Genomic DNA, 57,671 nt, shown 5'->3' on the forward strand with positions numbered 1-57,671 from the left:
GCTGACCGGCGATATCATTCCGTTGATTTCCAAAACCTTCCGCGTGCGTGATGACGCCGCCGGACGCGCGCTTGCGGGCCTTTCGCAGGGAGGATATCAGACGCTGGTCAGCGGGATGACGCACCTCGACCAGTTCGGCTGGCTGGCGACGTTTAGCGGTGTCAGCACGACGACGGTGCCGAATGCAGACGTGGCAAAACGCTTCGCCGAACCGGAGAAAATCAACGCGCAGCTGAAAAACTTTACAGTGGTCGTCGGGGAAAAAGATGTGGTGACGGGCAAAGATATTGCGGGGCTGAAATCTGAGCTCGAAGAGAAAAAGATTAAATTCGATTACCACGAATACCCGAATCTTGGCCATGAAATGGACGTCTGGCGCCCGGCGTATGTCGAGTTTGTGCAGAAGATTTTTAAATAGCGAATACAGAGAAAAAAAACCTTCCCAATCGGGAAGGCTTTTTGCATAGCGGTTAAGCCGTTTTCTTCGCCTGCTGGCGGTGGCGTTCCAGCAGCGGTTTCAGGAAGCGGGCGGTGTGCGATTCTTTGCATTCCGCCACGGTTTCCGGCGTACCGGCGACCAGAATCTGTCCGCCGCCTGCGCCGCCTTCCGGCCCCAGATCGACAATCCAGTCTGCGGTTTTAATCACGTCCAGATTGTGTTCAATCACCACGATGGTGTTGCCCTGATCGCGCAGCTGATGCAGCACTTCCAGTAATTGCTGAATATCGGCAAAGTGCAGGCCGGTGGTCGGTTCGTCAAGAATGTACAGGGTCTGACCGGTACCGCGTTTGGAGAGCTCGCGCGCCAGTTTCACGCGCTGCGCTTCACCGCCGGACAGCGTGGTTGCTGACTGGCCGAGGCAAATATAGGTCAGGCCGACGTCGATCAGTGTCTGCAATTTTCGCGCCAGTGCCGGCACGGCATCAAAGAATTCACGGGCCTCTTCGATGGTCATTTCCAGCACTTCGTGGATGCTCTTGCCCTTGTATTTCACTTCCAGCGTTTCGCGGTTGTAGCGTTTGCCACGGCACTGATCGCACGGCACATAAATGTCCGGCAGGAAGTGCATTTCTACTTTGATCACGCCGTCGCCCTGGCAGGCTTCGCAGCGCCCACCTTTGACGTTGAAACTGAAACGGCCAGGTGTATAACCGCGTGAACGGGATTCCGGTACACCGGCAAACAGTTCGCGAACCGGCGTAAAGATACCGGTGTAAGTGGCCGGGTTAGAACGCGGTGTACGGCCAATCGGGCTCTGGTCGATATCGATGACTTTATCGAAATGCCCCAGACCTTCGATCTCACGGTATGGTGCAGCTTCGGCAAGCGTCGCGCCGTTCAGTTCGCGCTGTGCCAGCGGGAAAAGCGTATCGTTAATAAGCGTAGATTTGCCTGAGCCGGACACGCCGGTGATACAGGTGAACAGACCCACCGGCAGCGTCAGCGTCACGTCTTTCAGGTTGTTGCCCTTGGCGCCGGAAAGCTTCAGCACTTTGGTGGCATCGGCAGGCACGCGTTGGGCGGGCACTGAAATCTCACGTTTGCCACTGAGGAACTGACCGGTCAGGGAATCTTCCTGCGCCATAATATCGTCGGCGGTGCCTTCGGCGACCACGCGGCCACCGTGAACCCCCGCACCCGGCCCGATATCAATGATATGGTCAGCGGCGCGGATTGCGTCTTCATCATGTTCCACCACGATCACGGTATTTCCGAGGTCACGCAGGTGGATCAGCGTTTCCAGCAGACGTTCGTTGTCACGCTGATGCAGGCCGATAGACGGCTCATCGAGGACGTACATCACGCCCACCAGTCCGGCACCGATCTGGCTCGCCAGACGGATACGCTGGGCTTCACCGCCGGACAGGGTTTCAGCAGAACGGGAAAGCGAGAGATAATTCAGGCCAACGTTCACCAGGAATTTCAGGCGATCGCCAATCTCTTTCAAGACTTTCTCGGCGATTTGCGCGCGCTGGCCGCTGAGTTTCATATTGCGGAAGAAATCCATCGCATGACCGATGCTGAAATCAGAGATTTCCGGCAGCGTCGTTTCTTCCACAAATACGTTACGCGCTTCTTCGCGCAGGCGGGTGCCTTTGCAGGATGCGCATGAACGGTTACTGATGTATTTCGAGAGCTCTTCACGCACCGCGCTGGATTCCGTTTCTTTATAACGGCGCTCCATGTTGTGCAGCACGCCTTCGAACGGATGACGACGAATCGACGTATCACCGCGATCGTTAATGTATTTGAATTCAATGGTCGTTTTGCCGGAGCCGTGCAGGATGGCGTTTTTCACGTCGCTGCTTAGTTCGTTATAAGGCGCTTCTACATCAAAATCATAATGCTCGCCGAGAGAGCGCAGCATCTGGAAGTAATAGAAGTTACGGCGATCCCAGCCGCGGATGGCGCCACCGGCCAGGGAAAGCTCAGGGTTTTGCACCACGCGATCCGGATCGAAAAATTGCTGTACGCCCAGACCGTCGCAGGTCTGGCAGGCACCGGCCGGGTTATTGAACGAGAACATGCGCGGTTCGAGCTCGCTCATGCTGTAACCACAAATCGGGCAGGCAAAGTTCGCCGAGAACAGCATTTCCGGGGCTTTCGGGTCATCCATATCAGCGACCACGGCAGTACCGCCGGAGAGCTCCAGCGCGGTCTCGAAGGATTCCGCCAGACGTTGTTGTAAATCTTCGCGCACTTTAAAGCGGTCAACCACGACTTCGATGGTGTGCTTTTTCTGCAGTTTCAGCTTCGGCGGATCGGACAGATCGCACACTTCGCCGTCGATACGCGCACGGATGTAACCCTGCGACGCCAGATTTTCCAGCGTTTTAGTGTGCTCGCCTTTACGATCTTTGATGATCGTCGCCAGCAGCATCAGGCGCTGGCCTTCCGGCTGCGCCAGCACGTTATCAACCATCTGGCTGACGGTCTGGGCTGACAGCGGAACGTTATGATCCGGGCAGCGCGGCTCACCTACGCGGGCAAACAGCAGACGCAGATAGTCGTGGATTTCCGTGATAGTCCCGACGGTAGAACGCGGGTTGTGCGATGTCGATTTTTGCTCAATCGAAATCGCCGGAGACAGACCTTCAATATGGTCAACGTCCGGTTTTTCCATTAAGGATAAAAATTGGCGTGCATAGGCAGACAGCGACTCGACGTAGCGGCGCTGGCCTTCGGCGTACAGCGTGTCGAACGCCAGAGAGGACTTGCCAGATCCCGATAAGCCGGTGACAACAATCAGTTTGTCGCGCGGGATAATCAGGTTGATATTCTTGAGATTATGGGTGCGTGCGCCCCGAACTTCGATCTTATCCATTCATCATTCCCGGATTAACTTGATAGCTCACCGTGCCGGTGACCGTCGGAAAATGTTGCATCGCGCCGGTCAGCGAATCGGGCACAGAGAAGAACGTAACGCGCAATTATGACACAAATCACAGTCTATGCCACCCCGAAACCTGAATGTATATCCAGTACTCGATGTAACGGCGGAACGTTTGCTGAACAATCTGGAAAGAATGCCGCATCCTTTTACATCCGTGGTACGAAGGGAACGATTTGTGGTTATAATGACGCGAAGTGAGACCCTCACACCCAAACTGTGGTTTCAACCACGACATACATCATCAGGAGAATCCACATGGCCAGCAGAGGCGTAAACAAAGTTATTCTCGTCGGTAATCTCGGGCAAGATCCGGAAATCCGTTACATGCCAAACGGCGGCGCAGTGGCTAACATGACACTGGCGACTTCCGAAAGCTGGCGTGATAAAGCCACCGGCGAGCAGAAAGAAAAAACCGAATGGCACCGCGTTGTACTGTTCGGCAAACTGGCCGAAGTTGCCGGTGAATACCTGAAAAAAGGTTCTCAGGTTTATATCGAAGGTGCACTGCAAACCCGTAAATGGACCGATCAGGCTGGCGTTGAAAAATACACCACCGAAGTCGTTGTTAACGTGGGCGGCACCATGCAGATGCTCGGCGGCCGTGCAAGTGGCGGCGGCGCACCAGCAGGCGGTGGTCAGGCAGCAGGCGGCGGCCAGCAGGGCGGTTGGGGTCAGCCTCAGCAGCCACAAGGCGGCAACCAGTTCAGCGGCGGCCAGCAGGCGCGCCCGGCGGCGCAAAACAACGCACCAGCACAGAACAACGAACCACCAATGGATTTCGACGACGATATCCCGTTCTGATGTTCGCCTTCGGGCATTCATGTCAGAAACCGAAAAAGCCCCGAAAGGGGCTTTTTTGTTGTCAGGATTTAATTTTTTCTGAGTATCAAACCTTCCCCACTGCGCCAAACACCAGTCTTCCCTGATGGAACGTCGCTTTCACCTCTGAAACACGCGCAACGGCTTCTGCCGAGCAACTGGCGTCGACCAGAATCATTTCGGCGTTGTCGTTAACGGCGGGCCACTGGCGTTTTCCTGCATCGTCGAGCGGCAGGATGTTGCCGGTGGCGATGGCGAGTGAGCGCGTGAGGCCGAATTCGTCGGAGTTACCGTAGAGCTGGGCGTAGAGGCTGGCTTTTTCCAGCATGCTGCCAGTGCCGAACGGCGACCAGTGGTCGATCACGCTGTCGGTACCGGTCATAACGAAGACGCCGTTCTGGCTCAGCTGTGGCAGCGGCATGTTCAGTTTGCCAAGCGGGATGGTGGAGGCGACGGTCAACTGCTGCTCGGAAAGCCCCGCGATCACTTCTTCAAGTTCTTTGCCCTGCATCATCGCCAGCGCGAAACCGTGGCTGAGCGTCACTTTTCCTTTTAACGGTGGATTTTTCTCCACGGTCTGAATCATGTATTTCACCGCCGCGATCCCGGCTGGCGTGGTTTCATGCAGATGAATATCCACACCTTTACGGGTATCCAGCGCAATCTGGAACATCGCGTCCAGCGATTTTTCCATCGCGCCGTCAACGTTAGTCGGATCCAGTCCGCCGACGAATTGCACGCCCATCTGCATCGCTTCGCGCATCAGGCCATCGACTTGCGAATGCAGTAAACCGTGCTGAGGAAACGCCACGATCTCACAAGTGAAATCCTGCTGATGTTTTTCCAGCGCGATTTTCAAATGTTCGAGGCTTTTCAGGCCGCTGACCGGATCGATGTTGCAGTGGCTGCGCGCCACGGTGGTGCCTTTGGAATGCAGCAGGCCAATGATCGCCTCGGCGTGCCCGACCGACGTCGGCAACAGTTTAGGAATCAGCACCTGCTCGCGGGCAATCATATCCATGATGGTTTTGCCTTTGCGCGGGCGCGGTGCTTCCCACTTGCCGCCGTAAAAGGTCTTATCGAGGTGAATATGCATATCTCGGGTGGCAGGCAGGAGAAGCAATCCTTTGGCGTCAAAAGCCGGTAACGTGCTGGCCGGTGCGCCATTTGCGGGCTGAATGGCGACGATCTTGCCGTTATCGATCTCCAGATTATAGAGCCCCGTGCGGGTGCCGATGACCATATCGCCTTCGCGTTCAAACCCTTCTTCCAGCCGGACATTACGCAGCAGGTAGTGTGGCGCGGATATTGCGCTTATCTGGCCAGTGTCTTCACACTTTTCCGATTTTATGCCTGCGCTGACGGTCGAGGCTGAAGCCATTCCGGTGGCCAGTAACGCGCTGGTGGCAGTGATTTTGGCGCTGTGAGAGAGAAAGTTTCTGCGGCTTTGTTGCTGAGGATTTTGCACGTCGAATTCCTTAATCATGATGCTCAGAGGATGCTGCTTTCCCTTCACCCTAAAAGATCCGGCCGGTTCCGGCTGCGATATTTGCCACTGCCAGCCAGTGGAAAACGCAATGACTAGCTGAGCTGGCAAAACGTCCGCAATTTTCCGGCCAGTGCTCTCTGTGCGGGCGTGGCGTCCGGGCGATAAAACAGTGCCAGTTCGACGTTATCAATCTGCGGCAATCCGCTCTCTGTGCCCAAAGTTCGATGCTCCGGCAGGCGGCAGCTGGCGGGCAGCAGCGTGACCCCCAATCCTGCTGCGCTTGCGGCGACCAGCGCGGCCAGGCTGGCGCTGCTGTAGCTTATCCGCCAGCTGCGCCCGATGGCATCCAGCGCCTGACAAAGTTCATCGCGATACAGTGCGTTGAGTGGAAACAGCACCAGCGGCACCGGGTCACGCTCAAATGCAGGAAACTCGGCGCTGTCGAGCCACAGCATCGGCTCGGGGCGCGACGCGTTAGCTTTCTCACCGGTGAGCTGTTTTACCAGAATGATATCCAGCATGTCCTGTTGCCACGCGCGGCGCAGCTCGTGGCTCAGGCCGCTGGTGACGTCGAGACGGATATGCGGATGCTCGCGGCAAAACTGCGCCAGCAGCGGGGTAGTTGCGGCAGCTAAATCTTCGGGAACGCCAAGACGTACTACGCCGTCACGCCACTGATCGCTCAGAGCGTCATGCGCTTCGCCGTTGAGCGCGATGATGCGACGCGCGTAGCCGAGTAGCCGTTCGCCCTCTTCGGTGAGCTGGACCTGATGCGACGTGCGCTCCAGCAAAGGTTTTCCAAGCGCGTCTTCCAGCCGGCGGATCTGCTGGCTGACCGTTGACTGCGATAAATACACACGATCGGCAGCACGGGTAAAACTGCCGGTCTCGCACACGGCGACAAAACTGAGTAACTGCTGCGGGCTGAACATCGGATAGCGATTCATTTCATCACTACTTCTGGTTACGGTATTTGAAATCTGAATACTTCGAAGAGTATCAACCTTCGCCCTCACGCACCAGACTGGCTCCTGATCGGCGGTTAATCAAAAACGACGCCTCGTTTTAGTGCAATCCCCTTATGTTTCGCGGCGGAGGATTTCACTTAAGATTGTATACAAGGCATTCGTGGCAAATTGCCGTTGTGGTACAGAAATTGCTTTTTCCTTGTAAGACTTCAAGGAGAAAAACATGAAAGCGATCGTGATTGGTGGCGGTATTGGCGGCACGTGTGCGGCGATTGCGCTGAAACGTTTTGGTATTGAGACCGCGGTATACGAGGCGGTGAAAGAGATCAAACCGGTGGGCGCGGCGATTTCCATCTGGCCAAACGGCGTGAAATGCCTGAATTATCTCGGCATGAAGGACGCGTTGCGGGCGCTGGGCGGGCAGATGCGCTTCATGGCGTACAAAGAATATCAGCAAGGCCAGACCATGACGCGATTCAGTATGGATCCGCTGATTCAGAGCGTCGGCGAACAGCCGTATCCGGTGGCGCGCGCCGAGTTGCAGTCGATGTTGCTCGATACTTATGGTCGCGACAAAGTGCAGTTCGGCAAGCGCGTGACGCACGTCGAAGAGTCCGCTGACAGCGTCACCGCCTGGTTTGACGACGGCTCATCCGCCACCGGCGATCTGCTGATAGCCGCCGACGGCACCCATTCTGTTATCCGTCAGTATGTGCTGGGTTACGCCACTGAGCGCCGTTACGCCGGTTACGTTAACTGGAACGGGCTGGTGGAAATCGACGAAAGCATCGCGCCCGCCGATCAGTGGACGACCTTCGTCGGCGAGGGCAAGCGCGTTTCCCTGATGCCGGTGAGTGGTAACCGTTTCTACTTCTTCTTCGATGTGCCGCTGCCCAAAGGTTTACCGGAAGACCGCGCTACGGTGCGTGACGATTTACAGCGCTATTTCGCCGGATGGGCCGCACCGGTACAGAAACTCATCGGCATGATTAATCCGCAAACCACCAATCGCGTGGAAATCCACGATATCGACCCGTTTATGCAACTGGTGAAAGGGCGTATTGCGCTGCTCGGCGATTCCGGTCACAGCACTACGCCGGATATCGGGCAGGGCGGCTGCGCAGCGATGGAGGATGCCGTCGTGCTGGCCAATATGCTGCAAACCAATTCGTTGGGAATCGAAGATGCGCTGCTGCGTTATCAGGAGAAACGTGCCTGCCGCGTCAAGGATTTAGTGCTGAAAGCGCGCAAACGCTGCGACGTCACCCACGGCAAAGAAATGGCGGTGACCGAGCAATGGTACGAAGACCTGAAACAGGAAACCGGCGAGCGTATTCTGTCCGGCATGTGTGAAACCATTCTGGGCGGACCGCTGGAATAAACTCTCCAGGTTTGTGATCTGAAGGGGAATGTTGCGCGCATTCCCCTTAAATCCACCATAAAGTTCTCTGCGTTTTTGCCGAAAATAGCATCAGTAGGATCATGATATCCACTGGCGCTCTGCGCAAAAACATAGGGACTTATCGGCATGACAATCAATGCTCTGGCAGGAAATCAGTCGGTTACGCCGCTGGTAACCGCAATAAAAACAACGGCGACGGTGTCTTCCGCTGCGGCGCAACAGCAGGCTGCTACCACGCAGTCCACCGCTGTTACCCTCGGTCAGGCGACAACCAGTACGCCGGTCTACACCATCACCCGGCCGGCTTTGGCCTGGGAAAGCGCATCAAGCGATCTTCTTTCGTCCAAACTCGCAGGTAACTTCAGTGCCTCCGGGAATGCGGCGCGTTTTGCCGGTCTTGGCTCGGCGCTGATGGAACGCTTTGCACACAACGGCGGAAATTATTCGCAGTCGGTGATCAGACAGACAGCTTCTTCGCAGGCGGATTCCGCCACCTCGCTGGCGACCGTTTCCAGACAATCGCAACTGCACACCAAAGCCGACAATCAGATCAGCCTGAGTATCAAAACTGCCAGCGGCGCGCTGGTGGATATCACGCTCGGCAGTGATGCTGACGGTCTTGGCGTTCAGGTTAACGTCAGCAAAGGCACGCTGAGTGATGCCGACCGGCAGGCGCTGGCGAAGATGGCGGACGGTTTTCAAAAAGCAATTGATGGACTGACGGCGCAGCCGCCGAAGCTGGATCTGAGCGGCCTGACCCAATTTGATACCTCGTACTGGCTTCAGTCGATCTGCACGCCAGTCTGGGCACCGACAATACGCAGACGCTGGATTTCCACGCCGACGCCAGTACCCGCTCGGTGAAATCCACCGGGATCGACGGCACGGTGGATATCAGCGTGGACATGAGTAAGCGCGCACTTCTTGGCACGGAAAGCCAGCAGACGCAGGCGCTGAATCAGTATCTGAAGCAGTTCGACAGTGCGGGAGTGCGCGGCAACGCCAATGATTCGTTGATGACGATGTTCAAAGATGCCTTCACGGCGCTGAACAGTCATTACGGTGAGACGTCGACGACGCATAAAAGCAGTGGTAAAGAGCCGGTGTATTTTTCACTGACGAAGACCGATAAAAACATGGTCTCGGGGCTGGCGGATTTCACGGCTTCGATTTCGCAGACACCGGGGGATAAAACCAATCCGATGCGGCCGGATGAAGTGGACACGTTCTCCTATCAGGTTTCGCAATCGAGCAGCATTACCGGCATCAGCTCGCAGGATCGCAACATCTCTCAGAAGCAGCAGTCACATCTGGTCGCCAGCTATCACAAATCGCTGACGGCGGGTTTACAGCTCAACCTGACGACTGACCGGAACTCGCAAAATTACCTGTATTATCAGATTGATGATAAAGCCGAAAGCACCACCAACATCCAGTATCAGAAGGGTGCACTGGTGAGTGCGTCGGTGGATCAGAGCGCCAGCACGTCCACGCATATTCAAAAATATGTGAAGGGATGGCTGGAGTCTGACACCACCACGCCGGTGGAAACGTCGAAAACCACCGATCTGCTCGGTAAGCTGCAATCAGCCTGGGAAAATGATAAATCGCGGATGTCGTTCCAGGATTATCTGACTCAGCATTCGTTGCCGGACCTGAGCAGTCTGGTGTTGCTGGAGTCAGATCCTGATCAGCTGCAAAAAAGTTCAGCGACGTTCTGATAGCCTTGCAAACAGCCTCGCAGGAGGCTGTTAACCTTCTTCACACCATCTCAAACTTCGTGCCTTTGAGCACAATGTCGGTAAATTGCAGATGATGCATAAACTCCCGCAAAATCAGCAAAGTCGCGGCGAAATCGTTGCCGTCGGGTAATCCTTCAAAATGTGCAGGGCGGCCGTTAATCACTAACGCCAGCCGGTCAAACGTGCGTTCGACGGCGTCGACGGACAGCGTCATCACTTCATTTTCCGCCACACCGGCAATCCGGGCGAGCGCGCGGATATCGTTGTCGTTACTGAACAGGCGCGCGCCGGGCGGAATATCGTGACGGATGCGGCTGATCTCATCTTCGACCACCATAATGGCCGTTTCCATTTCATCCGGCGTTGGCGGTGAGTGAAGAAAATAACCGACGGAGGTCAGCTGCGAGCCGAGCGTCAGCGGCAGCGTTTTTTCCTCGCCGTCGGTATTTCTGATTGTAATCAGCGTTTCTTCGCTGCCGATATGCAGCAGTACAACAGGTGTTGTCATCAGCGATCCTCCAAAACGGGTTTTTCTAACTTACTCCGAATTCACGCGGGCGGTCTATCCCGCCAACGGCGTATTGTGCTTCGCAAACTCTTTAACTATCCAGTCGATAAACACCCTTACGCGGGGCGAAAGCTGGCGGTTGCGGGGATAAAGCAGGGAAACCGGCAATGAACCCACCGGGAAATTTGCCAAAATTTGCAACAGTTTTCCCTGCGCCAGATCCTCCGCCAGGCCGTACTGCGGCACCTGAATGATCCCCATCCCGCGCCGTGCGGCTTCTTTCATGCTTTCGGCGCCGCTGACCGACAGGCTGGTCGGCAGTATCACTTCGCGCGGTTTTCCCTGATTTTGAAATACCAGCGGCAACAGGCCACCGGTCGCGCTCGAGCGGAAGCCAATCATCCGGTGAGCGTGGAGATCATCCGGCGTTTGCGGTGTGCCGAAGCGTTGCAGATAATCCGGGCTGGCGCAGGTGATTTCTGCCAGCGTCCCCAGCGGGCGTGCCACCATATCGCTGTCTTTCAGCTCACCGGCGCGGATCACGCAGTCGATGCCTTCGCGCACTAAATCCACCAGCCGGTCACCTTCGCTCAGATAAAACTCGATATCAGGATACTGCGCCAGAAAATCCGGCAGGCCGGGCAATAAGAAATGTCGTGCCAGCGTCCCGTGCGCATCCACCCGCAACAGCCCTTTGGGTTGCGCACCCGCAAAGGCCATTTCAGCATCTTCTACGTCGGCCAGAATGCGCAGGCAGCGCTGATAATAGGCTTCACCATCCAGCGTCGGGCTGACGTGGCGCGTCGTGCGTTCCAGCAGGTGGACATTCAGCCGCGCCTCCAGCTGCTTTATCGCATCCGTAACCGTTGAGCGTTTGAGGCTCAAATTCTCTGCGGCCTGCGTAAAACTGCGCAGTTCCACCACACGGGTAAACAGCCGCATGCTCTCGAGTTTATCCATGATGATTGTTCGCCTTTTCCGGATAGTGATATCGAATATCGGGTAATTATCCGGCAGCGTCAATCCGCTATGCTTTGTTCACTGACCGACAATTAGCCTTAAGGAAACATCCCATGACGTCTTCAACTCAACATAAAGTGGCGCTGGTGACCGGCGCATCACGCGGAATTGGCGCGGCGATTGCTGAGCGTCTGGCTCAGGACGGCTTCACCGTGATCGTGAACTATGCACGCGGCGCGGCAGAGGCCGATGCGGTGGTAAGTAAGATCGAAAAAGCGGGCGGAAAAGCGATCAGCGCACAGGCCGATGTCAGCGATGCAGCTGCGGTTCGCCGGATGTTCGCCAGCGCAGAACAGGCGTTCGGCGGCGTGGACGTGCTGGTGAATAATGCCGGGATCATGATGCTTTCCGCCATTGCCGACACCGACGACGCCGCGTTCGACCGACTGATCGATATCAATCTCAAAGGCACCTTCAACACCCTGCGTGAGGCGGCGAAAAATCTGCACGACGGCGGGCGCATCATCAATTTTTCCTCAAGCGTGGTGGGGTTGTATCAGCCGACGTATGGCGTCTACGCCGCGACGAAAGCCGCAGTGGAAGCGCTGAGCCGCGTCCTGACTAAAGAAATGCGCGGCCGCAATATCACCGTAAACACGGTAGCACCAGGTCCGACGGCAACGGATTTATTCCTCAACGGAAAATCCGGGCAACTGATTGAAAACATCACCAAAATCGCGCCGCTCGAACGCCTCGGCCAGCCGCAGGACATCGCCTCCGTCGTCGCCTTCCTCGCCGGCCCCGACGGTGCGTGGATTAACGGGCAAACGCTCAAGGCGAACGGGGGGATTGTTTGAGGGGATAACGGTAAATCACGCGTACTGCGCTTCGCCATTGCCGAAGGACCAGTTCTCTTTCGGCACTTCCACCAGACTGATAAAGACATCTTCCAGCCGCAGACCGACTCTTTCATGCAGGCCATAAGCCACGGCGTGATAGAACGCCTTCTTCATTTCCACCGTCCGGCCGGTATTAAGCGTGATCTGAATGACGATGCAGTTAGGGCTGCGCTGGATATCGAGATAATCCGGGGAAATCATCATTTCTTCCGGAGAGTGTTCAGCGATGACGATAAAGCGATCATTTTCCGGCACGTTCATCTGAGTCCGCAGCGCCTCGTAAACGGTATCCCCCACGGTTTTACGGTAGGTTTCGGGTTTTCCTTCGACCATATCAATACGAACAAATGGCATCTTTTTATCCTCATTTTAATTTGCAGGGCGCGTATCTCGCTGGATGCGGCCTTTCAGGTATGCATTAGGATGAGGGGCGTGTCGAGATTAATTTTGTTCGAATGAGTTATTCTGTTAATGATTTTTCTTCCTTTCGCGAATTTATCTTTAAACGCATAAAAATTAAGCATCAACTTAAGTCAAATAATTAGGTTTTCATTAAAATTGATAAACGATTAAGAATGATAATTATCATGCCTTTATCGATTGTTTTTTGGTATTTTATGTTTCCTTTTTCTGACAACGCCTGTTTTCAGAATCCATCGTAAAAATTTATATAAGCCAAGGTATATGCCTGCGCTTCTTTAAATGTTTCAAAGGAATGATGATGCTTTCAAAAATGCTGGAATCTTTGCTGAGTACAATGAGCTCAACAATGATAACTGATTGTTTTATTTGGGCTGTTATCGCAGTATTTTTTGGCGCTTTGTATGCCAGACGAAAAGGAAAATCACCCCATTTTCTGGAATATGCACCTACTTTAATGACTGCGCTTGGGATCCTCGGGACCTTCGTGGGGGTTGTCATCGGGCTTTTGCATTTCGATACGACAAATATAGAAAACAGCATTCCTGTTTTACTTGGTGGCCTAAAAACCGCATTCATTACAAGTATTGTCGGGATGCTGGGCGCATTAGCGTTTAATATTGCAGATACATTGCTCCCCTCAAATAAGCCCAATGGCGTGGGTCCGGCAACGCCGGAGACCGTAACGCCTGACCATATACATCAGGTTCTCCAGTCTCAGCACAAACTTTTAGAAAGAATTGCCTTTGGATTCGATGGAAATGATGAAGTCTCTTTAGTCGGACAGCTGAAATTATTACGCTCGGATATGGGCGATATCTCTAAAGCAGATAAGAAGTACCATGAAGAGTTCAGTCAGAAATTATGGAGTGAACTGACTCATTTTGGTGATCTGATGGCTAAGGGAGCCACGGAGCAAATTATTGATGCGCTGAGAAAAGTGATTGTTGATTTTAATAATAACCTGACTGAACAATTTGGTGAGAATTTTAAAGCTCTGGACAGCTCAGTGAAAAAACTTGTTGAGTGGCAGGAGGCTTATAAAGAGCAGGTCGACGTTATGGGAGAACAATATAAGCAAAGTGTTGATTCTCTTATGAACACAAAGCAGGCAGTTGCTGGGATTTGGGAAGAGTGTAAAGAGATCCCGCTTGCGATGGCAGAACTTCGGGACGTATTACAGGTTAATCAGCATCAGATTGGGGAGCTTTCACGGCATTTAGACGCATTTGTTATTTTAAGAGACAAGGCCACTGAGGCTGTTCCTGCGATCCAGATGAAGCTCGATGAGGTCGGTGAGCACCTGAAAGCTGGTGCGTTAAGCGTTAGCGCCTCCCTGGAGCAGACCGGCGGGCAGTTGTTGATCAATGCCAATTCAATGCGCGTTGCCCTGGATGAAGGAGCTGAAGGCTTTAGGAACTCAGTTACGCAAACGCAACAAGCCTTTGCCTCTATGGCGCATGACGTTGCGAACTCTTCCGAGTCACTCACTGCCACCTTGGGTGAAACCGTACAGGAGATGAAATCCGGTACGACAGACATGCTGAGTTCTATGCAGCATTCAGTTACTGAAATGGGCGGTAAGTTACAAGCGCATTCTCTCGAGCTTTCAAAAACAATGAAAACGCAGGCAGATGAATTAGCTGATGCATTGAATAATAATTCGAGCAACATGCTGGAGACTTTGCAGACTTCATTTAATAAAGCGAATTCAGGACTGACTACGCACGTCAGTGATTCGGTCGAACGTTTCGGCGAGGCCATCAATACACAACTCAAAGCATTTGAAGAGGCCACAGATCGCGAAATGAATCGTGAGTTACAGGTTCTGGGAACGTCACTGATCTCTATCAGCCAGGGGTTTGTTAATAATTACGATCAGCTGATGAAGGAATATCAGGCCTACACAGTGCAGCTTAAATCCTTACTTGATGAAAAAGGCAGTCGCAGGTAAATAACATGGAAAAATTCTTAGGCAAGGCGACAACGGTTACCAAACAGGACAATGAGCATTGGATATCCATGTCGGACCTGATGGCGGGACTTATGATGGTGTTCCTCTTTATTTCAGTAGCCTACATGCATTACGTGCAAGTTGAGAAAAATAAAATAAAAGAGGTTGCAGTCGCCTATCAAAATGCTCAGACAGAGCTTTATAATGCGCTCGAAGCGGAGTTCGCAAAAGATTTACCTGACTGGGATGCTGAAATTGACAAGCAAACCTTAGAGTTCAGATTTAAATCTCCTGATGTGTTGTTTAAAACAGGCAGCGCTGATTTACAACTAGGATTTAAGTCAACGTTGGATAATTTTTTCCCACGTTATCTTGCCGTGTTGGATAAATTTAAAGACCACATTACGGAAGTTCGCATAGAAGGGCATACCAGCAGTGACTGGACAGGAACCTCCAACCCGGATGTTGCCTATTTTAATAATATGGAACTGTCGCAGGGCAGAACCCGGACGGTTCTTGAATACGTCTATGAGATGGATGATATAGCCAACCAGCGCCCCTGGATTAAATCGCATTTCTCTGCCGTAGGTTATTCCTCTTCGCACCCTGTTATGACGGCAAAGGGGCGGGAGGATCCACAACGCTCAAGGCGAGTGACGTTCAAAGTGCTGACCAACGCTGAACTTCAAATACGACGGATCATTCAGGAGTAATTCGATGAAACTCAATATTGATTTCTCCGAGCTTATTCGTTTGGGAAAACGTATGTCACCCAATGGTGTGGAGTTTGTTCTTGCAGAGTCCAATAATGATTTTTTACCTATTTATATTCCTGAATTAAAACCTAAGCCTGTAAAAATCACTGAGTTAGATCCGGGAACTGGGCTGATTTTTCTTAAGGGTCTTCAGGTATTACTTTACATCCGTGATCACAGTAATATATATGATGCTACAATTAAAAATTCAAGCAATGGAAATAAGTACCATATTGCATGGTGTAAGGTTTTACAGACGATGAGGCAAGAAGGTCGTTTTGGACGCTATCATATGAACTACAGACTTAATGGTCTGTTTGAAATTGATGATGGGCATGGAAGGCATCAGGATGTAAAATTAAATGTTTGTAAAAGCTGCCTTGAACATCTTAATTATCGTGGCAGTGCTGATCGTGAGAAAAGGAAGCATGTATTTAAAGAATTTATACTAAATGAGTTTCTTGCAAATTATAGTACCTGTTTTCAGTATATGCCTGAAGGTGTTTTCACTTCAAAAAACAGCGGTTATACGGAAGATTGGAAAAGTATATCCAAGGAAATAAGAAAAAGAAAAAAATTTGTATGTAGTGATTGTGGTGTAGATATGAATAACCATACATCGCTTTGTGATGTTCATCATAAAGATGGTGTGAAAAATAATAATAGTGATAATAACTTAGAAGTTTTATGCAGAGACTGCCATCGAAAGAGGCCGTTTCATGGATGGATGTTTCTTGAAGCGGCTGATATGAAGAAGATCCAAACGAGTCGAGCACAACAAAAGCTTCTCGCTCTCAAAAAATGGTGTGATGTTTATTCCCTGACAGATACTTCACTTCATGGGGATCTGCAAATGTTAGAAGCTCAAAGATATTCTTTGCCGGAACTTTGCCTTCAGATAAATGATGATAAAAATAATGCCGTAATTCTGGACGCCGCATGGGCTGATGAGAAAATAGCTATTAATCTTGAACAAATAAATGTGCCTGGCTGGAGGATATTTACTGTGGGAGAGGTTGTCACCTATATCAACGGGGCATAAAGGTTGTCAGCATCGGACAACCTTTATAACGATTAAATCGTTAAGTGCCTTAAACCACCACCGCCTTTCTGCGAAACACTTCCAGCCAGCTCGGGCGGCAGAACATCACCAGATTACCGAGCAGGATCAATGCCAATCCGACGACGGCGTTAGTGTGCCACTGATAGCCTTCGTAGAAGGTGGAAACTGTCAGGGCGACCAGCGGGAAGAGCAGGGTGCTATAGGCTGCCTGACTGGCGCCGATGCGGCCGACCAGCGTGAAATAAATGCCGAAGGCGAGTACCGAACCGAATACCGAAAGATAGACCAGCGAGCCAAGATATTGCGGGGTCAGATCAATGGCGAATGATGCGCCCTGAAAGAGACTGAGTACGCCCATTACCCCGGTGCCGTAGAACATCGCGTAAGTGTTGGTCGAGAGCACGTCCAGACCGCGGCGCTGATGGCGGGCGCTGATCATATTACCCAGTGAGAAACCGTAAGTGCCAAGCAGGCTGAGGCCGATGCCTTTCAGCAGTTCCGGTGCGATGTGGGCGGCGCTCAGGTCATGCCAGAACAGCGTGACGATCCCCGCCAGCCCAAGAAGAGATGCCGGGATCACCGCGGGTGCCAGCTTTTGACGGAAAAACAGCATACCGTTGAAGGCGTTAAACAGCACCGCCATGGAAAAAATCACCGATTCCAGCCCGCTGGTGATGTAAGCCGCCGCATGATAGAAGCAGTAAAAGTTGAAGGCGAAGACGCAGCAGCCCTGCACCATGCAGAACAGGTGGTCTTTGAGGGCCAGACGACGCAGGCGACGGGCGGCCAGCAACGCCACCAGCATGATCACCGCCGCCAGCAGGAAGCGGTAAAAAATCGATACCGTCACAGGCACATCGCCCTGTTGCAGGTAAATCGCAAACCAGGTCGTGCCCCAGATAATAATCACCGAAATATAAAGCAGTGCGTTCATGGACTTCTCTCATCAAAAATAATGGCCTGAGAGAAGTGTGCGGGAAGGCAGCGGCGTTGGCTTGCAACGGCTTGCGGCGAGTTGCAAATTCTTGCGCATTTTTTTGTGCGCCAAAGCAGCAAAATCTGGCTCTGATGCTGCCAATACCCGTAAACTGAGCGTCTTCTTTCCTCCACCGGTGCATGCCATGACTAAGGTTTATCAGGCTTTCGACACGCTGCGTAAGCACAAAGCGATTCTGCACGACAGTGTGGAGCTGGGTTCCGGCATTCAGCTGGCGGCCTGGTCGAATAAAAATGACACCGTGACGCAGGAAAGCCCGGATCATCATACGCTGAGCCTGTACGTCGCCGACGGTTACGAGTGCTATCACAAAACCCGTGGCGGCTGGCGCAATGGCGGCGGGCCGGACCGGTTTTGCATCATGCCGAAAAACAGCATGTCGAGCTGGGATGTGCGTGATGATTTATCTTTCGTGCATCTGTATTGCTCCGACGAGCATCTGCGGCATCTGGTGGAGCAAACCTGGGATCGCAGCCCGGCGGCGATTCAGATGGAAGAGCGCACGTTCGAGGAAGATCCGCAGATTACTTTGTTGTATCGCCACTTTTTACTCAGCAGTCAGTGGCAGGAAAACAGCAATCAGCTGATGCTCAGCAGTGCGGCAAATCTGCTGATGGCGCATCTGGTGAAGAATTACACCCATCTGCAATGGGCACTGCCAACGGTGCGCGGCGGGCTGGCACCGCATATTCTTAATCGCGTGAAAGACTATATTCATGCGCATCTTGCCGAACCCCTGATGCTGCCTGAACTGGCGATGCTCGCGGAACTCAGCGAATTCCATTTCGCTCGGATGTTCAAACAAAGTATGGGTATGGCGCCGCATCAGTACGTGATGAACGCCCGACTGATCCGCGCGGAACAGCTGCTGAAAACCACTGGCATGGAGATTACGCGCATCGCGCTGGAATGCGGGTTCAGCTCCACCAGCCACTTCAGCAATCGCTTCAAATCCGTGCGCGGCATGACGCCGACCGCGCTGCGCAGCGGCATTATCGTCTGAAATTCATTCCCTTCTGTTTTGTTCTCTTCCCGTCCGCTCAGTTCCGGTGCTAATTTAACGGCTGTCCAAATTATCAGAGAAAATCTCAGGGAAAACCATGTACATCCAAGCCCCCGTTATTGAAACCGAACGCCTGATTTTACGCGGTCATCGCGTTGAAGATTTTGAAGTGATTGCCGCGCAGTGGGCCGATCCCGCCGTGGTGAAATTCATTGGCGGAACACCGTCGAGCCGCGAAGCCAGCTGGAGTCGCTTGCTGCGTTATCCCGGCCACTGGCAGATGCTCGGTTTTGGCTACTGGATTGTGTACGAAAAGCATAACGGTGCAGAAGGAGCGTTTGCCGGTGAGATTGGGCTGGCGGATTACCAGCGCGAAATCACACCTTCGCTCGACGGCATGGCGGAAATGGGCTGGGTCATTGCGCCGGCGTTTCACGGCAAAGGTTATGCTTTCGAAGCCGCACAGGCGGTGTTGAAATGGGCCGATATAAATCTCGATCGTCGGCTATGCTGCATTATTGACCCGGAGCATCACGCGTCAATCCGACTGGCGGAGAAGTGCGGATTTAGCGCAGAAACCGACACCACTTATCACGGCTCGGCGACGCGGATTTTTCTGCGCCGCACGTAACCTTGTCAGTTAACCGGCTGTTTGGCCGTAATGGCATGGTATGAGTTGTTTCTGTTGATCTTAAACCGGTGAGATAAAAAATATGACGCAGTACTGTCCGGCGCTGCGTCATTATATTTTTCTATTTTTCAACCAAACGCATCGGATTATTTAAAATCGACTCTCATGAGCTCCGGAATGGTCTGGCCATGCGTCGAGTAAACGCATTTATCAATATAACTTTTAAACGCTGCAGGTTTAGGGATCCCCATGTCCATCAGGCGGGAATTATCAAACTTCACGTTTAATTGGGCAAAGCCGCCGTAAAGTTTAATAGCGCGTAAAATTATCTTGTCATTACAAGGGCCAAGCACATCCTTAAATTGTTTACGGATGCCGGTGAATTCCTGATAACTGATCTGTTCATATTCACTAATAATGCGCGAGGTATTATTGGCTTTCGCCACAGAGGTATCTATTTCGTGGAACGGCGTACACATCTCCGCACCGGAGGAAATATGGTAGAAGCTGTGGCTGAGTTCATCGGCCAGACATAATTTCACCAGCACCATGGCGCAGTAATCTACCGGAATAACATCAACTTCATCATCGAGATTACAGGTGAATTTTTTCAGCTTAATCGCCATCATGAACACCCAGAAAATACTGCTCGAAGGCTGGCAGCCATACTGAGTGTGACCGACGATAATCGACGGACGCGCGACCACAAACGGCAGCGTCGGGCATTCTGAACGCACCAGATTCTCGATAGCGCGCTTGGAAATGGTGTACTGCACCAGATCTTCGTTGTGCTCGTTATCCGGCATTCCTTCGTAGAACACGCTGTCTTTGTCCGGCATCGAGGCCATCGCCGTGCCGACGTGGACAAAACGCTGCAAGCCTTTCACCTGCGCCATGCGTTTGGCGAAGACCAGCGAGCCTTCGACATTCACCCGCCACATCGCCGGATTATTGCCGAACGAGGCAATCGCGGCGCAGTTGATCACGTGGGTAACGTTATCTAAACGTGGATCGTGAATAAAACTTTCAGGTTCGGCAAGGTCGCCGGTCAAAATAGACTTTTCGGTTAGCGCGGAAAGTAATTCATCGCTTAATTCAAATTTTTTTAAATTATCAATGATTCTGGCGAGTCCCGTCGCATTATCGTCTGCCCTGACTAATAATAATATCTGGTTTTTTGCCGCTAGTTTCTGGCGTAAGAGATATTCAATAACTGCGCCGCCGACAAAACCAGTGGCTCCGGTAATTAAAATGCTGTTCATCATTAAGGCCTGCAACGGGAAAGTGATGCGACAGTACCACCGGCATGATAAACGGAACGTATACCGTTTTTTGCACTTATTAAACGGCAGCTCAACAGCACGAAAAGCTTAAAAAATTTGGAAAGTTCATTTTTATCTGAAATTAAATAACTGGTATTTATTACTTACACCGGGAAACATTTTTATAAATCGGTTGTGGAATAATAAATCATCTTTTAAGTCAAATTACGCCCTAATCTGTCGTGGGAGGATAGCCGAAGCGCGGGCGACATTTTTTGCAGGTAAAAGCGAGAAGATACGTGCAGAAAGTATCCACCATGCTGTCACTACGTTAAACTAGTGATGTTTAGGGGGTCTGTCTTTGGACCGGTCTATAGCGATAACGAGGATGACGCGAACGGCGTGTCTGGTGTGTAATGCAGGGAATATTGCGCAGGTCATTCCCTCACGCGCTGAAATAAGGTACAAGGCTGCATGAAAATCCCAAATAGAATCCAACCTCTGGTGGATGACGGCCTGATAGACGATGTGGTCCGTCGACTGAAAAGTGGCAAAGAAGCCGACGTTTACACTGTTTTATGCGGTGAAGAGATCCGTTGCGCCAAGGTTTATAAGGAAGCGACTCAGCGTAGCTTCAAACAGGCTGTCCAGTATCAGGAAGGCCGAAAAGTCCGTAACAGCCGCAACGCGCGTGCGATGCAAAAAGGCTCAAAGTTTGGCCGTAAGCAGCAGGAAGAATCCTGGCAGACAGCGGAAGTGGATGCACTGTTTCGTCTGGCCAATGCCGGTGTGCGCGTACCGCAGCCTTATATCTGCCTCGACGGCGTGTTGCTGATGGAACTCATCACCGACGGCGATGGCGTAGTTGCGCCGCGTCTGAGCGATGTGCTCCTGACTGAAGAAGAAGCCGTCGCGGATTTCGAGACGATGATCCGCAACATTGTGCGGATGCTGTGCGCCGGTATCGTTCACGGCGATTTATCAGAATTTAACGTGTTGATGGATGCCGAAGGACCGGTGATTATCGACCTGCCTCAGGCAGTGGATGCGGCGGCCAATAACCATGCTGAATCCATGTTTGAGCGCGATGTGAATAACATGACCGAATATTACAGCCGCTTTGCACCGCAGCTGGCGGCCACGCGTTATGCGAAAGAGATCTGGGCATTGTATGAAGATGGCAAACTGACGCCGGAAACCATTCTGACCGGTGAGTTTGCAGAAGATACGCATAAAGCCGATGTAGATTCACTGCTCGATGAAATCATTGCCGCCGAAGATGAGTTTTACGATCGTCAGCGGGCAATGAAGGAAAGAGATTTCGACTGAGTTTTTCAGTCAGGCATCACCGCATGCTTCCCGCAAAAACCGGCGTTCTGCAAAATATGCTGGCCGGTTTCTGACAGGATGAAGTCCGCCAGCGGTTGCGCTTTTTCGGTACAGGTGGCGAGTGCATAGCTGGCGCGCACGTTGTAATCCGCAGGAATATTAAAGACTTCCAGCTCGTCGTTTTCCCGCAGCAGGGTGGCGTAACTGGTGTAGCCGATAAACACGTCGGCCTGCCCGGTACAAATCAACCATTCTGCCGCCAGTTTCCCCTCCGGCACTTTCGCCGAGTTCTCACCGCCCACCAGTCGCAACGCTTTATTGCGCAGCACCGCACCGGCATCCGGGTGGCGGCGTTCGATCTGCTCGAACATTTTCCAGGTGTAATCTCCGGACGGATCGCTCAGCGGTGTCGATGTCGCGAGGCGAAAGCGCGGATCCAGCAGTACGCTCAGCCAGTTCAGCTTCTCCAGATCCGGCCCTTTGCGCGCCGTCACGCACAGACTGTTGCCGCAGAACGTTTCCACGCTCAACGCCTTACCGTGCTGTTGCAACGCCAGCGGATGCGTGGTGTTGGCCGAGGCGAACAAATCCGGTTTCTCGCCTTTTTCGATTCGCTCACGCAGCAGCCCGGCGGGGCCAAATTCCGTCACCACTTTGGTGCCGGTTTGTGCCAGAAACGCCTCACACAGAGGTGCCCATGCCCGTCGCAGGCTGCCTGCGGCGAGCACTTTGATCGCTTTGGTCATCAGATCTCCTTGTCACATTGCTTGAAAATAAGCGCGATGCCGGAGAAGACGATTATTTCCCGGCGTGCGGGGCTTCTGCGGCGGGTTTGAAATCCGTCCGGTAGAAGCGCTGATAATAGGCATTCGCCTGCTTTTGCATGTCGATGTCGGTGAATTTTTGCGGATAGAGTTTTTTCGCCATCCACAATTCACCAATCGCCATCGCTTCAGGCATCGGATAGCCCCAGGCTTTGGCGTATTCCGGCATCAGATACACACGATGGTTTTTCACCGCGTCAATGCTTTGCCAGTTTGGATCGCTGATTATCTGCCCGACCACTTGCGGATATCGGTCCTGTACGAAGATCACCTGCGGATCCCAGGCGATCACCTGTTCCAGAGATACCTGCTTGTAACCTTTCACCGTCGCGGCGGCCACGTTCATCGCTCCCGCACGGGCCATCATCAGCCCGGTATATTTTCCGGAACCGTAAGTGGTCAGGTCAGGATTGGCCATGTACGTGCGAATGCGCTGGTCAGCCGGAATGGCTTTCAGCCGTTCGCCGGTTAACTGGCGCTGTGAAAAAGTATAGTCGATCAATGCCTGCGCCTGTTTCTGGCGGTTCACCACCTCACCAATCAACTGAATGCCTTTCTTCAGCCCTTCGGTATAGGCTTTGTCCTCATCCGGCAGCGCCGGGTTCATTTTGTGTTCTTCGCCCTTCGGATCATCTCGCAGTGAAACCGCCACCACGGCGATGCCGGTCTGGCTAATCTGGTCGATCATTTCCTGCGGCGCATAGTTGGTAACGAACACCACCTGCGGATGCAAAGCCACCACGCTTTCCAGATTTACGCTGGTCAGATCGCCCACCACCGGCGTTTTTACCAGAGACGGTGCAAGACGCACGTAGTCGCTGCCGAGCTGCTGCTGCCAGTTATTCAGCACGCCGACGATATCTTTTGTGGCGTCCAGTTGCACCAGCAGATTAAGGGTCTGATGTTGCAGCACGACCACGCGATCGACCCGATCGGGGATCGTGACCTGACGACCCAGCTGGTCGGTTATCTGGCGGGAAGCGAGAGCGGAATGCGAAGCAAGGCTCAGAACGAGTCCGAGTAGAACAGTGGAAGAAAAAGCGCGCACGGGTAAATCCTCTGGTTTCGTTATGCAGAGAATTATATAACGTTAATGGCGTGATGAATATGACCGGCGACAATGCCGCTTTTGGAAACGGCATTGTCGCAAAAAAGAAAGTTACTTACGGCCTTCAGTGAGCATTTTCACCGCCAGCCCGCCGAGCACTGCGCCCATCAGCCAGCGCTGAATGACCATCCACAGAGGCCGTCCGGCCAGAAATGCCGCAATATAGCCCGCCGAAACCGCAATCAGCGCGTTAAACGTAAAGCTGACCATAATTTGCGATCCGCCCAGCACCAGTGACTGCATCAGCACATGCCCCTGTGACGGCACAATAAATTGCGGCAGCAAAGACAAATACAACACGGCGGCTTTGGGGTTCAGCAGATTGGTCACCAGCCCCATGGTGAACAGCTTTTTGTTGCTGTCTCGCGGTAAATCTTTCACCTGAAACGGTGAACGCCCGCCGGGCTTCACCGCATTCCACGCCATATACAGCAGGTATGCCGCGCCACAAATCCGCAGCGCGTCATAGGCAAACGGCACCGCCATCAGCAATGCGGTGATGCCCAGCGCTGAAAAAACCATGTAAAACAAAAAACCGACCACTACACCGCCGAGCGAAATAAGACCCGCTTTCGGGCCCTGACACAGCGAACGCGATATCAGGTAAATCATATTAGGGCCGGGCGTGAGCACCAGTCCGACACAAATCAGTAAAAAAGGCAGCAAATGGGCGGCATCGGGCATGGCATTCTCCGGGGGAATCAGAAACGTTGAGCATAAAGATATAGAGGTTTTTAGGCTGTTTTGGCAAGCCTTCAGACAATGATCAGCGCGCCGGTTGTCATACTGCCTTCATCCAGCCCTGAGAAAATCAGGTACATTCTAAGAGAGCGATTTTCCCCTCAGACTGAAATCAGGATTGATAATGACGAATACCAAAATGTCCGTGCGTCTGGCGAAAGCCAGCCATATTGCGGCTCAGGCCGCTGAACTGGCACTGGGATTTTTTAACCGTCGCGACAGCATCGAAGTCAGCAGTAAACGCACGCAGGATTTCGTGTCGGAGGCCGATGTGGCGGTAGAGCAGTTTATCCGTGCGCAGCTGGCTGAGCATTTCCCGCAGGATGCCGTCATCGGTGAGGAGATGGGCGGCGTGCTGACGGATGCGGCCTGCTGGGTGATCGACCCGATTGACGGCACGTCGAATTTCCTGCGCGGTTCGCCGCTGTGGGGCGTATCGCTCGGGCTGGTTGAGAACAAACAGCCAGTGATCGGCGTGGTGGCGTTACCGGTGCTGAACGAGTTGTTTGCCGCAGAATCCGCTAAAGGCATCTTCCACAACGGCAAACCTTTCCGCCGTGATGACCGTTTTAGCGACGTGCAGATTGTCTCGCTGGGCGACAGCTCTGACGACAAGCTGGATGAAGCTTCGGCGTTTTATCGCGGGCTGCGCGCCGCAGAGTGGTCGGTGCATTGCTATCGCTGCACCACCATCGGCATGGTATTCGCCGCCAAAGGAATGATCGACGGCCACCTGCAACGCCGCACCACGCTGTGGGATATCGCCGGTGGCGCGGTACTGTGTCAGGAAGCCGGGCTGCAAACCGTTGTCCGCTTTACCGGCCCGGCCGGAAACGAAAATTATCGCCATATGTCGATCGCTGCCGGAACGCCTTCCCTGATGGCGACGGCAGAAACGTTATGGCCGGATTTCGAGCCGCGCTAGGGCTTTATTTCCTTTGCACACTGCTCCCGGTCATTTCCGGGGGCAAAGCGGAAAAGTGTTGTTATCCTCATACTTTCCTCCCGTTAAGTAACATTCTGAATTCGTCCGGTAACCTGCTGATTACAGGATAAATAATCGCATTTAACAAAATGAAATATTGTTTCATTTCACCATAAAGTTCCTCTCCGCCGTGCCGTTATCTCTGACTCCTGTCACTCACTTTGTCGTGTCCTGATGAACAAATTGACCCAACTTTCCGTGCTTGCCCGCCTGCTGGGCGCGTTTGCGCTCGTGCTTTCCCTGATGCTGGTTCTGGCGGCGACCTCCGCCTGGCAGCTGAAGAACATTAATCAGCAGATTGAAGACTATCGGGCATACCGTTTGCCGGGCGTTCAGTACCCGCTGGTGATGCGCGGCACGCTGGCCGAGCTGCGCCTGCAACAGGTGCAATATATTGCTTCCCCGCAGGGAGCGTCGCGCGACGGCCATCGGGTAGAAATCATGCAGGCGGTGGAGAACTTTAAAGCCGCTGAAAATGCTTACCGCAACCTGAACAGCGGCGGCAGTCAGTCGGCGCTGTTTAAGCAAATCATCGCTAACTTTGAGCAGTTTTCGCTGGCGAACGATCAGGTCATTGAAGCGATGGAGCGCAATGATATTGCGCAGGCTACGCAAATCAGCGGTGACAACTCGCGTAAATACCGCACGCAGTTGATGGCCGATCTGGCCACTCTGGTCAAAGACGAAGTGAGCAACAGCGAGCAGGCGGCTGCCTCTGCACGCAGCCATTATCACGCCGCCAGCGTGCTGTTTCTGGTGCTGGTGATTGTGGCGTTGCTGCTGTCTCTCGGTATGGCGCTGTTGCTGGCGCGAAATCTTAACCGGCAACTGGGTGGCGAACCGGCGTATGCGGCGTCAATCATGCAGGAGATTGCGGCGGGGAATCTGGCGACGGACATTATCCTGCGCCCCGGCGATAAGGACAGTTTGCTGGCGTCGCTGAGCAGCATGAATCAGCAGCTCAATCAGACTATCCATCAGATTATGAGTGGCAGCGAGTCGATAAATCACGCTGCCAGCGAGATTGCGCAGGGCAACATCGATTTATCGCAGCGCACCGAAGAGCAGGCGGCGTCGCTGGTGCAGACCAGCGCCAACATGCAGAACCTCACGACGACAGTCAGCCAGAATGCAGAGAATGCGCGTGAAGCCAGCCAGCTGGCGCACGCGACGTCTGAGACGGCATCACAGGGCGGGTCGATCGTCAGCGGGATGCAGGCGCATATGCGCGACGTCTCCGGCAGCTCGAATGAAATCATCAATATCATCAGCGTGATTGAAGGGATTGCCTTCCAGACCAATCTTCTGGCGCTGAATGCGGCGGTTGAAGCGGCGCGGGCGGGCACGCAAGGTAAAGGGTTTGCGGTCGTTGCCAGCGAAGTGCGCGTGCTGGCGCAAAAAAGCGGACAGGCAGCGAAGGAGATTAAAAACCTGATTCACGGCACGGTGACAAAAATCGCCGAAGGGTCGCAGCAGGCCGATCGTGCCAGCCATGCAATGAACGAAATTGTGAATTCAGTGAATAAAGTGGCGGGGATCGTCAGTGAGATTTCTACCGCCAGCACCGAGCAACATACTGGCATTCATGAAGTCGGGATTGCGGTGGATCAGATGGACAGGGTGACGCAGCAGAACGCCGCGCTGGTGGAACAGGCCGCTGCGGCGGCGCAATCGCTGACGGAACAAAGTCTCGAGTTGCGCAATGCCGTGCGGTTTTTCCGCACGGCGGTCGAATAAGTCAGAGGCGCTTCAGGGTTGTTGCGTAATGGAAAGCTGTGGATCCCACGCCGAATCCGGGTGCCGGGCGATTTGCTCAGGCGTCATCGGACGTCCGAGCAGGTAGCCCTGAAGCGTGTCACAGCCCAGCTGAGTGAGGAAATCCTGCTGCTGGGCGGTTTCCACACCTTCGGCTACCACTTTCAGATTCAGCGTCTGGCCGAGGGCGATAATCGCTGAAACAATGCTGGCGTCTTCGCTTCCGGCAATCAGATCGTTGATAAAGGCACCATCGATTTTCAGCTCGCTGGCCGGTAAACGTTTCAGGTACAGCAGGCTGGAATAACCGGTGCCGAAATCATCAATCGACGCTTTCACGCCAAACTGAGTCAGACGCTCGAGGATCGCCACGCTGACGTCCGGGTTGCGCATCGCGGTGGTTTCGGTGACTTCCAGCGTCAGCATCGCCGGTGGAATGTGGTGACGCTCCACGGTATCGATCACCATCTCCACCAGATTTGCCTGCTCAAATTGCAGTGCGGAAAGATTAACCGCTACCGTCCAGGTAGTGTGCCCGTCGAGGTGCCATTCACGCAGCTGGCGGCAGGCTTCATTCAAAACCCATTCGCCGATGGGAATAATCAGACCGGTTTTTTCTGCCAGCGGCAGGAACACGTCCGGGCTGAGGGTTTTACCTTCGCGCTCCCAGCGCAACAGGGCTTCGAAACCGCTGACCGGCCCGTAAGGTGCGATAAATTTTGGCTGATAATGCAGGCGCAGCTCGTGGTGTTCGATAGCCAGACGCAGATCGTTCAGCATCTGTAGCTGGTTCTGTGCATTGGCATTCATTGACGGCTGGAAGAAGCTGTGGCCGTTACGCCCGGAGTTTTTGGTGTGGTACATCGCCGCATCGGCATTGAGCATCAGCTCGCGTTCGTTCTCGCCGTCGCCCGGGTAAACCGCGATACCAATACTGGCGGAGACCAGCAGCTCATAGCGGGAAACGTAGAACGGGCGAGCAATCAGATGCACCAGTTTATCCGCCAGCTGTGAGGCGTCGGTCGGCTCGGTGATTTCGGTCAGCAGGACAAATTCGTCGCCGCCCAGACGTGCGAGCGTATCCGATGCACGAACATGCGAAAGCAGACGCTCGGTCACCGAGATCAGCAACTGATCGCCAATGTGATGGCCAAAGGCGTCGTTCACCGCTTTAAAACCATCAAGATCGATAAACAGCACTGCGAACTCGGATTCCTCACGTACCGCTTTCTGCACCGCCTGGCCGAGGCGGTCTTCGAGCAATAAACGGTTTGGCAGTTTGGTCAGATTGTCGTGCAGCGCTAGCTGCGTCAGTTCGCGGTTGGCCTGCGCCAGTGAAGAGGCCAGCACCGAGGTACGCGCCTGCATACGGCCATCGAGCACCGAGATAATCAGTGTGATCGCCAGTATTGCCAGCGTCACTACAATTACCAGCAACGCCAGCCAGTTGTTATCCACGCCGCTGTACGCCGCCATGCTGTGGCTCATCGGCGGGAAACTGGCCGCGGCCATGCCGATATAGTGCATTCCGACAATCGCGGTGCCCATGATGACTGCCGCGCTGATGCGCAACAAACGCACATTCGGCGACTGCTGGCGTAAATGGAACGCCATCCACAGCGCCGCGCCCGAGGCCACCACGGCCACCAGCACAGAAACCATCACCCACGGTATGCTGTATACGATCGCGGGCATCATGCGCATCGCCGCCATGCCGGTGTAATGCATCGCGGCAATCCCGCCACCCATCAGCAATGAACCGGCCAGTAAGCGCATCATCGGCAGCTGTTGCAGGCACACCAGCCACAGCGCAAAGGCGGAAGAGATAATGGCGATGAGCATAGAAAATAAGGTGATGAAAGGGTCATATCCCATTGATACTGTTGAATTGAATGCCAGCATTCCGATGAAATGCATCGACCAGACACCGATCCCCATGGCGATAGCGCCACCGGTTAACCAGAGACGGGAGGCCTTTCCCTGAGTGGTCGCGACCCGACCCGCCATATCCAGCGCGGTATAAGAGGCAAGCATTGCAACAATGAATGAGAACATCACCAGCACATTGTTGTAATTACTGGAAAACATGTAAGGCTCCACACAAGCAGGGGTCAAAAACGACGGGCTATTTTTATATTCGGCAATAATCGCAATAGAGTTATTAAACGCGAATGAAGTCACGAGAGAGTTTTTCGTGTAATTAAGATTAATCTGTAAGTGAATTTAATTAAATAAAAAAATAGAGCCACAAAATTACACCTGTGAAATGCGGGGTTTTTAAAAGCGTGATAAACAGAGAGCGAAACTGTTGTCTATAGTTAACAAATAATTAAACGTCACGGGATGGAACAGAATTATGATTAAAGTACATCATCTGGATAATTCACGTTCACAGCGAATTCTGTGGATGCTGGAAGAAGTGAGCGTTCCTTATGAAATTGAGCGTTATCAGCGGGATAAATCCACCATGCTGGCGCCCGCTTCACTCAAAAAAGTGCATCCTTTGGGAAAATCACCGGTGCTGGAAGACAACGGGCTGATCCTTGCCGAGTCGGGCGCAATCATTGAATACTTGCAGGAAGTTTATGATACAGAAGGGCTGCTCAAACCGACCGCATTTGCCGAGCGCCAGCAATACCGTTACTGGATGCATTATGCTGAAGGTTCGCTAATGCCGCTGCTGGTCATGAAGCTGATATTTGGCCGATTAGGTAAGCCGCCGATGCCGTGGCTGATCCGTCCGATTGCCGGTGCTATCGGGCAGGGCGTGCAGAAAAATTACATCGACAAGCAGCTGGTGACCCACATGGATTACCTCGAGCAACACCTCGCCACCCATCCTTATTTCGCGGGTTATCAGTTCAGCGCGGCTGACATACAGATGAGTTTCCCGGTCGAAGCCATCAATGCGCGCGCCGGGTTGGGCAAATATCCTCATCTGAATGCGTGGTTATCCAATGTCACGGCGCGTCCGGCTTATCAAAAAGCCCTGGGAACTGGAGGGCCATTTACGATAATGCGTTAGGCATTTTAAACATCGCTGAGTTTTAACACTGCTGTTATGTTTATTTCGGGCGTTCATCAGTAAAGTATTTTACTTAATGAACGCTTTTAAAAATAACCCTTAAAAACAATCATGCTATTTTTGATTTTCATTTCTCAGTTCGCTGTTCTGGTTTTCTTTCTTCTTTTTCAGCGTCAGTTTTCAATTCTGATACCGCCTTCCTTCCTTTTCCCATCCCTTCGATTTCTCCATTACCGTTGCTGCATGCGCAACCGATACCGTTCAGTAAATCGCCACGGGATTAAATTTGCAGCAAATCTGCATTTTTATTGACCGGACAAAGGTAAATTGTCGGCAAACGGAGTTGAAAAGAGGGTATAAGAGGCCGGATAATCGTTTGCGCCAAATTTTAGTCCCGCCATACGCGATGTGAGTTAAACGTTTGCCCTGAGGTGTTGAGGCCGGTTTTGTCGGTTTTCATCACGGCAGGTAGGGAAGCGAACGTGAAGAAACGGTTTCATAATGACCACGCAGGCTATTCAGTAAAGACATCCAGAGGATTTTCCATGTCGAGTCAACAACCTCAAACGGGCCGCGCGATTGCGCCAAAGGGCCCGCTTGATGCTTATTTCAAAATCAGTGCGCGTGGCAGTAACGTGCGTCAGGAAGTGATCGCCGGGTTAACGACGTTCCTGGCCATGGTGTATTCGGTGATTGTGGTGCCGTCTATGCTCGGCAAAGCGGGTTTCTCTCCGACCGCTGTGTTTGTCGCGACCTGTCTGGTCGCCGGTTTCGGTTCCCTGCTGATGGGGCTGTGGGCAAATCTGCCACTGGCGATTGGTTGCGCCATCTCGCTGACGGCGTTCACTGCGTTTAGTCTGGTGCTCGGCCAGCACATCAGTGTGCCGGTTGCGCTGGGCGCGGTCTTCCTGATGGGCGTGTTGTTCACGATTATCTCGGTCACCGGGATCCGTTCGTGGATATTGCGCAATTTGCCGATGGGCGTTGCGCATGGGACAGGCATCGGTATTGGTCTTTTCCTGCTGCTGATCGCTGCCAACGGTGTCGGTCTGGTAGTGAAAAATCCTTTAGACGGTTTGCCTGTCGCGCTGGGTGCCTTCACTTCTTTCCCTGTGGTCATGACGTTGCTAGGTCTGGCGGTGATTTTCGGCCTTGAAAAACTGCGCGTGCCGGGTGGCATTCTTCTGGTGATCATCGCGATTTCCATTATCGGTCTGATTTTCGATCCGGCAGTGAAATATCAGGGCTTGTTCGCGATGCCTTCTCTGGCGGGCGCGGATGGCAAATCAGTGATTTTCGATCTCGACATCATGGGCGCGATGAAAGCGGCAGTCTTGCCTAGCGTTCTGGCGCTGGTGATGACGGCGGTCTTCGACGCCACCGGCACCATCCGTGCTGTCGCCGGGCAGGCTAATCTGCTGGACGAAAAGGGTCAGATCATCAGCGGCGGTAAAGCCCTGACAGCCGACTCCGTCAGCAGCATTTTCGCTTCCCTGGTTGGCGCCTCTCCTGCTGCGGTCTATATCGAATCTGCCGCAGGTACGGCAGCGGGCGGTAAAACCGGCCTGACGGCCACCGTTGTCGGCGTGTTATTTCTGCTGATGTTGTTCCTGTCTCCGCTCTCTTATCTGGTGCCGGCTTACGCTACCGCGCCAGCGCTGATGTACGTCGGCCTGCTGATGTTGAGCAACGTTAACAAACTGGATTTCACTGATTTTGTCGATGCTATGGCGGGTTTGTTATGTGCGGTATTTATCGTACTGACCTGCAACATCGTTACGGGGATCATGCTGGGCTTCAGCGCGCTGGTGATTGGCCGTATCTTCTCGGGGGAATGGCGCAAGCTTAACGTCGGGACGGTGATCATCGCGGTGGCGTTGGTGGTGTTTTATGCGGGTGGATGGGCGATTTGATGCCTGGCCGGGCATCAGGCGGTTTTGGCCGGTTGCACCGGCGGGCTGACTGAGAAAATTTCGGTTTCTCACGGTCGGTGATCACTTAACGCGCTGCGCCGAAACCGAGCAGAGGGGAAAAACTTTTCCCCTCTGCACTCCCCTCGCTTTTTCAAACCAGTGCCATGCATCCCGGCTCTGTTTCAGAAATTCCTGCTATTGCCGCAAAATCCCGCCGCTGCGCGGTGCCCTCCGGTCGGGTTACAACCCGCGCAAAAAGATGCGCGGTTTTCCACCTCTTCCTCGGCGTGATTTTTGAAAGCGGCCAGTGGCTTCTTAGGTCACAACTTCACCGGTTCGGATCATTTCAAAAAATCCAAACTCTTTGCTCAATCTATCTATATTTATTTTGTCTTTAAAAATGGTGAGATGGCGCGATTTAAAAATCCTGCTGAACGGAGCGGCCTGAAGACCAAAGGCTTCAGGACCGAGAGAAGGGACCGCGCAGCGGCAGGGTTTTGCGCCACACGCGTTAATTACAGAACACGTCCATCGTTCCAGCGATAGCGCATGTTTTAAAAGACGTGGAGATTCCAAAGAGGGCCCGTCCTGGCCCTCTTTGGGCGGTTTCGGCGCAGCGGGTTAAGCGATCACCGCCATTGAGAAACCGAAACTTACGCGATCCGCTTTTAAAGCCGCCCCTAAGGCTTGTGTAAGTGGAAACCCACGACCTTGAATTTGAGCTTCCCACACACGTGGTCTGCGGCGTAATCGCACAGTCTGATTTAAATCCTGCCCTTTTTTGATCTACTATTCCCTCTGTGTGTCAGACCCCGTCTGATTGAAATCATAAAAACAAGAGTCTAAGGAAAGCATGGAAATATTCTTTACCATTCTGATTTTGATTCTGGTGGTGTCGCTCTCCGGTGTCGTAACCAGAATGTTGCCGTTTCAGGTTCCTCTTCCATTAATGCAGATCGCCGTCGGTGCCTTACTGGCCTGGCCGAATTTTGGTCTGCACGTGGATTTCGACCCGGAACTGTTTTTAGTCCTCTTCATTCCGCCGTTATTGTTCGCGGATGGCTGGAAAACCCCGACCCGTGAATTCCTCCACCACGGGCGCGAAATACTTGGGCTGGCGCTGGTACTGGTGCTGCTCACCGTCGTCGGTATCGGCTATCTGATATATATGATGGTGCCGGATATTCCACTGGTTGCTGCGTTTGCGCTGGCTGCCGTGCTGTCACCGACCGATGCCGTGGCGTTGGGCGGGATTGTCGGCAAGGGCCGCATACCGAAATCGATCATGAGCGTGCTGGAAGGTGAAGCGCTGATGAATGACGCGTCCGGTCTGGTGTCGCTGAAATTCGCCATTGCCGTGGCAATGGGCACGATGATCTTCACCGTCGGTGGGGCGAGCGTCGAGTTCCTGAAAGTCGCCATCGGCGGCCTGATGGCCGGTGTCGCGGTGACGTGGTTGTACAGTAAATCGCTGCGCATCATGAGCCGCTGGAGCGGAGATGACCCGGCCACGCAAATCGTGTTCCTGCTGCTGCTGCCATTCGCGTCTTATCTGATTGCCGAACACATCGGTGTATCGGGCATTCTGGCCGCCGTCGCCGCCGGTATGACCATCAGCCAGTCCGGCATTATCCGTAACGCGCCACTGGCGATGCGTCTGCGTGCCAACAGCGTCTGGGCGATGCTTGAGTTTGTGTTCAACGGCATGGTGTTTATCATGCTGGGCCTGCAACTGCCGGGTATCCTGGAAAACTCGATCGATCAGGCAACGCATGATCCGTCTATCGTGACCTGGCACCTGTTCGCCGACGTCGGGATTATCTACTTCGCGCTGCTGATCCTGCGTTTCGTCTGGCTGTGGGTGATGAAGAACTTCAGCAACCGTTTCCTGAAAAAGAAACCGCTACTTTTCGGCAGCTATAGCACGCGTGAGCTGTGGGTAGCATCGTTCGCCGGCGTACGTGGGGCAATTACCCTTGCCGGTGTGCTTTCGATTCCACTGTTCCTGGCCGATGGTTCTGCCTTCCCGTCGCGCTATCAGTTGGTCTTTCTGGCGACCGGCGTCATTCTTTTCTCGTTGATTGCCGGTGTAATTGCGTTGCCATTCCTGCTCAAAGGCGTGGTTGTCGCCGATGGCTCTGCGTATCGCGAAGAAGAGCGCATGGCGAAATCCATCGCGGCGGAGGTGGCGATCGAAAGCCTGCACAAGATGGAAGAACGTCTGGCGGCCGATACCGAAGAGAACATCGATGAACAAACGCTGAAGGAAATCAGTTCGCGGGTGATCGGGACACTGCGGCGAAGGACGGCAAACCGTGATGATATGGAAACCGCACTGAAGCTGGAAAACCTCGAGCGTCGTTTCCGCCTGACCGCGCTGCGCGCTGAACGTGGCGAGCTGTATCACCTGCGCGCCACGCAAAAAATCAGCAACGAGACGCTGCAAAAACTGCTGCACGATCTCGATTTGCTGGAAGCTCTCCTCGTGGAAAAAGAAGTGTAACGTCCACCGGATGAGTGTAAAAAGCCCGCTTTAGCAAGCGGGCCATCACCTGTCCTTTTGACATTTTGTGGGCAATCTGCGTCATTAGCTTCACGGGTGTATCCAAAGGGTAAAGGAATAAGCAGCATCCTAAAACGCGACGATTAACGCATGCTGTTAATAAAAACATGTTAATAAAAACATGTTATTAATAACAGTGTTGACACTGTTTCAAAAATCCGTAAATTAGCCTTCAACAGCGGCGATACGGTAGTTTGCTGTTGTAGTTGATAAGTTTTAGATATGTGTAAGGTGTTATTTGCGATAAAGGCCACGAAGTGTTTTTGTATGGGTGTCCGATATTAAGAAAAGTCTAAAATCTTATATCGGCAATGCTTTAAGGCTCTGTAGTTGATAGAGTAAATCGCAAAGTAGTGACGATAGCGCGACGATGTAAGGCCATGATACAAAAAGTAATTGTTTGCGATTTTGGTTTTGGGTTTTTTAGTTAAGTCATCGCAACGAAAGTAAGGCCATGCATCAAAAATATATGTCGCGAGGGGAAATGTACTTGTTTAAGGTGCCATTCTCGAGTTTATTATCGGATTGGTGTGGTTTAAATGGGAAATAGAGGGAGGTTTTAGTTAGTATTAACCCGATATTATCTTGGTAAACGTGTGCATTTAAAAGTAGTACCATAAGCAGTAATAATTCGTAAGTCCATTAATGTTAAATCTTAAGTTCGTAGTACCTTAAAAGCCCTGACTGCAATGGTCAGGGCTTTTATTGTTTCTGCATCAATACTGAATTTCCCCCTGTCCTCATCCTGGTTAGTGCTTCGAACGCTTGTCTGCTTAGTTATTCATCAAAAATTAATCCTTGCTTAAAAAATCAAACCAGGCCTATTATGATGCCATCGGTTTGGAACACAGACCTTATGAAAGCAGTTTTAGTAAAGCAGTCCTCATTTCAAGCGTTATCCTAGATACCCTTCTTCATGAGCCTCCTCCTAAGTGCCCAATAAGTAAATCTCTGCAAAACAGGCCATCTTTGCTGCATAAGCGGCTCAAAAAAATGAAAGGAAGTATCTATGTCTAACAAAATGACTGGTTTAGTAAAATGGTTTAACCCTGAAAAAGGCTTCGGCTTCATCACTCCTGAAGACGGCAGCAAAGACGTGTTCGTACATTTCTCCGCCATTCAGAGCAGCGATTTTAAAACCTTAGACGAAGGCCAAAAAGTAGAGTTCTCTATCGAGAACGGCGCTAAAGGCCCGTCAGCAGCTAATGTTATCGCGCTTTAATTGCCGATAATTACGCTAACACTTGCGACAGCGATGAAGGCCCTGAGCCTGAGCAGATAAGTGATAGTGATAAAAAAACCCGCCCTGAGCGGGTTTTTTCATTTATAACAGCCTTGCGCCGGTTTCCAGTAATCCTTACACAACGTAATCCACGCCTGCGCGCTGTTGGAAAGGTAACTACCGTCGTGCCAGATAAGGCCAAGCTGCCACGGCATCAAAGGCACCAGCGGCAGCCACATCAGCTCATTTTTATCCAGTCGCTGGCAGATGGGTTCGGGCAGGATCGCCACACCCATGCCGGTTTGCACCATCGCAGCCAGGAAGTCCCATTGCCCGCTGCGGGCGGCGATTTTCGGAATGAAACCTTGCGCAGTAAAGGCGTCCATCAGCTGCCGGTAAAGCGCAAAATCTTCGTTGTAAATCAGAATACTTTCTTCCGCCAGCTCCCTGAGGGCGATGCTATTGCGGTTCTGCCAGTGCGGCGTGCGTGGCACCACTACGCATAGCGGATGGCTGAAGAGAAGAAGCGATGCGATAGAAGGTACTGCGTCGGCGGGCAGGGCGGTGAGCGCCAGATCCAGTTCGCCGGAGATTACTGCCTGTTGCACAGTCAGCCCGCCAAATTCAGAGATGACCAGTTCGATGCCCGGATATTGCTGACGGAAACTGCCGATCAGCGGCGCGATCTGTGTGCCCACCATCGGCGGAATGCCCAGCCGCAGGTGGCCTGATTTCAGGGAATTAATGTCCTCGAGTTCGGCCTCCAGTTGCCGAAACTCTTCGAGGATATTCAGCCCGCGCTGATAGAGCGCCTGACCGCTGTCGGTCAGGCGTAAGCGTCGCCCGTCGCGGACAATCAGTGTGCACTCCAGCTCTTCTTCCAGGTGCCGCAGCATTTTGCTGATAGTCGGTTGGGTGACGAACAGCTTTTCCGCCGCACGAGTGAAGCTTTGCTGGCGGACCACTTCGACGAAATAACGCAGCGTACGAACGTCCATCTTTGAGTATTCCGTTTTGGAATCATTTTTATGATTTTAATTCATTTCTTTACCGGTTTCCTGCCAGCGTATACTTCATTTCTTCTCTTATTTCGCCTTTCGAGGTCGTTCCCATGTTGTTGGCGTTGCGCACTAAAGCGCCGTCCCTGCTGATTCGCTGTCAAATCCCCGTTCAGGTGGTTTTATATGCGGTTTTATTTGTGATTGCCGACCGTCTTGTCACTGCGCTGCATCTGCCGTTACCCGCCAACATTGTTGGTATGCTGATGCTTCTGCTGTTGATTATGTTGCGCATATTGCCGCTGAACTGGGTCAAAGCCGGTTCGCGCTGGCTGTTGGCGGAAATGTTGCTGTTCTTCGTGCCCGCGGTGGTCGCGGTAGTGAATTACGCGCAGTTGCTGATGATCGAAGGCTGGAAGATTTTTCTGGTGATTGGCATCAGCACTGTGCTGACACTTGGTGCAACGGCGTTAGTTGTCGATCGGGTTTACCGGCTGGAACAGCGTCTGGCGGCGAGGAAGGCCTCTCGTGACTGATCTGCTCATCAGTATTTTGTGTTTTGTCATCACGCTTGGCCTGTACTACGCCAACAAAAAACTCTATCGCCAGCGCCGCACGTTGCTGCTGATGCCGCTGGTGTTCACGCCGATCGTGCTGGTGATATTGCTGGTGGTGACGCACACGACATATCAGGACTATATCGGCGAAACCCACTGGCTGCTGTGGTTGCTCGGGCCGTCAACTATCGCCTTCGCGGTGCCGGTATATGAAAACATGGCGGTGATCCGTCGTCATTGGATGTCGCTCAGCGCGGGCGTGCTGACCGCTATCGTCGTGGCAGTCAGCAGCTCAGTCTGGCTGGCGAGAATGCTGACGCTGCCTGAAGAAATTCAGCGCAGTCTGGCAGTACGTTCGATTACGACGCCGTTTGCGCTAGCTGCGGCAAAACAATTGGGCGGGCAGCCGGATCTGGTGGCGCTGTTTGTCGTGATCACCGGCGTATTCGGCATGGCCGTCGGCGATATATTGTTCCTGCGGCTGGCGGTGAAAAGCGGGCTGGCGAAAGGCGCCGGGTTTGGGGCTGCGTCGCATGGTGCGGGGACCGCGAGAGCCTATGAGCTTGGGGCTGAAGAGGGCGTCGTGGCGAGTCTGGTGATGATGCTGGCGGGAGTCGTGACGGTAGTGATTGCACCGGCGATTGGGGTGCTGATGTGGTGATGATTAAGGCTCCCTCCCCTGCGAAGGAAAAGGAGGGCTATTAAGCTCAAAACTAAAGTTGAAGTGTGCTTAACTTCTTGTTTTGTCTTTAAAAACCCCTCCCGGATTCCCCTTCGCAGGTGAAGGAGCAAGATTAGTGAATCACCTGTGACAGAAATTCCCGCGTCCTCGCTGACTTCGGATTGGCAAAGAACTCCAGCGGTGGCGCTTCCTCGACGATCTCCCCGCGATCCATAAAGATCACCCGATCTGCCACCGTCCGCGCAAATCCCATCTCATGTGTCACGCACAGCATCGTCATGCCTTCTTCCGCCAGCCCGATCATGGTGTCTAAGACTTCTTTTACCATTTCCGGATCCAACGCGGACGTCGGTTCGTCGAACAGCATGATCTTCGGCTTCATGCACAGCGAACGGGCGATGGCCACGCGCTGCTGCTGGCCGCCGGAGAGCTGGCCGGGGAATTTATGGGCGTGTTCGGCGATACGCACGCGCTTGAGATAGTGCATTGCCAGTTCTTCCGCCTCTTTCTTCGGCATCTTACGCACCCAGCACGGCGCCAGCGTGCAGTTTTGCAACACGGTCAGATGCGGGAACAGATTGAAGTGCTGGAACACCATGCCGACTTCCGTGCGTACGCGTTCGATATTACGCAGGTCATCGTTCAGCTCCGTGCCATCAACGATGATGCGGCCTTGCTGATGTTCTTCCAGATGGTTGATGCAACGAATGGTCGTTGATTTACCGGAACCGGACGGGCCACACAGCACAATGCGCTCGCGCGGTTTGACGCTCAGATTGATGTCTTTCAATACGTGGAACTGTCCGTACCACTTATTCACGTTTTCCAGCGTGATCATCATATTTTGGTTTTCAGTGACGTGATGGTCGCTCATGGTTTACCTCAGTGTGCGGAACGTCCGGTGTGAAAGCGTCTTTCCAAATGCTGGCTATAACGCGACATGCTAAAACAGAAAATCCAGTAAACGGCGGCGGCGAAGACATAGCCTTCGGTCGACATACCGAGCCATTCCGGGTCAACGGTGGCTTGCTGTACGCTGCTGAACAAGTCAAACAGGCCGATGATGATCACCAGGCTGGTGTCTTTAAACAGCGCGATAATGGTATTGACCAGACCCGGTATCACCATTTTCAACGCCTGCGGCAGAATGACTAATCCCTGCGTCCTCCAGTAGCCCAGTGCCAGCGATTCAGCAGCTTCGGTCTGGCCTTTCGGCAGCGCCTGTAAACCACCGCGCACCACTTCCGCGACATACGCCGACTGAAACAGCACCACACCCACCAGTGCGCGCACCAGTTTGTCGATGTTGGTTCCTTCGGTCATGAACAGCGGCAGCATCACCGAGGACATGAACAGCACGGTGATGAGCGGTACGCCGCGCCAGAACTCGATGAAAATCACCGACAGGATGCGGACGATCGGCAGACGCGAACGTCGCGCCAGCGCCAGCAAAATTCCCAGCGGTAACGCACCGGCGATACCGACGGCGGCGATGATAAGCGTCAGCGTCAGGCCACCCCACTGGCGGGTTTCCACGCGGCTCAGACCAAAGAATCCGCCGTAAAGCATGAACCAGGTGAAGATCGGGAAGAGGACGATCCACACTGCGATATAACGTCCGCGACGTGGCATCGCTTTAAAGAAGATCGGCGCAAGCGTCAGCAGCCCGACAATCAGCGTGAGGTTGATGCGCCAGCGCTGATCGCCCGGATACAGGCCATACATAAACTGCCCGAAGCGCTGATGTACAAAGACCCAGCACGCACCGGCTTTGGTACAGTCTGCGCGCGTGGTGCCCACCCAGTTCGCCTGGAAGACAATCCAGTTGAGCATCGGAGGGATCACCAGCCACATCAGCCACACACAAAACACGGTCAGCAGGCTGTTGAACCAGCTCGAAAAGAGGTTTTTGCGCGCCCACAGCACGGCAGTCCCGAGCGGTGTGCCGGGCTTCACGGCTCTGACTCCCGGAGGAAGTGTTGTCATCGTCATGGGTTTCCCTTAACGCTCGACCAGCGCAATACGCCGGTTATAAATGTTCATCAGGAACGAGATCAGCAGGCTGATGATCAGGTAAACCGACATGGTTATAGCGATGGTTTCAATCGCCTGACCGGTCTGATTCAGCACCGTACCGGCAAACAGCGACACCATATCCGGATAACCGATAGCGGCTGCCAGTGAGGAGTTTTTGACAATATTGAGGTACTGGCTGGTCAGCGGGGGAATGATGACCCGCATCGCCTGCGGTAAAATGACCTGACGCAGCGTGACCGGATTCGGCAGGCCGAGCGAACGGGCGGCTTCATGCTGGCCGTGCGATACCGACTGAATACCGGAGCGGATCACCTCGGCGATAAACGTCGAGGTGTAGACCGACAGCGCCAGCGTTAATGCCGCCAGCTCTGGTATCAGCACCATGCCGCCACGGAAGTTAAATCCGCGCAGGGCGGGGACGTCCCAGTGAACGGCAGGCCCGAAGAACAGATGTGCAAGCGCCGGGAACGCCAGCAGCATCAGCACTGCCCAGGGCCAGATACGCCAGACGCGGCCAGTGTGGATCTGACGAAAATGGTTGTAACGTTTCAGCGCGAAAATCCCGAATACGGCCAGCAGCAGGGCGATGAAACCGGCCAGACTACCCGGCGATAACTCCGGCGACGGCAGGTATAAACCGCGGTTGCTGACGAAGGCCAGATCAAATGCATTGAGACTTTGACGCGGGCCAGGCAGGTTTCGCAGTACCGCGAAGTACCAGAAGAAGATTTGCAGCAGCGGGGGAATATTACGGAACGTCTCAATATAGACCGTCGAGACTTTGCGAATCAGCCAGTTATCGGAGAGGCGTCCTAACCCGATAATGAACCCGAGAATCGATGCGAACACGATGCACAGCGCAGAAACCAGCAGGGTATTAAGCAAGCCGATAACAAAGACACGGGCGTATGTGTCGCCTTCCTGGTAATCAATGAGATGCTGAACAATGCCGAAACCGGCACCTTTCTCAAGAAACGCAAATCCCGAGGTGATCCCTCGTGTAGTCAGATTGGTAATGGTGTTGTGGAGAAGGTAACCGAGACAGGCTACCAGCAACACCACCGCGAAAATTTGGTAAATCCAGGCGCGGACTGCCGGGTTGGTCAGCGAGAACGAAGCCTTTACGGTTGGGCGTTGCGACATTATTAACCTCGACCTGCAGGTAAAACCGTGGAAGTGATGCACCGGGGAACGACCGGTGCACCAACATCCTTAAACACTTTTCAACGTCAAGAACGAAAGATATTTAGCGAACCGGTGGAGCGTACTGGATCCCGCCTTTATTCCACAGGGCGTTCTGACCACGTTTGATTTTCAACTCACTGCCCTGACCGACATTGCGCTCAAAGCTTTCGCCGTAGTTGCCGACTTGTTTAACGATTTTTACTACCCAGTCGTTAGGTACTTTCAGGTCAGCACCGTAGGTCCCGGTTTTGCCCAGCAGGTTGCTCATGTCTGGCGTAGTCGGGTTAGCGGCCAGCTGATCCACGTTGGCAGAGGTCACGCCCATTTCTTCGGCATTCAGCATGGCGTACAGAGACCAGCGCACAACGGCCAGCCAGTCTTCATCACCACGACGAACGACCGGTCCCAGAGGTTCTTTCGAAATCACTTCCGGCAGAACGATGAATTCATCCGGTTTGCCCAGTTTGATACGCAGTGCATACAGTTGAGACTGGTCAGAAGCGAGGGTGTCACAGCGGCCTGAATCCAGCGCTTTAGCACTTTCGTCAGAACGGTCGAAGGTCACCGGGGTGTAGGTCATTTTGTTGGCTTTGAAGTAGTCAGCCACGTTCAGCTCGGTATCCGTACCGGCCTGCAGGCAGACTGTCGCACCGTCGAGCTCTTTGGCGCTTTTCAAACCGGCTTTCTGATGCGTCAGGAAGCCGATGCCGTCGTAGTAGTTAACGCCAGCGAAGATCATGCCCATGCCCGCGTCGCGGGATGAGGTCCAGGTGGTGTTACGGGACAGGATGTCCACTTCACCAGACTGCAGCGCGGTGAAGCGCTCTTTGGCGGTCAGCGGGGTGTATTTCACTTTCTCAGCATCACCAAATACCGCTGCGGCGACTGCGCGGCAAAGATCCACGTCGATACCGGTGAATTTGCCTTTGGAATCAGCGTAGGAGAAGCCCGGCAGACCATCGCTGATACCGCATTGTACGAAACCTTTCTTTTTAACTGCATCCAGAGTAGTACCGGCATGCGCCTGACCAGCCAGTGTCACGAAGCTTGCTGCGGCAATCAGCGTTGAGAGCAATATTTTTTTCATAAAGCGTCCTGTGAGACAAAACTGAGAATTATTATTGTGTGAGTGCCGGGGCACCCTGTCTGTTTTGGGGCGTCGCCCTCTGCACCTGTCATTGCAAGGGGAGTGCCAACATCGAAAAACGGCCATCAATCTAGTCACAGTGAGGAATTAGTCAGTAACATTGACGGACGTTATGAAATGTATTGCCCTGTTTCAGTGCGCGGTCAATGTGACTGCCGTAAAAGGGTGCGGAGAATTTATTATTTGGAGTGCAGATCTCGTTGCTCCCTAATCATTCGTAAACAGAAGTATTTCGTATGATTGAGGCGCGGGAGGAAGGATTAAACTAGGGCAGTGCGTTGATCAGTGCTGCGCGTGACAGTTAAACAGGCAATAAAAAACCCACGCGCGGTGGGTTTTCTTAAGCCGTGCCGGATATCATTCCGTCTGATCTTTACTGCCCTGGATCAGTTTACGGGCAGCGGCGATCTGGTCGTTGTCCGGCGTTTTAGGTTTGGCGTTGTTCAGTGCGGTGCTGAGGCTGGAACGTCCCCACAGGTCGAAACTGTCGTCATCTTTCAGGTGATCAAAAATGGAAGGGGCTGCGTCAGGTTTTTTAGCCATGATGGTTACCGTTCTCTTGTTTATATGCCATTCAATGAAAAAGCCCGACGCGGAGGCTTCGGGCTTGAGGTTTTATCACGCTTAGAGATAGAGAGAAGGCGTGCCCGCCGGGCGGGTTTTAAAGCGGCGATGGAGCCAGAGATACTGGTCTGGCGCGCGCATAATTTCGGTTTCAATGACGCGGTTCATATAAGCCGCCGCTGCCATTTCATCATCAATAGGGTAATCCTGTAACGCCGGCTGAATCACCAGATCGTAACCTTTACCGGCCGGTTTACGTACCAGGACAACGGTTATCAACGCGGGTTTTGCCAGACGTGCCAGCATATAGGTGCCGCTGGTGGTGGCGGCTTCATTGACGGCAAACAGCGGGGCAAAAACGCTGCCGCGCGGGCCGTAGTCCTGATCTGGTGCAAACCAGACGGCTTCGCCCTTTTTCAGCGCATGAACCATTCCGCGTAAATCTTTGCGATCCAGCATCGCTTTGTTGGAACGCATACGACCCCAGGTCTGCACGAATTCCATCGCTTTATTATTATGCGGTCGGTACATCGCCATCATCGGCTGACATAGCCCCATCGCACGGCCACCCAGTTCCAGCGACATAAAATGCACGCCGATAACCAGGACGCCCTGATTGTTTTCCTGCGCCTTTTTCAGGTTGTGCAGGCCGCTGACGTCAAACCAGCGTTTAACACGGGCGTCTGACCAAAACCAGGCCATGCCGGTTTCAAGTAAGCCCATGCCGAGAGATTCAAAATTGCTGACAATTCTGGCTTCGATCTGTTCTGGCGTCAGATCAGGGAAACACAATTGCAGGTTACGGCGGGTGATGGACACACGGCGTTTCAGAAAACGCATGGAAGTACGGCCAAGCCAGACGCCTAAACGGTATAAAACCGGATAAGGAAGCTGAACCAGAAGGAACAAGACGCCGAGACCGAACCAGGTCAGCCAGTAGCGTGGATGTAAAAACGAAGCGCGAAATCGTGGAGATGTCATAAATGCCTAATCATCTGCATTAAAGAAATCAGAGTAACGCGTGAGCTCACAGCATGGCGCGGTACGGATTATCCTGCAAATAGTGGGACAACACATGCCTGGCAATGTTTTAAAAACGTCGATAATTGACGCAAAATTTACATTAACAGGCGTTACATTGAGAAGCCGGGATCGCGAAGCTGAAGGGCTGTCCGTAGGCGTTGAGCGGGGCGAATACGACTCTTACTGCAAAGTATAACATGTTATCTGAGCGTTCGGCTGAGGGTAATTTTCCGATAATCATGCGAATCGGCATCCATTTTGAGATGTTTTAAGCAACCGGCTAAAAACGATACATAAAGCAGATGTATCTCTTTGAGAAAGCAATCCCATTGACGTGGAGAGCCGGCATGCTGCAGTAAAAAAGCATGCCGTAACAGATATTACCGATATAACGGATTGCTCATCACCGAGTAACGGCCACTGCCGTACAGCGCGATAACAATGGCGGCCATAAAGTAATACACAATATCTTCAATCGCCCATGCACCGACCGGTGACAATGCGAACGTATGGTGAACGCCAACCATCAGCCAGGCGACGACCATTGTGGCAGCGGCAGAAAGCGCCGCCAGGCGAGTGAAGATCCCCAGTATCATCATGACCGGGGCAATCACTTCGCCGATGATCACGCCATACGCCACGAAAGCTGGAATGCCATAATCCGCCAGCATCCCCTGAATGCCACCCAGCCCGTCGTGCAGCTTGTGCCAGCCATGAAAAATCAGCAGCCCGTAGGTGATACGTAGCAGCAGAATGGCCAGATCCGGCTTATTCAGCGCGGCGGTAAAACGCGTATAAAGTTGCTTCATTGATTGCGACTCCCCAGAGATACTTTTTGTCACTCTAAAGTAATTCTTAATCGTTGAATGCGGGAGAGAATTATTCTCATCGCGGTTGATCTGGGTTAAGTTTTGAGCGGATATCGAGGGGGGAGAGAGTGACAGTGCGAGGTTTAACAAAAAAGGCGCTCCCCTTGCGGAAAAGCGCCTTTTCAAGACAACGACTGATTAGTATCAGTTCATGCCGTATTTTTTCAGTTTCTTACGCAGCGTACCGCGGTTGATACCCATCATCAGGGCCGCACGAGTCTGGTTGCCACGGGTGTACTGCATCACCATGTCCAACAGTGGCTGTTCAACTTCAGCCAAAACCAACTCATACAGGTCATTCACGTCCTGACCGTTCAGTTGAGCAAAATAGCCCTTAAGTGCTTGTTTTACCGAGTCACGCAGAGGCTTTTGAGTCACCTGGTCTTGTGAGTTTACGGTTGAAACGGTCAGTACGTCAGAATTCACGCGTTGTTCGAACATAGTTCTGTCAGCTCTTTTTTGTTACGCAAGATTTTCGAAATATGCTTCCAACGCCTCCAGCTGTTCGCTGGCATCCTCTATGGCGTTGAAGGAGCGCCGAAACTGGTCACTCGGGGCATGTTCCTGGAGATACCATGAAACATGCTTACGGGCGATACGGAATCCCTTGCCTTGACCATAAAAGTCGTGCAGTTCCCGTACGTGCCCTATTAACAAGCGCTGTACCTCACCCAAAGGCGGTGGCGGTAACAGTTCCCCTGTGTCCAGATAGTGCTGGATTTCCCGGAAGATCCAGGGTCTCCCCTGAGCGGCACGTCCTATCATCAGAGCATCAGCTCCGGTGTAGTCGAGCACCGCTCTGGCTTTATGCGGGTCAGTTATGTCGCCATTCGCGATAATCGGAATGGAAACACTCTGCTTAACTGTCCGAATACTGTCGTACTCTGCATCTCCATTGAAAAGGCAGGCACGGGTTCGGCCATGAATTGTCAGGGCCTGAATTCCACAGTCTTCAGCCAATTGGGCAATTTGTACACAGTTACGGTGTTCCGGTGCCCAACCAGTACGAATTTTCAACGTGACTGGCACATCTACCGCGTTAACCACGGCAGTGAGGATTTGTTTGACCAAATCCGGATACTGCAACAGCGCAGATCCTGCCAGTTTGCGGTTCACTTTCTTGGCCGGGCAGCCCATATTGATGTCAATGATCTGCGCACCGCTCGCCACATTAATTCGGGCGGCAGCCGCCATATCTTCGGGATCGCAACCGGCAATTTGCACGGCACGGATTCCCGGTTCATCGTTATGCACCATACGCAATCGGGACTTGTCCGTCCGCCACACTTCCGGATTGGAAGAGAGCATTTCGGATACAGCCATCCCAGCACCCATCGCATGACATAAGGCACGAAACGGTCGGTCTGTTATACCGGCCATTGGGGCCGCAATCAGGCAATTTGTAAGCTGGTGGTGTCCGATGCGCATAGACTTAGAATGACCATACTGATGTCCGCAAGGGCGCGTATATTACGCATTTTTGATGTGAGATGAAAGGCCAAACTTTGAGCAATTTGATAAGAAAATGCCTGGCGGCTGCGAATATTGAGCGTTATTTTGTATTTTATATAACATTAACATTGAGTTAAGTGTGAGCGGTTAAATTGTGCGCTTGAGGAAATTCCTAATATCTCTCTAAATCACCCTGTTATAACAGGTGATTCTAAGGGCCTGATCGACGTTTTAAGCATCAACAACCACAAAATTCCGTGATGCAGATCGCTACATGGTCAGAAAGTAACTTCTTTTTAGGAAACCTGGAAAGGATTCACCCGTGAAAAGAGAGGCAGCAGAAGTGAGCTCTGTACCTCATCTGGCAGACGTTATTATTCAGCGACGATGACGCGGCCGTGCAGCTCCTGCACAGGGCGATTATTGGCATGATGCATCGCATGCTGGAATTTCTCCAGCTGCGCTTGTGAAAGCGTTTGAGGCTGTGTCATCACTAGCCAGCGAACGCCCTCGGTGCACGGTGGCGTGGTCAGCGAACCGCTAAAGCGGTAGTGGCTCTGTTCAGTAGGCAGCAATTTAGAAAGATTCACTTTTTCGGTGATATTTGCCGGTTTGCCTTGTTCAGACGGCATCTTCTCCCAGATGTTCGCCAGTTCTTTATTCTCATCACCCACGTTGAACATCACCGCGACTACGGCGATTTCACCCGCGGCGTTGGTATGTACAAAGTGAGCTTCCATCGGGAAGGATTTCCCATCGATGGTGTTTTCGCTTGGCGAATGGAAATGGAACTGTTGCAGTGTGAAGGTTTCGCCATCCACAATCAGGGTGTCGCCCTTCGGCACGTTGACCTGAACGCTATGGCCGTTGTTCACAACGCTTTCAGGCGCAGCCAGATAGCTGATGGATAAAGGTGTGGCATGTACCGGGGAAGCATTGTGGATATCCACAGGAGACTGATTCTTGCCGTTGGTACATTCGCTGAATTCCGGACTGATTTTGGACCAGTTTTGCGGAGCGCCGTTACCTTCATAAGACCAGTGTGTTTGTTCGCTGGCAAATGCAGAAATACTGCAGGTGGCCAGGACAATGGCCAGTAATTTAATTTTCATGAAACTTCCCTTTTCTAAAGTCGTTTAAACACATGGATAAAAACCATGCGAATTGTAAGGACTTCGTGGAAGGGTTGACAGAGCAGAGAGTGGCAGTAATAACTTTTCAGAGGAAATCGCATTTTGTGCGCAGGAAATAGCCCGTCCCTGAGGTGAACGGGCATGAAATTGCAGGGATCAGGCTTTTTTAACACCAGTTATCCGGCACCATTCTTCTTTCTCGGCAACCGCATCCAGCTCGAACTTATCTTTATACGCATCGGCCACGCTTTGCGCCTGACTCGCCAGAATACCGGAAAGCCCCAAACTACCGCCTGCCACTGGTAATACGCCAATCAGCGGCGCCAGTTCACGCAGCGGGCCGGCCAGGATATTGGCGACCACCACGTCTGCTGACAGGTTCTCTGGCTGATCTTTTGGCAGATACAGCGACAAACGCTCAGATACGCCGTTACGTTCGGCGTTATCGCGGCTGGCCTGGATAGCCTGCGGATCGATGTCGATCCCGACGACGTGTTTTGCGCCCAACTTCAGCGCGGCGATCGCCAGAATGCCGGAGCCACAGCCGAAGTCGATCACGGTTTTATCGGTAAGCTCCAGACTGTCGAGCCATTGCAGGCACATCGCCGTAGTCGGGTGAGTCCCGGTGCCGAACGCCAGACCCGGATCCAGCATCACGTTTACGGCGGTCGGATCCGGGACGTCGCGCCAGCTCGGGCAAATCCACAGACGCTCGCCAAAACGCATCGGATGGAAGTTATCCATCCACTCACGTTCCCAGTCTTTGTCTTCCAGTTGCTCGATTTTGTGTACGAAACCTTTGCCCAGCAGCGGTTCGTTCTCAAGCAGGGCAACGACTTCTGCCATGTCAGTTTCGGCATCGTACAGGCCGATAGCATCGGTATCGCCCCACAGCAGGGTTTCGCCCGGCAGGGGTTCAAACACCGGATTATCATGTGTGTCCTGGAAAGTAACGGACACCGCACCACTTTCGATAAGCGCGTCGCTCAGCGTTTCCGCGTCATTACCGGTGGTGTTAATTTTCAGTTGGATCCAAGGCATAGCGATTCTCTTCTTAGCAATCTGTTAAATCAGTACCGCCCGGTCAGGACGGCTTGAATGCGGTTTCGCGCGGCTGTACGCCAAATTTATTGCCGATATAAAACGCCAGCAATCCCAGCGACAGCGACGGCACAATCGGATGCAGACCGGCAATGTGCAGGTCGAGACTGGCGAGCAGGGTATAACAAACTGCGCCAACAATCATTGAGCTCAGCGCACCGGTGGCGTTCGCGCGCTCCCAGTAAAGGCCGAGCACCAGGGGCCACAGGAATACCGCTTCCAGCCCGCCAAAGGCCAGAAGATTAAGCCAGATGATCATTTCAGGCGGACGCCACGCGGCCAGTACCACCAGCAAACCGAGGATGAACGTTGCCCAGCTGGAGAAGCGTTTTAAACGGCGCTCGTTGGTGATTTGCTCTGGTTTTACGCCGAGGTACAAGTCTTTAACAATCGTCGCAGACGACTGCAAAAGCTGGGCGTTAATGGTCGACATAATCGCGGCCATCGGAGCGGCGAGGAATATTCCGGCGGCATAAGGCGGCAGGACAGTGATCATCAGTGTCGGGATTACCTGATCGGGGATCTTCAGGTCAGGCAAGATAGCGCGACCAAGCGCCCCGGCCAGATGCATCCCAAACATCAGGATGGCGACCACCACTGTGCCGAGCATGATACCGCGATGCACCGCTTTGCTGTCTTTGTAGGAGATACAGCGCACGGCTGTGTGCGGCAGGCCGATCACCCCAAAGCACACCAAAATCCAGAAGGACGCCATAAACGGCAGCGAAAGAACGTCATCACCGCCGTGGACGGACACGAGTTTCGGGTCGATCTGTTGCAGTTTATCGACGGCACTGTGGAGACCACCGGCCGCATGGATCACCGCCACCAGCAGCAAAATCGTGCCCAGCAGCATCACCAGCCCCTGCATCGCATCGTTGAGCACGCTGGCACGGAAACCGCCAAACGCAGTATACAGTGCGATACTCACACCAAAAATTAGCAGACCGGTGTCATAAGGGATCCCGGCCGCTGTTTCCAGCAGACGTGCGCCACCGATAAACTGCACGGTCATTGCGCCGAGGAACGCGACCAGCAGACTCAGGCTTGCCAGCCAGACCAGCAGACGGCTCTGATAGCGCGCGAACAGCATATCGTTGAGGGTCACGGCGTTATAGCGTCGTGCCAGAATAGCGAATTTTTTGCCCAGCACGCCGAGCGACAGCCAGACCGCCGGTAGCTGAATCATCGCCAGTAATACCCAGCCGAGGCCGAATTTATACGCCGCACCCGGGCCGCCAATAAAGGAGCTGGCGCTGATGTATGTCGCGGTGAGGGTCATCGCCAGTACGAAACCGCCCATCGAGCGGTTACCGAGGAAGTACTCGGTGAGGAAGTTGCCCTGCTGACGGCGGGTATAGGCATACACTGACAATCCGAACACCAGCAATAAATAGGCCACCAGCGGTAATAAGACTTCAGTCTGCATGATGGTCCTCCAGCGGAATATCGCGATAGATGACGCGAACCATCAGCCAGCTCAAAAGAATAAAAATCAGCGGAACCAGAAGGCAGGCCATCTCAAACCAGTGCGGAAGACCGGTGATGCCCTGTTTATCATCAGGAATGTAGGCGGCAAAACACCACGCCAGCAGATAAGCAATCGTCAGCCCGAATGCCCAGCGGGCTTCCCGGTTGGCTTGTAGAAATCGCGTGTCCATTTTTAACCCGTAAAATCTAAATAAAGTGGGATTTTACGGGTTATGACATTTTTCGCAGTATTTATTTACCGGGCGATATTTCGCCCGGCGAAGGTATTACTTGGTGATGTTTACATTGATTTTGAGATCTGCAGCCCAGTCGGCATGATGCCAGTCACGGCCTAACAGGTGCGCAGTGCCGTGGTAGGAACCTTCTGGCAGATTCAGGTTATCCTCTTTTATATAACGGATTTGAATAAACTGTGTTGTACCCGTTACACAATTAGCGCTGGTATTTAGCGTATATCTTCCACACTGACCTGTTGATTTGGTCCCGCGCAGCATGACAGTAAACGGACGCATTTTGCTGTCAACGACCTGAGCGCTGAACATTGTTTCACCGGAATTGGCCCAGGCTAATGATTTTGGTCCAGCAGTATTTGCAGGAACAATAAAGCCGATATTCTTCGCGGTACCGTCGAGCATTGAAGTGTTAACTGTGGCAGAGCCGTAGTTGCTGTCGAGTGTCACCGTGAGTTCCTGCGCAGGCTGGAGCGGTTGACTTAACTTCATCGCTTCAATCGCTGCGGAAGCCTCTGCTGAATAAGCTATATCCCAGCGTTGGAAATACTCACGCAGATCGTTCTTTGAGTATTTACTGGCATTGATGACAAACCAGTCTCGCTTTTGTTGAGAACTATTAAAGAGAGATTTATTATTGCCGAAGTTGTATTCACTCCTGTATGCCTTACCCAACTGAGCATACATGTCCGGATAAGTGAAATTCAGCTGAGCATACATGGTCGCTCTTTTGAATTCGTCGCCAGTGGTGACTACTTCACCGGAACGAAGGAATAGCCCAACAGAATAGGGGCTCCAGGTCAGTTCTTTAACAGCCTTATTCGGGTGGCAGGGAGTGGCGGGCATATCACCCAGGAAACGTGTACAGTTTGCGATAGAGTAGAGGTTTACCGTCACTTCTGTTTCAGATGACCAAGACCATCCCATTTGATGCTGGTGGCCATATTCATGCCAATCTAACCAAGATGTATTCTGGGGGAATTTGTCCGACGGGTTGCCTATCGCGGTAAAGCCCTGACCTCCGGAAGCAAAACAGCAGGCCTGAAATGAGGTGGCAAGTAAACTTCTCGAGGGTTGATTCAATGTCGTTGATGCATCAAAACCATTAAGGTGGTCGTCTTCGACGGTTATGTCGAGATATTGTCTCAACAGATTGACCATATCCACATTTTGCGCACCCTTCATTTTTGCATTAGTGGCCATCATTCGCGAACGGCCGTCGAAAAGGAAGGTCAGTCCTGATGGAGTGGTTTGATTACTGAGTGTTTTCCACTCTGTTTGCGAGTTCTCACCAAAGATAAAAATAGGTTGTTCTGTACCGCCCTCGGTAATTTCTACATGAACCGACTTATCAACATTCGGCATATCCAGAGAACCATCTACGCAGTCAACCATAACAAGCCCATCTCTTTTCATTTCATAATCAAGAGTGGATGAGCCGTTCAGAACTTGTTCGTCATAGGCATGATTTTGACTGTTGAAACCTACTCCAGTGAGGACAGAACATCCAACACCCTGAGGTATCTCTCCGGCGCTGACTTTGATGACATTGCCTGTTTTACCATAGGTACGAGTGATGAAACTTGCGTTTCTCCCATTCCCGGTGGATCTATTTCTCCCGTTGGTATGACCTTCTGTTACTGGAATATTATAAGCATTTTTATTATCGAGTGGATATATTTCCAGCGTTCTTTTTAACCAGAATAAATTATCGTTAACATTTGCGCTACGGGCGAGTGAATCACTGATATTCGCATTGAGTAATTGTTGACTGGTGCCTAATGCCTGTAATGCCTCGTTAAAACCTTCGTTATCTGCATAGTTTGTCCACCATGCATTCTGTGTCTGATTTGCTGAGGTATTATCTGCTGAAGCCATCATTGGCATACATAATGCAATTAAACTCAAAGCAAATACATTACTCGTTAAGTTTTTCATATAGTCCCTTTTGAATAAGCTGAATAGCCAAGGGATAATAACACTTTGTATTTTTTTCAGAAATTATAGAATTTACTTGGTATATCTAGTTGAAACATACTTTATTATAATTAGTTTGTAATGTAATCCATCGGTAAAATAATGTAATTTCAGAATAATACATTAATTAATAATTTTATCTTATTGGCTAAACGATGATTTTCTAATCAAAAAAACCCTCAGTCTGTGAAGATCTGAGGGTTTTATTTAACGCTGGGAGGTTACTTTTCCTGCAAACCGAGTTTTTTCTCCAGATAGTGGATGTTTGTCCCACCGATCTGGAAGTTCTCGTCATTCATGATGCGCTGTTGCAGTTCAATGTTGGTTTTGATGCCGTCGATGATAAGCTCCGCCAGTGCATTTTTCATGCGGGCGATGGCCACTTCACGGGTTTCGCCGTAAGTGATCAGTTTACCAATCATGGAATCGTAATACGGAGGCACGGTGTAGCCTGCGTAGATGTGCGATTCCCAACGAACACCGAAACCGCCAGGTGCGTGGAAACGAGTGATTTTGCCCGGGCTTGGCAGGAAGGTGTTTGGGTCTTCCGCGTTAATACGGCATTCCACCGCATGGCCTTTGACACGCACTTCGTCTTGTTTGATCGACAGAGGCTGACCGGAAGCGATCCGCAGCTGCTCTTTGATCAAATCCACACCGGTGATCATCTCGGTAACCGGATGCTCAACCTGGATACGGGTGTTCATTTCGATGAAGAAGAACTCACCGTTTTCGTACAGGAACTCGAAAGTACCCGCACCGCGGTAACCGATATCCACACAGGCTTTTGAACAACGTTCGCCGATGAAACGACGCAGTTCTTCCGTGATGCCTGGTGCTGGCGCTTCTTCCACGACTTTCTGGTGGCGACGCTGCATGGAGCAGTCACGTTCAGCCAGATAGACCGCGTTGCCCTGACCGTCGGCCAGTACCTGAATTTCCACGTGACGTGGATTTTCGAGGTATTTCTCCATGTACACCATGTCGTTGTTGAAAGCCGCTTTGGCTTCCGCACGGGTCATGTTGATGGACTGTTCGAGATCTTTGTCGCTGCGCACAACGCGCATACCACGACCGCCACCGCCGCCAGAGGCTTTGATGATGACCGGATAGCCGATGCGTTTGGCGAAGCCACGGTTAAGATCCATGTCGTCGCCCAGCGGGCCGTCAGAACCTGGTACACAAGGAACGCCAGCGGCTTTCATCGCGTGGATGGCAGATACTTTATCGCCCATCAGGCGGATAGTTTCTGCTTTCGGGCCGATGAAGATGAAGCCTGAACGCTCAACCTGTTCTGCGAAATCCGCATTCTCGGACAGGAAACCATAGCCAGGGTGAATAGCCACCGCGCCGGTAATTTCTGCTGCAGCGATAATTGCAGGGATGTTCAGATAACTTTTAACTGAAGGTGCAGGGCCGATACAGACGGTTTCGTCTGCCAGCAGCACGTGTTTCAGGTCACGGTCAGCGGTGGAGTGCACAGCAACGGTTTTGATGCCCATTTCTTTACAGGCACGCAAAATACGCAGGGCAATTTCGCCGCGGTTCGCGATAACAATTTTATCTACCATGGTACGCCTCGTTTATTCGATGACGACCAGCGGCTCGTCGAATTCAACCGGTTGGCCGCTTTCTACCAGAATTGCTTTAACAACACCGGATTTGTCCGCTTCGATTTGGTTCATCATTTTCATCGCTTCAACGATGCAAAGAGTATCGCCAGCGTTCACTTTCTGGCCCACTTCGATAAAGGCTTTCGCGTCCGGGCTTGGCGTGCGGTAGAAAGTACCTACCATCGGGGAGCGAACGATGTGACCACTGATTGCAGCCGGAGCAGCGGCTTCAGCAGGTGCTGCTGGAGCAACCGCAGCAGCCAGACCAGGCTGCTGTTGAACAGGCATAGCGTACGCCTGTTGCATCATAGGATAAGCCTGCGCAGGTGCAGCACGGCTGATACGAACTGACTCTTCACCTTCAGAAATTTCCAGTTCAGAAATGCCTGATTCTTCAACCAGTTCGATCAGTTTTTTAATTTTACGAATATCCATGGGTGTGATTCCGTACTCTTTTTGCGTAGAAATTAGTGGGTTTTAGACAAGCGATTAACCGCTGCCTGTAAAGCAAAGTGGTAGCCGTCTGCGCCAAGTCCGCAAATGACGCCCACTGCGATGTCGGAAAGATAGGAATGATGCCGGAACGCTTCGCGGGCATGGACATTTGACAGATGGATTTCGATAAACGGAATCGAGACCCCCAGTAATGCATCGCGTAGCGCCACGCTGGTATGGGTAAAGGCCGCGGGATTGATGAGGATAAAATCGACATTTCCGCGTGCCTGATGAATGCGTTCAATCAGGACATGTTCTGCGTTAGATTGCAGATGGCTCAGTGCCACATCAGCGGCAGCAGCCTGCATTTCCAAACCTTTAACAATATCGTTGAGCGTGGTGTGTCCGTACGTTTCAGGCTCACGGGTGCCTAACAAATTCAGGTTAGGACCGTTCAGTAGCAAAATGTCAAACTTATGCGCCATTGTGAGCCTATCTCCGGCAATTAGACAAAGATTGTAGAAAATACCCTGATGTCACCGATTTGTCACCTGTTTCGGGTCAAATCGTCCTGTCTCCTCAACATGAGGTCGGGCATTATAATGATATCGTGGCAATTAGCAGCTAAATACTGGTCTTATCAGCGAAGATAATCAACCCTTGGCCGGTACAAGAGGGTTGATTTACAGGAATTATGAGGGGCAGAACACAGAAAAGTTCCGCAGCCTATCGCAGCCACTGGCGGAATTTCTTATAACGAAGTGCCAACAAAATGGCGGCAATTGCGGCGTAGATCACCGGTTGCGGCGATAACACTTTCACCGACCAAAGATAGTGGATCGGCGCAAGAATGGCGATAAGATAGATAAAATTATGCAACTTTTGCCACGCTGCGCCCATTTTACGCTGCGCCCACAGCGTCGAAGTGCAGGCCAGTGCCAGCAGCAGTATCCAGCTGATAATCCCCAGGGTGAGATAGGGACGAGAAATCAGTTCACTGCCTAACAACTTCAGGTTACTGACACCCAGTTCGAGGAAGGAATAACTCAGAAGATGCAGTGTTGCCCACGCAAAACACCACAATCCCAGCAGACGGCGGATACGGATCAGCAGCGGTTGCTTGTCATAGCGCGCAACTGGCGTAACCAGCAGCGTCACCAGTAAAAATTTCAGCGTCATCCGACCGGTAAAATGCTGAATATCTTTCGCCGGATCGGCGCTGAACCAGCCCTGATCGACAGAAAGCAGCAGCCATAAAAAAGGCAGGGTTGCGGCAAGCCAGATGATCACTTTCAGCCAGGTAATGTTTGCAGGGCTCAGACGGCGCATAAGTATGACTTCCTTTCCTTAATAGAACTTACGAAGATCCATGCCGTGATACATCGATGCCACCTGTTCGGCATAACCGTTGAACAGTAGCGTCGGCTGGCGCTTCACATCAAGTAATCCGCCGGCGCCGATAAAGCGTTCTGTTGCCTGCGACCAGCGCGGATGATCCACATGCGGGTTCACGTTGGCATAAAAGCCGTATTCGTTGGTGGCGATCTGGTTCCACGTCGTTGGCTGTTCATTTTTGGTGAACTTGATGTTCACGATAGATTTGATGCCTTTAAAGCCATATTTCCACGGCACCGTCAGGCGGATAGGTGCACCGTTTTGCGGCGGTAACGCTTTGCCGTAAACGCCGACGGTCAGCATCGCCAGCGGATTCATCGCTTCATCTATACGCAATCCTTCCACGTACGGATAATCCAGCCCGCCGCCAATAAACCGGTCTTTCTGGCCGGGCATGTGCTCCGGGTCATACAGCGTGGTGAAGGATACATAGCGCGCATTGCTGGTAGGTTCGGCGAGTTTGAGAATATTACTCAGCTGGAAACCGACCCAGGGCACCACCATCGACCATGCCTCTACGCAGCGCATACGGTAGATGCGCTGCTCGAGCGGGAAGCGCTTCATGATGTCATCCATATCCAGCGTCATCGGTTTACCGACTTCGCCATCAAGGGTGATTTTCCACGGCGATGTGACCAGTTGCCCTGCGTTGGCGGCCGGATCGGCCTTGTCCAGACCAAATTCATAGAAATTATTGTAACCGGTGACTTTATCTTCCGGCGTCAGCGGCAGGTCATTCTGATAAGCAGCAGGTTTACTGAAGTCCAGCGGTTTACCGGAAGGTGCGGGCGGGCGGTCGTGCCCTTTAAACCAGGAGAGGATATCCGCCTGGGCAGTCTGCGGAAGTGCCAGTGCCGCAGCGCTAATCCCCAGCGCCTGCAAAACTTTGCGGCGATCGTAGAAAATGCTTTCAGGCGTGACATCCGCCTCGGTGAGTTTGCGGGGCTTATACATGGCAGTCTCCGGTTTACGACATCAATCGCATTCATAATTTTTATGATTATTCAGACAGCATGGCGTGAAACTCAGGCTTTTGCGAGGTATGGAAAGTAAAAACGAATTTCAAAAAAGTGATCAGAAGTATAAGAATTCTGAATTAATGGCTTTTTCAGTTGCTATGCTATGAATGTACATCAAATCCTGTTCTTAATACTGAGGTAATATAGCCGCGTTTTTATGGCAGGCGTACAGAACGGGCCTGTTTTCACTTCACCGTAGCGAGTAAGGCACAGGGATGCGATTTACTACCCGACTCTCAGCACTGATTTCGATGTTAGTTGCGCTGGCAATGTTGTTGATGTTGCTGGGCGTGACCTTTAGCTTTATCTATCTGAACAAGCAAAGCACCGAGCAACATCTTCAGGCGCTGACGACGACTTACGATCAGGCACTGTTGTCACAATCCCCCGAACAGGCTCAGCGCTGGTTGCCGCAGGCGATGCGCATGCTGGACGTCACGGACATTGAAGTAAAACTCAACAACTCCACCGTCTACGAATACCACGAACGCCCGGATTTACACCGCTCGTGGGACAGCGCGATGCCCGAATACAACACCGCCGTTTACCCGCTCATGCAGCACCCTGATATGACGCTGCACGTCTCTTATATCGACCCCGTCAGCAGTTACATCCGCTCCATGCGCTCTACGCTCACCATCAGCGTGGCCATCCTGATTATGCTCGGCATGTTGTTACTCAGTTTCCGCTGGCTGCGACAGGAAACTAATGGCGTTGAGAAACTGGAAGATCGCGCGGTACGAATTTTACGCGGTGAGCGCGAAGGGCTGACCGGTAATCTGGGCGAATGGCCACATTCCGCCAGCAGTGCCATCGATCTGTTACTGACCGATCTGAATGAAGCCCGCGAGCAGCGCAGCCGCGTCGATACCCTGATTCGCGCCTATGCCCAGCAGGATTCGCAGACCGGCCTCAGCAACCGGTTGTTCTTTGATAATCAGCTGGCGACACAGCTGGAAGAAGAGGGCACACACGGCGTGATCATGCTGCTGCGCCTGCCTGATTTTGATCTGATGCGCGAAACCCACGGG

Annotated in this window: 53 protein-coding genes (2 of these 53 cut by a window edge); 21 read left to right on the forward strand and 32 right to left on the reverse strand. The window is 52.5% G+C overall.

What is annotated here, in order from left to right; translation table 11 throughout:
* Positions 1 to 418: the end of an alpha/beta hydrolase-fold protein gene (locus tag ACMHLI_RS17105; RefSeq protein WP_413530632.1), read on the forward strand. It extends 764 nt beyond the left edge of the window; 418 of the gene's 1,182 nt are visible here — the last part of the coding sequence; its start codon lies off the left edge, out of view; it ends in the stop codon at positions 416 to 418.
* 52 nt (positions 419 to 470) lie between these two features.
* Here the strand turns inward: ACMHLI_RS17105 and uvrA are convergent, their stop codons facing one another.
* A complete protein-coding gene (gene uvrA / locus ACMHLI_RS17110; RefSeq protein WP_413530498.1) occupies positions 471 to 3,326 on the reverse strand; it encodes an excinuclease ABC subunit UvrA in 2,856 nt (951 codons plus the stop codon).
* 324 nt (positions 3,327 to 3,650) lie between these two features.
* On the opposite strand from uvrA, the gene ACMHLI_RS17115 reads away from it, so the two are divergent.
* Positions 3,651 to 4,196 carry a single-stranded DNA-binding protein gene (locus tag ACMHLI_RS17115; RefSeq protein WP_413530499.1) on the forward strand — a complete coding sequence of 182 codons (546 nt, stop codon included), beginning with the start codon at positions 3,651 to 3,653 and terminating at the stop codon, positions 4,194 to 4,196.
* 85 nt (positions 4,197 to 4,281) lie between these two features.
* On the opposite strand, the gene ACMHLI_RS17120 is transcribed toward ACMHLI_RS17115, so the two are convergent.
* Positions 4,282 to 5,700: an amidohydrolase family protein gene (locus ACMHLI_RS17120; protein ID WP_413530500.1), complete on the reverse strand. Its 1,419-nt coding sequence runs from the start codon at positions 5,698 to 5,700 to the stop codon at positions 4,282 to 4,284.
* Between the two features lie 95 nt (positions 5,701 to 5,795).
* A complete protein-coding gene (locus ACMHLI_RS17125; protein WP_413530501.1) occupies positions 5,796 to 6,650 on the reverse strand; it encodes a LysR family transcriptional regulator in 855 nt (284 codons plus the stop codon).
* A 244-nt stretch (positions 6,651 to 6,894) separates the two neighbouring features.
* Between ACMHLI_RS17125 and hpxO the strand changes: the two genes are divergently transcribed.
* The 3 genes from hpxO to ACMHLI_RS17140 all read left to right on the forward strand — a co-directional run bounded on the left by hpxO (position 6,895) and on the right by ACMHLI_RS17140 (position 9,794).
* Positions 6,895 to 8,052: an FAD-dependent urate hydroxylase HpxO gene (hpxO, locus tag ACMHLI_RS17130; RefSeq protein ID WP_413530502.1), complete on the forward strand. Its 1,158-nt coding sequence runs from the start codon at positions 6,895 to 6,897 to the stop codon at positions 8,050 to 8,052.
* A 147-nt stretch (positions 8,053 to 8,199) separates the two neighbouring features.
* Positions 8,200 to 8,937 carry a hypothetical protein gene (locus ACMHLI_RS17135; protein WP_413530503.1) on the forward strand — a complete coding sequence of 246 codons (738 nt, stop codon included), beginning with the start codon at positions 8,200 to 8,202 and terminating at the stop codon, positions 8,935 to 8,937.
* Positions 8,934 to 9,794, forward strand: coding sequence for a hypothetical protein (locus tag ACMHLI_RS17140; RefSeq protein WP_413530504.1), 861 nt, complete (start codon positions 8,934 to 8,936; stop codon positions 9,792 to 9,794). Before ACMHLI_RS17135 ends, ACMHLI_RS17140 begins: the two co-directional genes overlap by 4 nt.
* 40 nt (positions 9,795 to 9,834) lie before the next feature.
* Here the strand turns inward: ACMHLI_RS17140 and ACMHLI_RS17145 are convergent, their stop codons facing one another.
* Together ACMHLI_RS17145 and ACMHLI_RS17150 are read right to left on the reverse strand one after the other, a co-directional pair.
* Entirely contained in the window at positions 9,835 to 10,323 is a 489-nt protein-coding gene (locus ACMHLI_RS17145) for a hypothetical protein (protein WP_413530505.1), read from the reverse strand.
* A 54-nt stretch (positions 10,324 to 10,377) separates the two neighbouring features.
* Positions 10,378 to 11,283: a LysR family transcriptional regulator gene (locus ACMHLI_RS17150; protein WP_413530506.1), complete on the reverse strand. Its 906-nt coding sequence runs from the start codon at positions 11,281 to 11,283 to the stop codon at positions 10,378 to 10,380.
* A 113-nt stretch (positions 11,284 to 11,396) separates the two neighbouring features.
* Here ACMHLI_RS17150 and ACMHLI_RS17155 point away from each other — a divergent pair, with 113 nt between their 5' ends.
* Entirely contained in the window at positions 11,397 to 12,140 is a 744-nt protein-coding gene (locus ACMHLI_RS17155) for an SDR family oxidoreductase (RefSeq protein ID WP_413530507.1), read from the forward strand.
* A gap of 15 nt (positions 12,141 to 12,155) precedes the next feature.
* On the opposite strand, the gene ACMHLI_RS17160 is transcribed toward ACMHLI_RS17155, so the two are convergent.
* The gene (locus ACMHLI_RS17160) at positions 12,156 to 12,536 is read right to left on the reverse strand and encodes a tautomerase family protein (protein ID WP_413530508.1); all 381 of its coding nucleotides are present in this window, start codon (positions 12,534 to 12,536) and stop codon (positions 12,156 to 12,158) included.
* 367 nt (positions 12,537 to 12,903) lie between these two features.
* Between ACMHLI_RS17160 and zorA2 the strand changes: the two genes are divergently transcribed.
* From zorA2 to ACMHLI_RS17175, 3 genes are all read left to right on the forward strand, one after another.
* Positions 12,904 to 14,556 carry a type II Zorya anti-phage system protein ZorA2 gene (gene zorA2 / locus ACMHLI_RS17165; RefSeq protein ID WP_413530633.1) on the forward strand — a complete coding sequence of 551 codons (1,653 nt, stop codon included), beginning with the start codon at positions 12,904 to 12,906 and terminating at the stop codon, positions 14,554 to 14,556.
* An 80-nt stretch (positions 14,557 to 14,636) separates the two neighbouring features.
* The gene (zorB2, locus tag ACMHLI_RS17170) at positions 14,637 to 15,269 is read left to right on the forward strand and encodes a type II Zorya anti-phage system protein ZorB2 (RefSeq protein WP_413530634.1); all 633 of its coding nucleotides are present in this window, start codon (positions 14,637 to 14,639) and stop codon (positions 15,267 to 15,269) included.
* A 4-nt stretch (positions 15,270 to 15,273) separates the two neighbouring features.
* Positions 15,274 to 16,353: an HNH endonuclease gene (locus ACMHLI_RS17175; RefSeq protein WP_413530509.1), complete on the forward strand. Its 1,080-nt coding sequence runs from the start codon at positions 15,274 to 15,276 to the stop codon at positions 16,351 to 16,353.
* Positions 16,354 to 16,402: 49 nt separating this feature from the next.
* Here ACMHLI_RS17175 and ACMHLI_RS17180 read toward each other — a convergent pair whose 3' ends face one another.
* On the reverse strand, positions 16,403 to 17,308 hold the full coding sequence (locus ACMHLI_RS17180; protein WP_413530510.1) for a DMT family transporter: 906 nt from the start codon (positions 17,306 to 17,308) through the stop codon (positions 16,403 to 16,405).
* Positions 17,309 to 17,495: 187 nt separating this feature from the next.
* Here ACMHLI_RS17180 and ACMHLI_RS17185 point away from each other — a divergent pair, with 187 nt between their 5' ends.
* Together ACMHLI_RS17185 and ACMHLI_RS17190 are read left to right on the forward strand one after the other, a co-directional pair.
* The gene (locus ACMHLI_RS17185; RefSeq protein ID WP_413530511.1) at positions 17,496 to 18,374 is read left to right on the forward strand and encodes a helix-turn-helix domain-containing protein; all 879 of its coding nucleotides are present in this window, start codon (positions 17,496 to 17,498) and stop codon (positions 18,372 to 18,374) included.
* 97 nt (positions 18,375 to 18,471) lie between these two features.
* Positions 18,472 to 19,005 (forward strand): GNAT family N-acetyltransferase, encoded by a 534-nt coding sequence (locus ACMHLI_RS17190; protein WP_413530512.1) that lies wholly within the window; start codon positions 18,472 to 18,474, stop codon positions 19,003 to 19,005.
* Between the two features lie 146 nt (positions 19,006 to 19,151).
* Here ACMHLI_RS17190 and ACMHLI_RS17195 read toward each other — a convergent pair whose 3' ends face one another.
* Positions 19,152 to 20,267, reverse strand: coding sequence for an SDR family oxidoreductase (locus ACMHLI_RS17195; RefSeq protein WP_413530635.1), 1,116 nt, complete (start codon positions 20,265 to 20,267; stop codon positions 19,152 to 19,154).
* Positions 20,268 to 20,741: 474 nt separating this feature from the next.
* Between ACMHLI_RS17195 and ACMHLI_RS17200 the strand changes: the two genes are divergently transcribed.
* Entirely contained in the window at positions 20,742 to 21,596 is an 855-nt protein-coding gene (locus ACMHLI_RS17200; RefSeq protein ID WP_413530513.1) for a PA4780 family RIO1-like protein kinase, read from the forward strand.
* Between the two features lie 5 nt (positions 21,597 to 21,601).
* On the opposite strand, the gene modA is transcribed toward ACMHLI_RS17200, so the two are convergent.
* The 3 genes from modA to ACMHLI_RS17215 form a co-directional block, all read right to left on the reverse strand.
* On the reverse strand, positions 21,602 to 22,342 hold the full coding sequence (modA, locus tag ACMHLI_RS17205; RefSeq protein WP_413530514.1) for a molybdate ABC transporter substrate-binding protein: 741 nt from the start codon (positions 22,340 to 22,342) through the stop codon (positions 21,602 to 21,604).
* Between the two features lie 52 nt (positions 22,343 to 22,394).
* Positions 22,395 to 23,468 (reverse strand): ABC transporter substrate-binding protein, encoded by a 1,074-nt coding sequence (locus ACMHLI_RS17210; protein ID WP_413530515.1) that lies wholly within the window; start codon positions 23,466 to 23,468, stop codon positions 22,395 to 22,397.
* Positions 23,469 to 23,579: 111 nt separating this feature from the next.
* Positions 23,580 to 24,212 carry a LysE family translocator gene (locus ACMHLI_RS17215; protein ID WP_112168415.1) on the reverse strand — a complete coding sequence of 211 codons (633 nt, stop codon included), beginning with the start codon at positions 24,210 to 24,212 and terminating at the stop codon, positions 23,580 to 23,582.
* 181 nt (positions 24,213 to 24,393) lie between these two features.
* Here ACMHLI_RS17215 and ACMHLI_RS17220 point away from each other — a divergent pair, with 181 nt between their 5' ends.
* Both ACMHLI_RS17220 and ACMHLI_RS17225 read left to right on the forward strand, forming a co-directional pair.
* Entirely contained in the window at positions 24,394 to 25,194 is an 801-nt protein-coding gene (locus tag ACMHLI_RS17220) for an inositol monophosphatase family protein (protein ID WP_413530516.1), read from the forward strand.
* Between the two features lie 234 nt (positions 25,195 to 25,428).
* Positions 25,429 to 26,991 carry a methyl-accepting chemotaxis protein gene (locus tag ACMHLI_RS17225; protein ID WP_413530517.1) on the forward strand — a complete coding sequence of 521 codons (1,563 nt, stop codon included), beginning with the start codon at positions 25,429 to 25,431 and terminating at the stop codon, positions 26,989 to 26,991.
* Between the two features lie 12 nt (positions 26,992 to 27,003).
* On the opposite strand, the gene ACMHLI_RS17230 is transcribed toward ACMHLI_RS17225, so the two are convergent.
* Entirely contained in the window at positions 27,004 to 29,097 is a 2,094-nt protein-coding gene (locus ACMHLI_RS17230) for a putative bifunctional diguanylate cyclase/phosphodiesterase (RefSeq protein WP_413530518.1), read from the reverse strand.
* Positions 29,098 to 29,365: 268 nt separating this feature from the next.
* On the opposite strand from ACMHLI_RS17230, the gene ACMHLI_RS17235 reads away from it, so the two are divergent.
* The 4 genes from ACMHLI_RS17235 (at position 29,366) to cspE (ending at position 35,732) form a co-directional block, all read left to right on the forward strand.
* Complete coding sequence (locus tag ACMHLI_RS17235; RefSeq protein ID WP_413530519.1) at positions 29,366 to 30,034, forward strand: glutathione S-transferase family protein; 669 nt, start codon at positions 29,366 to 29,368, stop codon at positions 30,032 to 30,034.
* A 545-nt stretch (positions 30,035 to 30,579) separates the two neighbouring features.
* Positions 30,580 to 31,947, forward strand: coding sequence for an NCS2 family permease (locus ACMHLI_RS17240; RefSeq protein ID WP_112168410.1), 1,368 nt, complete (start codon positions 30,580 to 30,582; stop codon positions 31,945 to 31,947).
* An 853-nt stretch (positions 31,948 to 32,800) separates the two neighbouring features.
* The gene (locus ACMHLI_RS17245; RefSeq protein ID WP_112168408.1) at positions 32,801 to 34,450 is read left to right on the forward strand and encodes a Na+/H+ antiporter; all 1,650 of its coding nucleotides are present in this window, start codon (positions 32,801 to 32,803) and stop codon (positions 34,448 to 34,450) included.
* Between the two features lie 1,069 nt (positions 34,451 to 35,519).
* Positions 35,520 to 35,732 (forward strand): transcription antiterminator/RNA stability regulator CspE, encoded by a 213-nt coding sequence (gene cspE / locus ACMHLI_RS17250; RefSeq protein WP_056779359.1) that lies wholly within the window; start codon positions 35,520 to 35,522, stop codon positions 35,730 to 35,732.
* 98 nt (positions 35,733 to 35,830) lie between these two features.
* Here the strand turns inward: cspE and ACMHLI_RS17255 are convergent, their stop codons facing one another.
* Positions 35,831 to 36,730: a LysR family transcriptional regulator gene (locus ACMHLI_RS17255; RefSeq protein ID WP_413530520.1), complete on the reverse strand. Its 900-nt coding sequence runs from the start codon at positions 36,728 to 36,730 to the stop codon at positions 35,831 to 35,833.
* Between the two features lie 113 nt (positions 36,731 to 36,843).
* Here ACMHLI_RS17255 and ACMHLI_RS17260 point away from each other — a divergent pair, with 113 nt between their 5' ends.
* Positions 36,844 to 37,266: a CidA/LrgA family protein gene (locus ACMHLI_RS17260; RefSeq protein ID WP_413530521.1), complete on the forward strand. Its 423-nt coding sequence runs from the start codon at positions 36,844 to 36,846 to the stop codon at positions 37,264 to 37,266.
* Positions 37,259 to 37,948: an LrgB family protein gene (locus ACMHLI_RS17265; protein ID WP_413530522.1), complete on the forward strand. Its 690-nt coding sequence runs from the start codon at positions 37,259 to 37,261 to the stop codon at positions 37,946 to 37,948. Before ACMHLI_RS17260 ends, ACMHLI_RS17265 begins: the two co-directional genes overlap by 8 nt.
* Positions 37,949 to 38,081: 133 nt before the next feature.
* On the opposite strand, the gene ACMHLI_RS17270 is transcribed toward ACMHLI_RS17265, so the two are convergent.
* The 19 genes from ACMHLI_RS17270 to msrP form a co-directional block, all read right to left on the reverse strand.
* A complete protein-coding gene (locus ACMHLI_RS17270; protein WP_413530523.1) occupies positions 38,082 to 38,843 on the reverse strand; it encodes an amino acid ABC transporter ATP-binding protein in 762 nt (253 codons plus the stop codon).
* An 8-nt stretch (positions 38,844 to 38,851) separates the two neighbouring features.
* Positions 38,852 to 39,961, reverse strand: a complete 1,110-nt coding sequence (locus ACMHLI_RS17275) for an amino acid ABC transporter permease (RefSeq protein ID WP_413530524.1) — start codon at positions 39,959 to 39,961, stop codon at positions 38,852 to 38,854.
* Between the two features lie 9 nt (positions 39,962 to 39,970).
* Positions 39,971 to 41,149 carry an amino acid ABC transporter permease gene (locus ACMHLI_RS17280; RefSeq protein WP_413530525.1) on the reverse strand — a complete coding sequence of 393 codons (1,179 nt, stop codon included), beginning with the start codon at positions 41,147 to 41,149 and terminating at the stop codon, positions 39,971 to 39,973.
* A gap of 103 nt (positions 41,150 to 41,252) precedes the next feature.
* Positions 41,253 to 42,278: an amino acid ABC transporter substrate-binding protein gene (locus tag ACMHLI_RS17285; RefSeq protein ID WP_112168400.1), complete on the reverse strand. Its 1,026-nt coding sequence runs from the start codon at positions 42,276 to 42,278 to the stop codon at positions 41,253 to 41,255.
* 417 nt (positions 42,279 to 42,695) lie between these two features.
* Entirely contained in the window at positions 42,696 to 42,881 is a 186-nt protein-coding gene (locus ACMHLI_RS17290; RefSeq protein WP_413530526.1) for a hypothetical protein, read from the reverse strand.
* 81 nt (positions 42,882 to 42,962) lie between these two features.
* Positions 42,963 to 43,883, reverse strand: coding sequence for a kdo(2)-lipid IV(A) palmitoleoyltransferase (lpxP, locus tag ACMHLI_RS17295; RefSeq protein WP_413530527.1), 921 nt, complete (start codon positions 43,881 to 43,883; stop codon positions 42,963 to 42,965).
* 422 nt (positions 43,884 to 44,305) lie between these two features.
* Positions 44,306 to 44,734: a DoxX family protein gene (locus ACMHLI_RS17300; protein WP_413530528.1), complete on the reverse strand. Its 429-nt coding sequence runs from the start codon at positions 44,732 to 44,734 to the stop codon at positions 44,306 to 44,308.
* A 204-nt stretch (positions 44,735 to 44,938) separates the two neighbouring features.
* Positions 44,939 to 45,235, reverse strand: coding sequence for a DNA-binding transcriptional regulator Fis (gene fis, locus ACMHLI_RS17305; protein WP_004097144.1), 297 nt, complete (start codon positions 45,233 to 45,235; stop codon positions 44,939 to 44,941).
* A 21-nt stretch (positions 45,236 to 45,256) separates the two neighbouring features.
* Complete coding sequence (gene dusB / locus ACMHLI_RS17310) at positions 45,257 to 46,222, reverse strand: tRNA dihydrouridine synthase DusB (protein ID WP_112168396.1); 966 nt, start codon at positions 46,220 to 46,222, stop codon at positions 45,257 to 45,259.
* A gap of 398 nt (positions 46,223 to 46,620) precedes the next feature.
* Entirely contained in the window at positions 46,621 to 47,358 is a 738-nt protein-coding gene (locus ACMHLI_RS17315) for a carbonic anhydrase (protein ID WP_413530529.1), read from the reverse strand.
* 177 nt (positions 47,359 to 47,535) lie between these two features.
* A complete protein-coding gene (prmA, locus tag ACMHLI_RS17320; RefSeq protein WP_413530530.1) occupies positions 47,536 to 48,420 on the reverse strand; it encodes a 50S ribosomal protein L11 methyltransferase in 885 nt (294 codons plus the stop codon).
* Between the two features lie 43 nt (positions 48,421 to 48,463).
* Positions 48,464 to 49,909 (reverse strand): sodium/pantothenate symporter, encoded by a 1,446-nt coding sequence (gene panF / locus ACMHLI_RS17325; protein ID WP_413530531.1) that lies wholly within the window; start codon positions 49,907 to 49,909, stop codon positions 48,464 to 48,466.
* Positions 49,899 to 50,141, reverse strand: a complete 243-nt coding sequence (locus tag ACMHLI_RS17330; RefSeq protein ID WP_413530532.1) for a YhdT family protein — start codon at positions 50,139 to 50,141, stop codon at positions 49,899 to 49,901. Before ACMHLI_RS17330 ends, panF begins: the two co-directional genes overlap by 11 nt.
* Before the next feature lie 96 nt (positions 50,142 to 50,237).
* Positions 50,238 to 52,139: a M60 family metallopeptidase gene (locus ACMHLI_RS17335; protein ID WP_413530533.1), complete on the reverse strand. Its 1,902-nt coding sequence runs from the start codon at positions 52,137 to 52,139 to the stop codon at positions 50,238 to 50,240.
* A gap of 260 nt (positions 52,140 to 52,399) precedes the next feature.
* Positions 52,400 to 53,749 carry an acetyl-CoA carboxylase biotin carboxylase subunit gene (gene accC / locus ACMHLI_RS17340; protein WP_112168391.1) on the reverse strand — a complete coding sequence of 450 codons (1,350 nt, stop codon included), beginning with the start codon at positions 53,747 to 53,749 and terminating at the stop codon, positions 52,400 to 52,402.
* A gap of 12 nt (positions 53,750 to 53,761) precedes the next feature.
* Entirely contained in the window at positions 53,762 to 54,226 is a 465-nt protein-coding gene (gene accB / locus ACMHLI_RS17345; RefSeq protein WP_056776171.1) for an acetyl-CoA carboxylase biotin carboxyl carrier protein, read from the reverse strand.
* Positions 54,227 to 54,258: 32 nt separating this feature from the next.
* Entirely contained in the window at positions 54,259 to 54,711 is a 453-nt protein-coding gene (gene aroQ / locus ACMHLI_RS17350) for a type II 3-dehydroquinate dehydratase (RefSeq protein WP_413530534.1), read from the reverse strand.
* 241 nt (positions 54,712 to 54,952) lie between these two features.
* Positions 54,953 to 55,555, reverse strand: coding sequence for a protein-methionine-sulfoxide reductase heme-binding subunit MsrQ (gene msrQ, locus ACMHLI_RS17355; RefSeq protein ID WP_413530535.1), 603 nt, complete (start codon positions 55,553 to 55,555; stop codon positions 54,953 to 54,955).
* Positions 55,556 to 55,573: 18 nt separating this feature from the next.
* Complete coding sequence (msrP, locus tag ACMHLI_RS17360; RefSeq protein WP_413530536.1) at positions 55,574 to 56,575, reverse strand: protein-methionine-sulfoxide reductase catalytic subunit MsrP; 1,002 nt, start codon at positions 56,573 to 56,575, stop codon at positions 55,574 to 55,576.
* Positions 56,576 to 56,855: 280 nt separating this feature from the next.
* Here msrP and csrD point away from each other — a divergent pair, with 280 nt between their 5' ends.
* On the forward strand, positions 56,856 to 57,671 hold the beginning of the coding sequence (gene csrD / locus ACMHLI_RS17365) for an RNase E specificity factor CsrD (RefSeq protein ID WP_413530537.1). 1,119 nt of this gene lie beyond the right edge of the window; the window shows 816 of its 1,935 coding nt (coding positions 1-816); it begins with the start codon at positions 56,856 to 56,858; the stop codon falls past the right edge of the window.

The organism is Rahnella inusitata (assembly GCF_965118895.1).
Classification (GTDB): Bacteria; Pseudomonadota; Gammaproteobacteria; order Enterobacterales; family Enterobacteriaceae; genus Rahnella; species Rahnella inusitata_A.

Coding starts and splice junctions, on each gene's coding strand:
- ACMHLI_RS17240 (WP_112168410.1), top strand. CDS start 30,580: ATGTCGAGTCAACAACCTCAAACGGGCCGCGCGATTGCGCCAAAGGGC.
- ACMHLI_RS17235 (WP_413530519.1), top strand. CDS start 29,366: ATGATTAAAGTACATCATCTGGATAATTCACGTTCACAGCGAATTCTG.
- ACMHLI_RS17220 (WP_413530516.1), top strand. CDS start 24,394: ATGACGAATACCAAAATGTCCGTGCGTCTGGCGAAAGCCAGCCATATT.
- ACMHLI_RS17120 (WP_413530500.1), bottom strand. CDS start 5,700: ATGATTAAGGAATTCGACGTGCAAAATCCTCAGCAACAAAGCCGCAGA.
- ACMHLI_RS17330 (WP_413530532.1), bottom strand. CDS start 50,141: ATGGACACGCGATTTCTACAAGCCAACCGGGAAGCCCGCTGGGCATTC.
- fis (WP_004097144.1), bottom strand. CDS start 45,235: ATGTTCGAACAACGCGTGAATTCTGACGTACTGACCGTTTCAACCGTA.
- accB (WP_056776171.1), bottom strand. CDS start 54,226: ATGGATATTCGTAAAATTAAAAAACTGATCGAACTGGTTGAAGAATCA.
- modA (WP_413530514.1), bottom strand. CDS start 22,342: ATGACCAAAGCGATCAAAGTGCTCGCCGCAGGCAGCCTGCGACGGGCA.
- ACMHLI_RS17115 (WP_413530499.1), top strand. CDS start 3,651: ATGGCCAGCAGAGGCGTAAACAAAGTTATTCTCGTCGGTAATCTCGGG.
- hpxO (WP_413530502.1), top strand. CDS start 6,895: ATGAAAGCGATCGTGATTGGTGGCGGTATTGGCGGCACGTGTGCGGCG.
- ACMHLI_RS17245 (WP_112168408.1), top strand. CDS start 32,801: ATGGAAATATTCTTTACCATTCTGATTTTGATTCTGGTGGTGTCGCTC.
- ACMHLI_RS17300 (WP_413530528.1), bottom strand. CDS start 44,734: ATGAAGCAACTTTATACGCGTTTTACCGCCGCGCTGAATAAGCCGGAT.
- ACMHLI_RS17195 (WP_413530635.1), bottom strand. CDS start 20,267: ATGAACAGCATTTTAATTACCGGAGCCACTGGTTTTGTCGGCGGCGCA.
- ACMHLI_RS17150 (WP_413530506.1), bottom strand. CDS start 11,283: ATGGATAAACTCGAGAGCATGCGGCTGTTTACCCGTGTGGTGGAACTG.
- ACMHLI_RS17155 (WP_413530507.1), top strand. CDS start 11,397: ATGACGTCTTCAACTCAACATAAAGTGGCGCTGGTGACCGGCGCATCA.
- ACMHLI_RS17335 (WP_413530533.1), bottom strand. CDS start 52,139: ATGAAAAACTTAACGAGTAATGTATTTGCTTTGAGTTTAATTGCATTA.
- ACMHLI_RS17275 (WP_413530524.1), bottom strand. CDS start 39,961: ATGACGATGACAACACTTCCTCCGGGAGTCAGAGCCGTGAAGCCCGGC.
- ACMHLI_RS17185 (WP_413530511.1), top strand. CDS start 17,496: ATGACTAAGGTTTATCAGGCTTTCGACACGCTGCGTAAGCACAAAGCG.
- ACMHLI_RS17145 (WP_413530505.1), bottom strand. CDS start 10,323: ATGACAACACCTGTTGTACTGCTGCATATCGGCAGCGAAGAAACGCTG.
- zorA2 (WP_413530633.1), top strand. CDS start 12,904: ATGCTTTCAAAAATGCTGGAATCTTTGCTGAGTACAATGAGCTCAACA.
- ACMHLI_RS17200 (WP_413530513.1), top strand. CDS start 20,742: ATGAAAATCCCAAATAGAATCCAACCTCTGGTGGATGACGGCCTGATA.
- prmA (WP_413530530.1), bottom strand. CDS start 48,420: ATGCCTTGGATCCAACTGAAAATTAACACCACCGGTAATGACGCGGAA.
- uvrA (WP_413530498.1), bottom strand. CDS start 3,326: ATGGATAAGATCGAAGTTCGGGGCGCACGCACCCATAATCTCAAGAAT.
- dusB (WP_112168396.1), bottom strand. CDS start 46,222: ATGCGCATCGGACACCACCAGCTTACAAATTGCCTGATTGCGGCCCCA.
- msrQ (WP_413530535.1), bottom strand. CDS start 55,555: ATGCGCCGTCTGAGCCCTGCAAACATTACCTGGCTGAAAGTGATCATC.
- ACMHLI_RS17215 (WP_112168415.1), bottom strand. CDS start 24,212: ATGCCCGATGCCGCCCATTTGCTGCCTTTTTTACTGATTTGTGTCGGA.
- accC (WP_112168391.1), bottom strand. CDS start 53,749: ATGGTAGATAAAATTGTTATCGCGAACCGCGGCGAAATTGCCCTGCGT.
- lpxP (WP_413530527.1), bottom strand. CDS start 43,883: ATGACATCTCCACGATTTCGCGCTTCGTTTTTACATCCACGCTACTGG.
- panF (WP_413530531.1), bottom strand. CDS start 49,909: ATGCAGACTGAAGTCTTATTACCGCTGGTGGCCTATTTATTGCTGGTG.
- ACMHLI_RS17270 (WP_413530523.1), bottom strand. CDS start 38,843: ATGAGCGACCATCACGTCACTGAAAACCAAAATATGATGATCACGCTG.
- ACMHLI_RS17175 (WP_413530509.1), top strand. CDS start 15,274: ATGAAACTCAATATTGATTTCTCCGAGCTTATTCGTTTGGGAAAACGT.
- msrP (WP_413530536.1), bottom strand. CDS start 56,575: ATGTATAAGCCCCGCAAACTCACCGAGGCGGATGTCACGCCTGAAAGC.
- ACMHLI_RS17260 (WP_413530521.1), top strand. CDS start 36,844: ATGTTGTTGGCGTTGCGCACTAAAGCGCCGTCCCTGCTGATTCGCTGT.
- ACMHLI_RS17255 (WP_413530520.1), bottom strand. CDS start 36,730: ATGGACGTTCGTACGCTGCGTTATTTCGTCGAAGTGGTCCGCCAGCAA.
- ACMHLI_RS17190 (WP_413530512.1), top strand. CDS start 18,472: ATGTACATCCAAGCCCCCGTTATTGAAACCGAACGCCTGATTTTACGC.
- aroQ (WP_413530534.1), bottom strand. CDS start 54,711: ATGGCGCATAAGTTTGACATTTTGCTACTGAACGGTCCTAACCTGAAT.
- ACMHLI_RS17160 (WP_413530508.1), bottom strand. CDS start 12,536: ATGCCATTTGTTCGTATTGATATGGTCGAAGGAAAACCCGAAACCTAC.
- ACMHLI_RS17315 (WP_413530529.1), bottom strand. CDS start 47,358: ATGAAAATTAAATTACTGGCCATTGTCCTGGCCACCTGCAGTATTTCT.
- ACMHLI_RS17135 (WP_413530503.1), top strand. CDS start 8,200: ATGACAATCAATGCTCTGGCAGGAAATCAGTCGGTTACGCCGCTGGTA.
- ACMHLI_RS17180 (WP_413530510.1), bottom strand. CDS start 17,308: ATGAACGCACTGCTTTATATTTCGGTGATTATTATCTGGGGCACGACC.
- ACMHLI_RS17225 (WP_413530517.1), top strand. CDS start 25,429: ATGAACAAATTGACCCAACTTTCCGTGCTTGCCCGCCTGCTGGGCGCG.
- zorB2 (WP_413530634.1), top strand. CDS start 14,637: ATGGCGGGACTTATGATGGTGTTCCTCTTTATTTCAGTAGCCTACATG.
- ACMHLI_RS17280 (WP_413530525.1), bottom strand. CDS start 41,149: ATGTCGCAACGCCCAACCGTAAAGGCTTCGTTCTCGCTGACCAACCCG.
- cspE (WP_056779359.1), top strand. CDS start 35,520: ATGTCTAACAAAATGACTGGTTTAGTAAAATGGTTTAACCCTGAAAAA.
- ACMHLI_RS17285 (WP_112168400.1), bottom strand. CDS start 42,278: ATGAAAAAAATATTGCTCTCAACGCTGATTGCCGCAGCAAGCTTCGTG.
- ACMHLI_RS17290 (WP_413530526.1), bottom strand. CDS start 42,881: ATGGCTAAAAAACCTGACGCAGCCCCTTCCATTTTTGATCACCTGAAA.
- ACMHLI_RS17230 (WP_413530518.1), bottom strand. CDS start 29,097: ATGTTTTCCAGTAATTACAACAATGTGCTGGTGATGTTCTCATTCATT.
- ACMHLI_RS17125 (WP_413530501.1), bottom strand. CDS start 6,650: ATGAATCGCTATCCGATGTTCAGCCCGCAGCAGTTACTCAGTTTTGTC.